This is a genomic window from Kitasatospora sp. NPDC101235, assembly GCF_044767505.1.
Lineage (GTDB): Bacteria > Actinomycetota > Actinomycetes > Streptomycetales > Streptomycetaceae > Kitasatospora.
Genome location: NZ_JBIWNZ010000014.1, coordinates 1 through 57,671 on the forward strand (window position 1 = coordinate 1; position 57,671 = coordinate 57,671).

Here is a 57,671-nt window from a genome sequence, read left to right on the forward strand (position 1 = left end):
GGACCCTCCGGGCTTCGTTCTTTCGTGTTTCCAGCTTATCAGATGTTTTCCGCTCCGTTTCCGGGGCTTCGTTCATCCAACTCGCCGGTGTCTTCTGGGGTTTGACGCCCCGTCCGACGTTTCAAACTCTAGCCGACCTCCGCTCCGAAAAGCGAATCCGACCGCAACCCGATAAAACGCGCACACCGAATACGCACCAGGCCGCGACGTGAAAACGACGAAGCGACCCGGCCCGAACCGGGAAGTGGTGTTTCAGAGGATTGGCCGCTCCGGGACCGTCCGCGCAGCTGCGTGTCCGGTGCTCCCTGTCAGGCGACTAGGAGACAGTACTCCTACTCCGGGCCCAAGCCAAATGCCACGGGTCGCCGTGGGGCCGGCCCGGCCCGGCCCGGCCCTGCCCGCGGACACCGATCAACGCGGGCGTTCATCGTTTGTCTACCGCCTCCCCCCAAGATCGTGCTCACACAGCGCACCGAGGACCTCCCGGGCGCGAACGCACAAGAGAACCACGAGGTACACGGGGACATGAAGGCGATGAAGGCATTCCGAGGCACGGCCGTCGTAGCGGCGACCGCCGCGCTGGCACTGGCCGGGACGCTGCTGGGGGCGGGCAGCGCACAGGCCGCGTACGACCCGGGCACCCACACCATCTGGGACGACGAGCCGCTCTACCCGGGCTGGCACGTCGACTCGTCCACCACCCGGCTGATTATGCAGACCGACGGCAACCTGGTCATCTACCACCCCAACGGCGCGGTCTGGGCCACCGGCACGAACAACTGCGGCTACAAGGCCGTCATGCAGAGCGACGGCAACCTCGTCGTCTACTCCGCCAACGGTGGCAAATGCTGGGCCCTCGGCACCAACGGCCACCCGCACGCCAAGCTGACGGTCAACGACAACGGCAACGTCTCCGTCTACTGGGGCGGCGACCGAGTCCCCCACGGCAACGACCCCGAGGCCGTGGTCCTGGCCTCCGACCTGTACTCCCCCAGGCCGTAGGCCCCAGCCGGGCCGCCCACACGGCGGCCCGGCACTCAGCCCCGTTCGGCGAACCACCTGACCAGGTCGGCCACCGTCCACTGCGGCCGGGCAGCGAGCCGCTCCGCCGCCGTCCGCAGCAGGACAGGCAGGTGGCCGCAGATCTCCGCCAGCTCGGCCACCGCGTCCGGCTCCCGCCGGATCCGGTCCGCGCCGGCGATCCGGGCCAGCAGCTCGTAGGCATCGTGCGGCTCCAGCGGTCCCACCGCCAGCCGTACGGCGTCCACGGGCAGCGCGCCCGGTTCGGCCCCCGCCACCACCGCGGCGCAGCCGGGCACCGACGGCAGGAGCGGCCCCGGCTCGGCCATCCCGTCGAGCAGCACCAGCACCCGACGCCCGGCGAGCGCGGCGCGGTAGCGTGCGGACAGCTCGTCAAGGCCCGCCGAGGAGTCGGTCCGGTCCCCCAGCGCCCGCAGGAAGCCGGCCAGCACCGTGCCGGAGCCGCCCCCGCTCGCGTACAGCTGGCCGTCCGGGAAGGCGTCCTGGACGGTGTGCGCGACGTGCACCGCCAGCGCCGACGCGCCGCAGCCCGCCGGGCCCGACAGCCCCAGCACCGGCCTACCGCCCGCCCGCAGCACCCGCTCCGCCTCCCTCACCTGTACCGCCCTCCCGACCAGGTCCGGATTGTCCGGCGGCAGCTGACACGGCCTCGGCAGCCTCGGTATCCGCCGCAGCAGCACCGGGGCCTCCCCCCGCCGGATCTGCTCCGCCAGTTCGACCAGCGCCGGGGCGGGTTCGAGCCCGAGCTCCCCGTCCAACCGCTCCCGCAGCGCCTCGTACCCCGCCAGCGCCTCCGCGGTACGGCCGCAGCGGTGCAGTGCCAGCAGGTGCAGCCTGTGCAGCTCCTCGTCCTGCGGGTGCGCGGCCGCCAGCCCGGCCAGCGGTTCCAGCGCCTCGGCGTGCCGGCCGAGCGCCAGGTCCAGGCCGAGCAGCGCCTTCACCGCCGCGAACCGCCCGGCTGCCAGTCGCTCCCGGACCCGCTCGGCGAACGTCCCGGGCACCCCCTCCAGCGCACGGTTCCCCTCCCAGGCCCCCAGGGCCTGCGCCAGCATCTCGCGCGCCCGTAGCGGATCCTGGTGACGCAGCGCGACGGCCTCCGTCACCGCGGCCTCGTAGCGGAAGAGGTCCACCGCCGTGCGCGGCGCCTCCAGCCGGTACCCGCCTGCCGCCCCGACCAGCAGCCCGGGCGCACCCAGGGCACGTCGGAGCCGGTGGACATGGGTGCCGATCTGCCCGATCGGGTCCTTCGGCCAGCGGCTCTCGTCCTCGCCCCACAGGCTCTCGACCAGCCGGTCCGTCGACACCAGCTGCCCCGGCGGGAACAGCAGCGCGGCGAGGACGGCCCGCTGCTGCGGTCGTCCGAGGTCAACCTCCCGGCCCTCGTACCGGACCCGCAGCGGCCCCAGCACGTGGAATTCGAGCCCCACCGCCCACTCCTCGAAGCCCTCGATCCGGTACACAATCTGTGACAGAGAATAGGCCGCCGGGGGTACGGGGACCGCCGTCCGGACGGAACTGGCGAGATCCCGGCGCAGAACGACTTTCGGGGACGGGACATGGGTGACATGGGGGGATCCGGGCTGCGGTTCGGACTGCTGGGACCGCTGCGGGCCTGGTACGGGGAGCATGAACTGCAGTTGGGCAGGCCGCAGCAGCGGGCCGTGCTCGCCGTACTGCTGGGCGCCGCCGGGCGGACGGTCGCGACCTCGGTGCTGGTCGAGGGGGTGTGGGGCGGGGCCGCGCCGGCCGATCCGCGCAAGGCCGTCCAGCTCGCCGTCTCCCGGCTGCGCACCGCGTTCCGGCCGTACGCCGGGGACGACCCGGACCGGATGCCGCTGGTCCGGGTCGGCGACGGATACGCCTTCAAGGCGCCCGGTGCCGAGGTGGACGCCGCCGCCTGGGAGGCGCTGGTGGCCGAGGCCGGACGGCTGCGCGAGGCGGACGCGCCGCCGCAGGAGGTCCGGGAGGTGCTGCGGCGCGCCCACCGGCTGTGGGTCGGCGAAGCCCTGGCCGGACTGCCCGGGCCGCACGCCGAGGCCGTCCGCACCCGCCTCACCGAGCAGCGGATCTCGGCCAAGGAGACGGAACTGGAACTGGACGCCGATCTCGGCGACCGCACCGACCTCACCGCCGCGATCGCCGCCCTCGCCCTGGAGCAGCCGGGCCGCCCCCGGCTCACCGCCGTCCTGATGCGCGCCCTCTACCAGGCCGGACGCAAGGCCGAGGCGCTCGCCGTGTACGAGGACGCCCGCGCCTCGCTCCCGCCCGGCGAGAACGGCCCGGCCGACCTCCAGCTGCGCATCCTGCGCGAGGACGCCTCCCTGCTGCCCGCGAAAGCCACCGCAGGCCCGGCCGAACCCACCGCCGACGCCACCGCCGACAGCTGGCAGGCTCCCGACCAGCTCCCGTCCGGCCTGCCCGACTTCACCGGCCGCACCGAGGAGGCCGAGACCCTCGCCGACCGCCTCGCGGGCGCAGGCGGACGGACCGTCGTGGTCTCCGCCCTGGACGGCATGGGCGGCGTCGGCAAGACCACCCTCGCCGTGCACGTCGCCCGCCGGGTCCGCGACCGCTTCCCCGACGGGCAGCTCTTCGCCGACCTGCGCGGCGCCGACCACACCCCGCCCGACCCCGGCACGGTGCTCGCCGGCTTCCTGCGGGACCTCGGCGTCGACCCGGGCGAGATCCCGCCGGACGCCGGCGAGCGCAGCGCGCTCTACCGCTCGGCCCTGGCAGGGCGGCGCGTCCTGGTCGTCCTCGACAACGCCGCCACCACCGGTCACGTCGAACCGCTGCTGCCCGGCTCACCCGGCTGCGCCGTCCTCGTCACCAGCCGCCACCGGCTGACCGGCCTCGCCGGGGCCCACCAGCTGCGGCTGGACACCCTGCCGCCCGGACAAGCGCTGGAGCTGTTCACCCGGATCGTCGGCGCCGAACGCGTCGCCGCCGAACCCGGGGCCGCCGAGGAGGTCGTCCGGGCCTGCGGGCTGCTGCCGCTCGCCGTCCGCATCGTCGCCTCCCGGCTCGCCGCCGACCCCGCGCTCACCCTGGCCGCGCTCGCCGAAGGACTCCGCCGCGAGCACCGGCTGACCGAACTCAGCGACGGCGAACGGACCGTGGAAGCCAGCTTCGCCCTCTCCTACCACCGCCTGGACGCCGAACTCGCCCGCGCCTTCCGGCTGCTCGCCCTGCCCGACGCCCCCGACGTCCCGCTGCCCTGCGCCGCCGCCCTGCTCGACCGCACCGAGGCCGAGACCGGCGAGCTGCTCGAAACCCTCGTCGACCTCAACCTGCTGCACTCCCCCCGCTTCGGCCGGTACGGCTTCCACGACCTCGTCCGCGCCTACGCCCGCGGTCGGCTCGCCGACGAGGACGGCGCCGCCGAACGCACCGCCGCCACGGACCGGCTGCTCGACTTCTGCCTCGCCACCGCCCGCAATGCCGACGTCGCCGCCCGCAAACCCGACCCGGTCGAACTCAGCCTGCTCGACGCGACCGTGTCCCACCCCGGCCGACCGGTGGCCGACGGCGCGGAAGCCGTGCGCTGGATGCGCGAACAGGCCGAGGTGCACGCCGCCGTCATCGCCCTGAGCTGCGCGGACCCGGCCGTGCCGCTCGATCGCGCTGCCGAACTCGCCGACCGGATGGGCTCGGTGCTCGCCGAACGCACCCAGACCACCGTCATCGCCGACCTCGCCGAACGCCTCGCCCGGGAAGCCACGGCACGCGGCGACCACGGCCCGCTCGCCCTCGCCCGCTACCTGCGCGGCTCGATGCTCTGGCACGTCAACCGCTACGCCGAGTCCGAGGAGGAGATCCACCGAGCCGTCGACGTGTGCACCACCACCGGCACCGAGCGGGTCCTCGCCAAGTCCCTGCTCACCCTCGGCGGCAACGCGCGCGTCCACGGCCGCTACGCCGAGGCCGCCGAACACGCCGGCCGGGCCGCCGGACTGTTCCGGCGGCTGGACGCGAGCCGCTCCGAGGGCAGCGCCCTCGGCGAGTTCGCGTTCAGCTGCGCCCAGACCGGCCGGATCGACGAGGCCAGGGACGCCGCCGAGCGCAGCGCCCACCTGATGAGCCGTTCGGGGCCGGTCTCCGCCGCGACCGGCCGCTACTACCTCGCCCGGGTGCTGCGGCTGTGCGGCGATCCGGAGGCGGCGCTCACCCACGCCGTCGGCGCCCGCGAGGAGTTCGCCGCCCTCCAGGTCACCGTCTTCGCCGCCGCGTCCGGCGACCTCGCCGCCCGCATCCACGCCGAGGCCGGCCGCTGGATGCTCGCCGTCGACGCCGCCGAGGCCGTCCTCCCGCTCGCCCGGCGCACCAGCCCCGCCCTGGAGGCCGGCCTGCTGCGCACCCTCGGCACCGCGCTCACCGGCCTCGGCCGCCCGAGCCAGGCCCGGGCCTGCCTGACGGACTCCCTGGAGGTGTACGAGCGGCTGGGGCTCCAGGAAGAGTCGACGCAGGTCAGGGAGCTGCTGGCGCGGTAGACGTGACATCAACGGCCGTGCGGGCTACGCGCGTTGACCGACCGTCTACCGCAGTGCAGGAACGTCTCTCTCGTCAGGCCCCGGGCCACAGCGGTTGCGGCCCGGGGCGGCACACAGACGAGAGGCGCAACCCATGCCCACCCTTCCCCAGCACGGCCAGACCTGGACGCTCAAGTCCGCCAACGGAACCGTCGCCGACCTCCGCTCCAGCCAGACCGCCGCCGGCACCGCCATCCAGTCCTGGGGCCCCAACGGCACCACCGCCCAGGGCTGGACCTTCTGGGCCAAGGAGAACGGCAGCTTCCTCCTGGAGACCCAACTGACCGTCGGCAAGCACCCCGGCGGCCAGGCCATGGTCATGGACTACAACTACTCCATCGGCCAGACCTGGCTGTACAACGAGCACAACCAGCCCAACCAGCACTGGTGCTTCGAGCCCCTCGACAACGACTGGGTGCGCATCCGCACCACCCGCACCAACGAGGGCATGCTCTTCCTCACCGCCGCCGCCCCCGGCTCGCCGCTCACCCTGGCCCGGCAGGACGACGCCAACCCGGCGCAGCGCTGGCAGCTCGTCCCGGCCGGGGGCGTCAGCGGCGGCGGCCAGCAGCAGCCCCAGCCGCAGCCCCAGCCCCAGCCCCAGCCCAGCGGCGGTGACTTCCGCACCGAGATGCTGAACGCCGTCAACGCGGAGCGTGGCCGGGTCGGCGCCCCGCCGGTGCGCCTGGACGACCGCCTCAGCGCGGCCGCCCAGCGCCACGCCAACGACATGGCCTCGCACGACCTCACCCAGCACAACGGCACCGACGGCAGCACCCCCTGGGACCGCATCGCGGCCGCCGGCTTCGTCTCGCGCGCCTCGGCCGAGAACGTCACCCCGAGCAACAGCGTGCCGGAGGCGATGCAGATGTGGATGAACAGCCCCGGCCACCGGGTCAACATCCTCAATCCCGACTACAACTACATCGGCATCGGCTACGCGCCCCGCCAGCGCGGCAACTGGGGCCGCTACGTGCAGACGTTCGGCAAGGCCTGAGATCCCGACCGGCACCCTTCCCCCAGCAACAAGGAGTCCCTACCCATGTCCTCGAACGCGACGGACCTGATCCGCATCGCCCGAGACGAGGTCGGCTACCACGAGGGCCGCAGCGGCGGGCACTGGAACAACATCCAGAAGTTCTCCCCCGCCGTCGCCGGCCTGGAGTGGTCCCAGGGCGAGGCCTGGTGCGCCACCTTCGTCGCCTGGTGCGCCGAGCGGTCCGGCAACGCCGAGCTCTTCCCGGTGAGCGCCTCCTGCGCGGAGGGCGTCGCCTGGTTCAAGGAGCGCGGCCGCTTCACCGAGTACCCGGTGATCGGCGGCCAGGTCTTCTTCGGGCCCGGCGGCGGCAGCCACACCGGCATCTGCGTCGCCTACACCAGCTCCACCATCACCACCGTCGAGGGCAACACCAACGACGGGGGCAGCTCCGAGGGCGACGGCGTCTACCTGAAGACCCGCGAGCGCCGCTCGGACTGGGTCCACGGCTACGGCATCCCGGACTTCATCGAGGGCGTGGTCCTCGCCGACCCGGAGTGGAAGGACCGGCCCGGGGCGCTCTACTTCGGGCAGGAGGCCTCCGCGGACGACAGCCCCAGCGGCGGCGCCCCGTCCGGTGCCGCCCCGGCGGCCGGCGGCGGCGACGGCTACGAGCCGTTCCCCGGCGCCGACTTCTTCCACGACGGCCAGAACAGCGACGTCATCACCCGGATGGGCGAGCGCCTCGTCGCCGAGGGCTGCTCCGCCTACGCCGAGGGCCCCGGGCCCGAGTGGTCCGACGCCGACCTCGAGTCCTTCCGCAACTGGCAGCACAAGCTCGGCGACTCGGGCGCGGACGCCGACGGCATCCCCGGTCCCAAGCAGTGGGCCGCGCTCGCGGTCCCGCGCGGCTGACCCGGGTCCCTCCACCACATCAGAAGGAGAAAGCCCATGAGCACCATCACCCGTACCCGCAGGTTCCTCGCCTCGCTCGGGGCCGTCACTGCCGTCGCGGGGGCGGTCGTGGCCGGCGCTCCGGTGGCGCAGGCGGCGCAGGCCGCACCGGCCGGCGTCTGCGACTTCTCGCCGTCCGTGAAGGGCATGACGGCCGTGAACAACGGCTCCGGGGCAGGCGCGCTCGACCTGTACCACAACGCCGAGGTCAACGGTCAGCCGATCGTCGTCTGGGAGGCCAACCAGTCGCCCGCGCAGACCTGGACGTTCTGGAAGTACTGCGACGGCACCACGGCGATCTCGCACGGACAGAGCAAGGTGATCGACCTCGACACCGGCTCGGGCACGGTCCGCCTCTGGGACACCCCCGGCGGGCTGGACGGCCTCAACCAGCCGAACGGCGACTGGATGCCGGCCAACCAGAAGTGGCGGCTGACCGACGAGGACCACGGCTGGTACCTGATCCGCAGCGCGGCCACCGGGCAGTGCCTCACCTCCAACGGCGGCGGCCAGGCCACCGGGGTGGCCCCCTGCGACCCCGCCGCCCCGGCCCAGCGCTGGCTGCTGGGCTGACGAACCACCGGGCCCGGTCCGCTCGTCGACGTCGAGCGGACCGGGCCTATCCTCGTCCGCGTGCCCCTCATCAGCCTGCACGACCGCGCCGCGCTCGCCGCCCGCTTCCGCACCGATCCGGCGCTGCACCTCTTCGAGCTCGGCGACCTGGACGACACCCTCTGGCCGAACACCACCTGGTACACGGCCTCTCCCGATTCCGGCCACGGGCCGGTCGCGCTGCTCTACAGCGGCGGGGACACCCCCGTCCTGCTCGCCTTCGCCCGGCCCGCCGACGGGCCTCCGCTGGAGTCCCTGCTGCGCGGCCTCCGGCCCTTCCTCCCGCGCCGCTTCACGGCCGGGCTGCCGGACGGCGCCGAGCGGGCCCTCACCCCCGACTACGCGGTCGAGCACCGGACGCCGCTGCTGCGGATGCTCCTCACCGACGGGCTTCCGACCGAGGTCGCGCACGAGACGCAGCCGTTGACCCTCGACGACGTCGACGCCGTCCGTGCCCTGCTCGCCGAGTCCTACCCCGGCTCCTGGTTCGACCCCCGGATGCTCGCCGACGGCGGCTACGTCGGCGTCCGCGAGGACGGCCGGCTGGTGGCCGTCGCGGGAGTGCACGTGCACTCCCCTGCGCAGCGGGTCGCCGTGCTCGGCAACGTCACCACCCACCCCGACGCCCGCGGCCGCGGCCTCGCCCGGGCCTGCGTCACCGCGCTGTGCCACCACCTGGCCGCGACCACCGACCACCTGGGCCTGAACGTCCGCACCGACAACGCCCCGGCGATCCGGCTCTACGAGCGGCTCGGCTTCACCACCGTCGCCACGTACAACGAGCTGGTGCTCTGCGCCGCGTCCTAGACGTCCACCAGGCCGTCCGCTCGACGGTGCCCCGCCTGGTTCGCCGGCAGCCCTCCGGGAGCGGGCCGCCGACCAGGTCGAGCACCTTCCGGGCCGCCCCGCCCGAGTGTTCTCAGCCCTGCGCCTCGGTCTGCGCCGCCGACGCACCGTGGATCCGCAGGAAGGCGTCCACGCCGGCCGTCGCGATCCGCTCGACCTCCTCGTCCGCCACCGGGAGCGCGCCCCAGAAGGAGCGCTCGGCGATGCCGTGGAAGGTCAGCAGCGTGAACTGCTCGGCGGCCGTCCCGGCGTCCTCGACCGCGAGCAGGCCGCGCCCGGTGAGCGCCGCGAAGTGCTGCGCGAGGTCGCGCTGGGAGGCGATCGGCCCGGCCTCCAGCCAGGCCTCCAGGACGTCCGCCGGGATGTTGGCCACCTCGGCCCGGATCGCCCGGCCGAGCGCCCCGTGCTCGCCGGCGGACAGGACGGCGCGGGCCCGCTCGACGGCGAAGTCGATCAGGTCCTGGCGCAGGTCCACCACCCGGTCGAGGTACTTCGCCATCAACTCCCGGATCCGCTCGGTCAGTTCCGCCGAGTTCTGCAGGGCCACCGACAGGAAGAGGGTCTCCTTGTCGGCGAAGTGGTTGTAGACCGTCCGCTTGGACACCCCAGCCTCGGCCGCGATCGCGTCCATGCTGGCCCGGACGTACCCCTCGCGCCCGAACACCACCGTCGCGGCCTGCGTGATCGCCTTGCGCTTCTCCGGCCGTCCCGCTCCGCCCGTCGCCGCCACGGCCCTCTCCTCTTCCGCCGGCGCATCGGCCGGCCCTCTCAGAAACTGCCCGGTGTAGTTTATCCGGGGCGCGGCGAACCCGGCGGTGCCGCCGAACGGACGTGCTCTATGCTGCGTACGACTTCTACACCCGTGTAGAAGGAATTGGGAAGCGCCCCCCCGATCACGGGCAGCCGGGCCCGCGCGGGAACCGGCCGGGCGGAACCGGCGTCCGGAACTGGCAGCGCCACGAACGGACTTTCGGACGGCATGCGGCGCAGGCGCCACCGTGGCGCGCGGAGCACGGGAACACCGGGGTGAGGGCGTGACGGGGCAACGAGGACGGTCGGCCGGCCAGGGGGCGCGCCGACGGGCGGCGGGCGGACCCGCCGGACACATACGCCCCCTGCCCGGCGGGCCGGCGCTGCCGGCGGCCCTCGCCGTCGGACTGCCGTCGGCCGGCGCCGCGGTCGACGAACTCTCCGGCCCCGGCATGGGATTGGCCTTCACCGTGGCCGCCGTGCTCGGCACCGGCCTGGCGGCGGCACTGAGCAGCCGCAACGGCTGGTGGTGGGTGCTCGCCGCCTCGCCGCTGGTCGTCCTGGGCGTGACGGCCGCCGTCGAACTGGCCGCCCACCGCGACCGGTACCAGGGCAAGGGCCTGGCCACCGGCGCCGCGAAGTGGGTGGTGCACGGCTTTCCCGTGATGGCCGAGGCCGCGGCCGCGGCCGTCGTCGTGATCGCGGTCCGGCTGGTCCGGGCGCGGAGGAGGCAGCATGGCTGAGAACCGGACCGACGACCGGGCCGAGGGCGGAGCCCCGACGCCACCGCGACGCCGCCCCTCCCCCGCGCTCATCGCGGGCCGGGCGCTGGCCTGCAGCGTCGGCCTGGCGGTGTTCGCCGCCAGCGGGGTGGTCTGGTACGAGTACAAGCAGCTCACCGACGGGATGACCACCTCCGGCGTCATCGCCGAGACCAAGAAGGACGCGCCCAAGCACCTCGACAACTCGGTCAACCTGCTGCTGATCGGCCTGGACAGCCGCAAGAACATGGACGGCACGGACCTCCCGCCCGAGTTCGTCCAGGACGAGCTGCACGCCGGCCACAGCTCCGACATCGGCGGCTACAACACCAACTCCCTGATCCTGCTGCACATCCCGGCGAACGGCGGCAAGGTGCAGGCCGTCTCGATACCCCGCGACGACTACGTGATGACCTACAGCGGCGACGGCAAGCAGGTCGGCATGCGCAAGATCAAGGAGGCCTACGGCGAGGCCAAGGAGAAGGCCACGCCAGCCCTCCAGGCCAAGGGCCTCAAGGGCGCGGACCTGGAGAAGGCCGGGCGCGACGCCGGGCGCGCGGCCACCATCCAGACCGTGCAGAAGTTCCTCGACCAGCCCGTCGACCACATCGCCGAGGTCAACCTGATGGGCTTCTACGACATCGCCAAGGCCCTCCAGCCGATAGAGGTCTGCCTCACCCACGACACCAAGGACCCGGCCATGGAGGGCCAGGGCTCCGGAGCCGACTTCCACAAGGGTGTCAACCAGCTCAACGCCTCGCAGGCGCTCTCCTTCGTCCGCCAGCGACACAACCTCGACGGCGGCGACGGCAACGACAGCGACTTCGCCCGCACCCACCGCCAGCAGGCCTTCATCTCCTCGGTGGTGCACAACCTCAAGCAGAAGGGCGTCATCGGCAACCTCGGCAAGATGCAGGAGCTGATGGGCGTGGTGCAGAAGGACCTCGTGATCGACAACGAGTGGAACGTCCTGGACTTCGCCCAGCAGGCCCCCAACCTCACCGGCGGCAACGCGGAGTTCCGCACCCTCCCGGTCGCCGAGCTCAAGAAGGTCAACGGCCAGGACGTCAACATCGTCAGCCCGCCGCAGATCCAGAAGATCGTCAAGCAACTGTTCGGCTACGCCGACACCAGCCCCGCACCGGCACCGACCGACGAGAGCCCCGCCCCGACGGCCCCCGCCCAACCTGCCGCCGGTCCGACGACGACCACCGCCAAGACCGTCACCGTGGACGTCTTCAACGCCTCCTCGGCCGCCGGCGTCACCTCCGCGGCCGAGGCCAAGACCCTGGCCGGCCTGGGCTTCAAGGAGGGGAAGACCGGCCCCGCCGCGGCCAAGCCCAAGACCACCACCGTCACCTACGGCAAGGGCGCCAAGGAGGCCGCCAACCAGATCGCCGCCCGCTACGGCGTCACCGCCACCGAGTCCTCCTCCGCCGGCGCCGACCGAGTCGTGGTCACCCTCGGCACCACCTTCACCGGCGTCCCCGGCGACAAGCCCGCCACCGGCGCCCCGGCCGCCCCGGACACCAACGTGCCCCAACAGGGCCCCATGGTCGACGCGGAGTCCGACGGCGGCATCCCCTGCGTCTACTGACGCGCCCCGTACCGATCGCCGAGGGAGGCTCCCCGCCCGGGGAGCCTCCCTCGGCCGTTCCCGCCCCGGAGGAGAGACCCCTCGGAAACCCCTGGCGAAATTCTCCGTACTTCGTATAGTGTACTGTGTACGGGGTAATCGCCCGATGCCGACGAGAGGGTTCTCCACCTTGCAGATCACCAGGACCGCCGTCTCCCTGACCGTCGAGGACGTCACCACCTCCGCCGCCTTCCTCCGGCGGCACTTCGGCTACCACGAGGAGATGTCAGCCGACGGCTTCGTCTCGCTCGCGCACCCGGGCGGCGGGGTCGGCGTCGTCTACCTCCGGCGCAGCCTCGAAGTCCTGCCGGAGGAGCAGCGCCAGCGGATCGCGGACGGCGTGATCCTGGCCTTCGTCGTCGAGGACATCGCCGCCGAGGAGCGGCGGCTGCGCGAGGAGGGGGTCGTGATCACCCTGCCGCTGCGCGAGGAGCCATGGGGCGAGAAGCTCTTCCAGGTCGCCGACCCGAACGGGGTGGTGATCGAACTGGTCGAGTGGGCCGAGCAGTAGGAACGACGAGCGGCGCCCCCTGTCCCGGCCGGGACAGGGGGCGCCGCTCGCTCCGGCAGACGGTCAGTCCACCGTCCAGGTGTCGTTGCCGGCGAGCAGCGTGGCCAGGTCGCCCGGGCCGCGCCCGGCGGTGGCGGCGGCCAGCTGGCCCGCCATCAGCTCGTCGTAGACCGGGCGTTCGACGCTGCGCAGCACGCCGATCGGCGTGTGGTGCAGGGTGTCCGCGTCGGCGATCCGGGAGAGTGCGAAGGCGGTGGCGGGGCTGGCCGCGTGCGCGTCGTGGACCAGGACGTCCGCCTCGTTGTCCGCCGTGACGGGAGCCGTGAACAGCTCGCCGTCCGGGCCCCGGAAGACGCCGTTCGCCAGGTCGGCACCGAAGCGGGCGGCCTTCCCGTGCTCCAGCCGGATCAGCGCCTCGTCCCGGCTGCCGGGCTCCTTCAGCACCTCGAAGGCGCCGTCGTTGAAGATGTTGCAGTTCTGGTAGATCTCCACCAGCGCCGTGCCCTCGTGCTCGGCGGCCGCCCGGAGCACCGACTGGAGGTGCTGGCGGTCCGAGTCGATGGTGCGCGCGACGAAGGTGGCCTCGGCACCGATCGCCAGGGACAGCGGGTTGAACGGCGCGTCCAGCGAGCCCATCGGGGTGGACTTGGTGATCTTGCCGATCTCGCTGGTGGGCGAGTACTGGCCCTTGGTGAGGCCGTAGATCCGGTTGTTGAACAGCAGGATCTTCAGATTGACGTTCCGCCGCAGGGCGTGGATCAGGTGGTTGCCGCCGATCGACAGCGCGTCGCCGTCACCGGTCACCACCCAGACGCTCAGGTCCTGGCGCGCGGTGGCCAGCCCGGTCGCGATCGCCGGCGCCCGGCCGTGGATCGAGTGCACCCCGTAGGTGTTCATGTAGTACGGGAAGCGCGAGGAGCAGCCGATGCCCGAGACGAACACCGTGTTCTCGCGCCGGATGCCCAGCTCCGGCATGAAGGACTGCACCGCCGCCAGGATCGCGTAGTCCCCGCAGCCGGGGCACCAGCGCACCTCCTGGTCGGTCTTGAAGTCCCGGGCGCTCTGCGGGCCTTCGGCCTTGGGCACCAGCCGCAGGGACGGGAAGGCGTGCTCGCTCCGCTCACTCATCGGTGGTCCTCCTCGTCCAGGGTGCCGATCGCGGCCCACAGCACGTCCGCCAACTGGGCCGCCTTGAAGGGCAGTCCGCGCACCTGGTTGTAGGACTCGGCGTCCACCAGGTACTTCGCCCGCAGCAGCAGCGAAAGCTGCCCCAGGTTCATCTCGGGCACGATGATCTTCTCGTAACTCCGCAGCACCGAGCCCAGGTTGGCCGGGAACGGGTTGAGGTTGCGCAGGTGCGCCTGGGCGACCTCGCCGCCGTCCGCGCGAAGGCGGCGCACCGCGGCGGTGATCGGCCCGTAGGTCGAGCCCCAGCCCAGCACCAGCACCCGGGCGTCGCCGGTCGGGTCGTCCACCTCGACCGGCTTCACGGTGATGCCGTCGACCTTGGCCTGCCGGGTGCGGACCATGAAGTCGTGGTTGGCCGGGTCGTAGGAGATGTTGCCGGTGCCGTCCTGCTTCTCGATGCCGCCGATCCGGTGCTCCAGGCCGGGCGTGCCGGGCAGCGCCCAGGGCCTGGCCAGCGTCCGCGGGTCGCGCAGGTACGGCCAGAAGGCGCCGTCCTCGCGGTTCGGGCCGGTCGCGAACTGCGGGTCGATCTCCGGAAGTTCGTCGACGTCGGGGATCCGCCAGGGCTCCGAGCCGTTGGCCAGGTAGCCGTCCGAGAGCAGGAACACCGGGGTGCGGTAGGTGACCGCGATCCGGGCCGCCTCCAGCGCCGCGTCGAAGCACTCCGCGGGCGTGGCCGGGGCGACGATCGGCACCGGCGCCTCGCCGTTGCGGCCGAACATCGCCTGCAGCAGGTCCGCCTGCTCGGTCTTGGTCGGCAGGCCGGTGGACGGGCCGCCGCGCTGGATGTCCACGATCAGCAGCGGCAGTTCGAGCGAGACGGCCAGGCCGATCGTCTCGGACTTCAGCGCGACACCCGGCCCGGAGGTGGTGGTCACGCCGAGCGACCCTCCGAAGGCGGCACCGAGCGCGGCGCCGACGCCGGCGATCTCGTCCTCCGCCTGGAAGGTGCGCACCCCGAAGTCCTTGTGCCGGCTCAGCTCGTGCAGGATGTCCGAGGCCGGGGTGATCGGGTACGAGCCCAGGTACAGCGGCAGTCCGGAGCGCTGCGCGGCGGCGATCAGCCCGTAGGACAGGGCGAGGTTGCCGGAGATGTTGCGGTAGCGCCCGGCCGGGAGCCTGGCCGGCGGCACCTCGTAGGAGACGGCGAAGGACTCCGTGGTCTCGCCGAAGTTCCAGCCCGCCCGGAAGGCGCAGATGTTGGCCTCGGCGATCTGCGGCTTCTTGGCGAACTTGGTGCGCAGGAACGACTCCGTTCCGTGCGTGGGCCGGTGGTACATCCAGGACAGCAGGCCCAGGGCGAACATGTTCTTCGCCCGCTCCGCGTCCTTGCGGGCCAGGCCGCTGTCCTTGAGCGCCTCCAGGGTCAGCGTGGTCAGCGGCACCTTGTGCAGGTGGAAGCCGCCCAGTGAGCCGTCGGTCAGCGGGTCCGCCGGGTAACCGACCTTGGCCAGCGCGCGCTTGGTGAACTCGTCGGTGTTGACGATGATCTCGGCGCCGCGCGGCAGGTCCGGCAGGTTCGCCTTCAGTGCGGCCGGGTTCATCGCGACCAGCACGTTCGGGGCGTCGCCCGGGGTCAGGATGTCGTGGTCCGCGAAGTGCAGCTGGAAGGACGAGACGCCCGGCAGGGTGCCGGCGGGCGCCCGGATCTCGGCCGGGAAGTTCGGCAGCGTGGACAGGTCGTTGCCGAAGGACGCCGTCTCCGAGGTGAACCGGTCACCGGTGAGCTGCATGCCGTCACCGGAGTCGCCGGCGAAGCGAATGATCACCCGATCGAGTCTGCGGATGGGCTTGCCCGGATTCGCCGGAGGGCCGCCCGGGGCAGGTGGCCCGGCGGGCGCGGCCGAACCCGAGCGCGCGTCCCCGCTCCCGGCACGGGCCTCGTTGCCGTCCGAGCCGTCCACTGCCTCTGACTGATCGACCTGACTGGTCACTGCCGCGGACCTCCTCGTGGGCACACCACCGCGGGCGCGGCCCCGTGCCCCGTCCGCCTGGTGCACCTCTCGCATCCTATGCGGGCCGACACGACGGCGGCCGGAACCGCGTCAGTAATTTCACCGGCCCGCGGCTGCACCGCACATGCTTGTCAACGCCCGCCCGCCGGAGATCATTCCGGCTCGGGCGGGCGTGCGCGAGCACTCTGCGGGTGCATGGCCGAGATGTGCTCCCCCGGGGGGCGTGCCCCGGGAGCCGGGGCCGCGGAACCGGAGGGGCGGGCCTCAGGAGTTGAGGTAGGTGAGCACGGCCAGCACCCGACGGTGGTCCTCCGCGCTCTGGGCCAGGCCCAGCTTGAGGAATATGTTGCTGACGTGCTTCTCCACCGCGCCGTCGGAGACGACCAGCTGCTTGGCCACCGCGGCGTTGGTGCGGCCCTCCGCCATCAGCCCGAGCACCTCGCGCTCACGCGGCGTGAGATTGGCCAGAACGTCGCCCTTGCGGCTGCGGCTGAGGAGCTGCTGCACCACCTCCGGGTCCAGCGCGGTGCCGCCCTCGGCGACCCGGACCACCGCGTCGGCGAACTCGCGCACCTCGGCGACCCGGTCCTTGAGCAGGTAGCCGACGCCCCGGGTGGAGCCGGCCAGCAGCTCCGAGGCGTAGCGCTCCTCCACGAACTGCGACAGCACCAGCACGCCCAGCTGCGGGTAGCGGCCGCGCAGCTCGACGCAGGCGCGCAGGCCCTCGTCGGTGTGGGTCGGGGGCATCCGCACGTCGGAGACGACGACGTCCGGCAGGGCGTCGGCCGCCGCCAGGTCGTGGATGGCCTTCACCAGGGCCTCGCCGTCTCCGACTCCGGCGACGACCTCCAGGCCGCGATCGGTGAGCAGCCGGGTCAGTCCCTCCCTCAGCAGTACGGAGTCCTCGGCGATGACGACGCGACGCATGGCGACCTTCCCGGCAGGCGTGTGCTGACGGGTGTCAGTCTCCCCCATCCCAGGGCGTGCCGAGGGCCCGGGCCCGGACCTCACCGCGGCCCGGCCCGGACGGCCCCGGACGGGCTCACATGGTGCGGATCGCCACCGCGTCGCAGAGGCCCTCCAGGGCGGCCTTCGCCGGGCAGTCCGGCAGCGGGGCGAGCAGCGCCCGGGCCTCCTCGGCCCGGCGCAGGGTCTCGGCGCGGGCGCGCTCCAGCGCGGGGTGGGCGCGCAGCAGGCGCAGCGCCTCGGCGTGCAGGTCGTCGTCGGAGAGGTCCTGGTCGAGCAGTTCGCGCAGCCGGGTGTCGTCCGGGTCGGCCGGGTCGGCGGGCATCTGCTGCAGCAGCAGGGTCGGCAGGGTCGGCACGCCCTCGCGCAGGTCGGTGCCGGGGGTCTTGCCGGACTCGTGGCCGTCGCTGGCGATGTCGAGCACGTCGTCGGCCAGCTGGAAGGCGATGCCGATCCGCTCGCCGAACTCGCCGAGGGTGTCCACCAGCCCGCGCTCGGCGCCGGCCATCAGCGCTCCTATCCGGCAGGAGACGGCGATCAGCGAGCCGGTCTTGCCCTCCAGGACGTCCAGGTAGTGCAGCAGCGGGTCCATGTCCGGGCCGGGGCCGCGGGTCTCCAGGATCTGGCCGGTGACCAGCCGCTCGAAGGCCTCGGCCTGCATCCGCACGGCCTCCGGGCCGAGGTCGGAGAGCACCTGGGAGGCGCGGGAGAACAGGAAGTCGCCGGTGAGGATGGCGACCGAGTTGTCCCAGCGGGAGTTGGCGCTCGGTGCGCCGCGGCGCACCGGCGCCTCGTCCATGACGTCGTCGTGGTACAGCGTGGCCAGGTGGGTCAGCTCGACCACCACGGCGGCGGGCACCACGCCGGGCGCCCCCTGGTCGCCGAACTGGGCGGCGAGCAGCAGGAGCAGCGGACGGAAGCGCTTGCCGCCGGCTTCGAGGAGGTGGCTGGCGGTGACGGTGATGAACGGGACGTCGCTCTTGACGGCCTCACCGAGCGCCGCCTCCACCGCGTCCAGTCCGGCCTGGACGTCCCGGGTCAGGTCGCGGTCCTGCACGCTGAGCCCGAAGGGTTCCACGACGGTCACGAAGACCACTCCTCTGTCCCTGGTCGATCTAGCGGCCTGGTCCCTGAGTGCCGCCGCTGGCCATACAGGCAGGGTATCCGGTCGCGAGTGGATCACTGCACGGGCGTGCGGATCCTGTCATGATCGGGCCTGATGCCCTGGTCAGGGCTGCTGTGCGGGCCGGACGGCGGTGGGGGTGAATTCGGATGGAAATAAAGGCGGGAGAGCCGGTCGGAACTCCCCCGGCCCCGGCTCCCGACAAAGACCCGTCCGGGCCGCGCGGACTGGGCGCGGCCCGGACGGGGCCCTGGTCGGGAACGGCGGACGCGAAGGTCAGCGCACGAACAGTGCGGCCTTGGACGCGAGGTCGAGGAAGTACTGCGGCAGCAGTCCGAGCCCCAGCGTGACCAGCACCCCCACCCCGATCGCGGTCGCCGTGAAGGCGCTCGGGATCGCCACCGTGGGGCCGCCCGGCTGCGGGTCCGAGAAGAACATCAGCACGATGACCCGGATGTAGAAGAACGCGGCCACCGCCGAACTCAGCACACCGACGACCACCAGCGGGGTCGCCCCGCCGCTGGCCGCGGCCTGGAAGACCGCGAACTTCCCGGTGAAGCCGGAGGTCAGCGGAATCCCGGCGAACGCCAGCAGGAACAGCGCGAACACCGCCGCCACCAGCGGCGAACGCCGCCCGAGCCCGGCCCAGCTGGACAGGTGGGTCGCCTCGCCCTTGGAGTCGCGCACCAGGGTGACCACGGCGAACGCGCCGAGCGTCACGAAGGAGTACGCCAGCAGGTAGAACAACACCGAGGAGATGCCCTGCTTGTTGACGGCGATCACGCCGGTCAGGATGAACCCGGCGTGCGCGATCGAGGAGTACGCCAGCAGGCGCTTGACGTCCTGCTGGGTCACCGCGAGCACCGCACCGACGACCATGGTGAGGATCGCCACCCCCCACATCACCGGCCGCCAGTCCAGCCGCAGGCCCGGGAAGGCCACGTAGAACAGCCGCAGGAAGGCCCCGAAGGCCGCGACCTTGGTGGCCGCCGCCATGAAACCGGTCACCGGGGTCGGCGCGCCCTGGTAGACGTCCGGGGTCCAGGAGTGGAAGGGCACCGCGGCGACCTTGAACAGCAGGCCGACCGCCAGCATCGCCAGGCCGGTCAGCACCAGCGCGTCGCTCTGGGTGGTGCTCAGCAGCGCGGGGGTGGTCATCGCCTTGCCGGAGATGACGTCGCCGATGTCGCCGAGCCGCACACTGCCCGCGTAGCCGTACACCAGCGCGGTGCCGAACAGGAAGAACGCCGAGGCGAAGGCACCGAGCAGGAAGTACTTGACCGCCGCCTCCTGGGAGAGCAGCCGACGGCGCCGGGCCAGCGCGCACAGCAGGTACAGCGGCAGCGAGAAGACCTCCAGCGCCACGAACATGGTCAGCAGGTCGTTGGCCGCGGGGAACAGCAGCATGCCGCCGACCGCGAACATGGTGAGCGGGAAGACCTCGCTGGTGGCGAAGCCGGCCCGGACCGCGGCCCGTTCCTGCTCGCCGCCGGGGGTGGCGGCGGCCTGGGCGGCGAAGGCGTCGGCGGGCCGGCCGCCGGCCTTGGGCTCCAGCCTCCGCTCGGCGTAGGTGAGCACCGCGACCACGGCGGCCAGCAGGATCACGCCCTGGAGGAACAGCGCCGGGCCGTCCAGGGCGACGGACTCCATGGCCAGCAGGTCCACCTTGGTGGAACCGTAGCCCTGCACGGCCAGCACCACCACGGCGACGAAGGCGCCGACCAGCCCGGCCAGGGCGAGCGTCACCTGCGTCCAGTGCCGGAACCGGCGGGGCGCGAAGGCCTCCACCAGGACGCCGGCCAGGGCGGTGGCGAACACCACGAGCATCGGGGAGAGCTGGCCGTACTCGATGTGCGGTGCCGGGATGCCGGCGGTGTTGCCGCCGGCGGCGGCGAGCATCGCGGTGGTGCTCACTTCTGCTCACCTCCTGAGGTGGCGGCGACCGGGTGGGCCGGCGCCGGGTCGGTCTGGTGGATCTGCGAGAGCGTCGCGTTCACCGAGGGGTTGACCAGGTCGGTGAGCGGCTTGGGGTAGACGCCGAGCAGGATGGTCAGCGCCACCAGCGGGCCGACCACGAGGAGTTCGCGGGCCTTGAGGTCGGGGATCGTGCGCACCCCGTCCTTCACCGGGCCGGTCATGGTGCGCTGGTACAGCAGCAGGGCGTACAGCGCGGCCAGCACGATGCCGAAGGTGGCCACGATGCCGATCGCCGGGTAGCGGGTGAAGGTGCCCACCAGCACCAGGAACTCGCTGACGAACGGGGCGAGCCCGGGCAGCGACAGGGTGGCCAGACTGCCGATCAGGAAGGTCCCGGCGAGCACCGGGGCGACCTTCTGCACACCGCCGTAGTCGGCGATCAGCCGCGAGCCGCGACGGGAGATCAGGAAGCCGGCCACCAGCATCCACGCCGCCGTGGACAGGCCGTGGTTGACCATGTAGAGGGTGGCGCCGCTCTGGCCCTGACTGGTCAGGGCGAAGATGCCCATGATGATGAAGCCGAAGTGCGAGATCGAGGCGTACGCCACCAGGCGCTTGATGTCCTTCTGGCCGACCGCCAGCAGCGCGCCGTAGACGATCCCGATCAGCGCGAGGACCAGGATCGCCGGGGCGAAGGTCTTCGAGGCGTTCGGGAACAGCCCGAGGCAGAAGCGCAGCATCGCGAAGGTGCCGACCTTGTCCACCACCGCGGTGATCAGCACCGCGGTGCCGGCGGTGGACTCGCCCATCGCGTTCGGCAGCCAGGTGTGCAGCGGCCACAGCGGGGCCTTCACCGCGAAGGCGAAGAAGAAGCCCAGGAACAGCGCCTTCTCGGCGGTACCGGTCAGCTGGATCCGGCCGTCGGCGATCGCCGAGGTCAGGGTCGGCAGGTCGAAGGTGCCGAAGCCCTGGTCCTGCGCGGTCACGTACAGGCCGATCACGGCGGCCAGCATCACCAGGCCGCCGAGCAGGTTGTAGAGCAGGAACTTCACGGCCGCGTAGGAGCGCTGACGCGCGGACTCGGGGCCGCCCGCCCGGTCGCCGAAGCCGCCGATCAGGAAGTACATCGGGATCAGCATGGCTTCGAAGAACACGTAGAACACGAAGACGTCGGTGGCGTAGAAGGAGACGACCACCATCGCCTCCACCGCCAGGATCAGCGCGAAGAAGCCCTGGGTGCGGCGCCTGTTCTCGAAGGTGCCGTCGGGCCGGGCCGGGCCGGTCCCCTCTCCCCCGGCCCGGCGGCCGGGACGTGCCCCCGGCCCGTCGGCGGGCGAGGAGGACGGGTCGGCGTCGTGCCAGGAGGCGAGGATCACCAGCGGCACGAGCACGGCGGTGAGCAGGGCGAGCACGACGCCGATGCCGTCCACGCCGAGCGAGAAGGTGATGCCGAAGGAACGGATCCAGCTGTACGACTCGGTCAGCTGGAAGCGGGCGCCGTGCGGGTCGAACCGCGTCGCCACCACGGCGGCCAGCACCAGGGTGACGGCCGAGACGCCCAGCGCGACGGCCTTGGTGGTCCTGCGCCGGCTCTCGGAGGACCCGGCGGGCAGCGCGGCGGTCAGCACCGCGCCGGCCGCCGGAACGGCGCAGGTGGCGGTCAGAAGCGCGCTCATGCGCCCACCCCCCGACGGATATCAGGACGAGTCATCACGTGGACCTCATCAGGAGAGTCGTGGCGACCAGCACCAGCGTGCCGCCGAACATGGAGAGCGCGTACGAGCGGACGAAGCCGTTCTGGACCCGCCGCAGCCGGCCGGAGAGCCCGCCGATCGCGGCGGCCAGGCCGTTGACCACGCCGTCCAGGCCTCGGCTGTCGAAGAAGACCAGCGCCGCGGCGAGCGCCGAGCCCGGCCGCACCAGCACCGCGTGGTTGAAGTCGTCCTGCAGCAGGTCGCGGCGGGCCGCCCGGGTGAGCGGGGAGCCCACCGGCGGCACCACCGGGACCGGCGAGCGCCCGTACATCAGGTACGCGACGCCGACGCCGGCCAGCATGCATGCCGTGGTCAGCAGGGTGACGGTCAGCGGGGCGAGCGGGGAGTTGCCCTCCTCGTACCCGGTGACCGGCTCCAGCCACTTCAGGAAGGAGTCGTTGAAGGCGAACAGCCCGCCCGCGAAGACCGAGCCGACGGCCAGCAGGACCATCGGGACGGTCATGGTCCTGGGCGACTCGTGCGGGTGCGGGAGGTTGTCGTCGCCCGCGGCGGAGCCGCCGGTCTCACCGGTCGGCTGCCAGCGCTTCTCACCGAAGAAGGTCAGCACCATCACCCGGGTCATGTAGAACGCGGTGACCGCCGCGCCGACCAGCGCGCACAGCCCGAGGATCCAGCCCTCGGTGCCGCCCTTGGCGAAGGCCGCCTCGATGATCTTGTCCTTGGAGAAGAAGCCGGACAGGCCCGGGAAGCCGATGATCGCCAGGTAGCCGAGGCCGAAGGTGACGAAGGTGACCGGCATGTACTTGCGCAGGCCGCCGTAGTGACGCATGTTCACCTCGTCGTTCATGCCGTGCATGACCGACCCGGCGCCGAGGAACAGCCCGGCCTTGAAGAAGCCGTGGGTCACCAGGTGCATGATCGCGAAGGCGTAGCCGATCGGGCCGAGCCCGGCCGCCATCACCATGTAGCCGATCTGCGACATGGTCGAGCCGGCCAGCGCCTTCTTGATGTCGTCCTTGGCGCAACCGACGACCGCACCGAACAGCAGCGTGACCGCGCCGACCACCACCACGGCGGTCTGCGCGTCCGGCGCCAGGTCGAAGATCGTCGCGGAGCGGGTGATCAGGTAGACGCCCGCGGTCACCATGGTGGCCGCGTGGATCAGCGCCGACACCGGGGTCGGGCCCTCCATCGCGTCCCCCAGCCAGGACTGCAGCGGCACCTGCGCCGACTTGCCGCAGGCCGCCAGCAGCAGCATCAGCCCGATCGCCGTCAGCTTGCCCTCGCTCGCCTCGTGCGCCGCCCCGAAGACCGGGTCGAAGGCGAAGGAGCCGAACTCCGCGAACATCAGCATGATCGCGATGGACAGGCCGACGTCGCCGACCCGGTTGACGATGAAGGCCTTCTTCGCCGCCGTCGCCGCGCTCGGCTTGTGCTGCCAGAAGCCGATCAGGAGGTACGAGGCCAGGCCCACGCCCTCCCAGCCGAAGTACAGCAACAGGTAGTTGTCCGCGACCACCAGCAGCAGCATGGCGGCCAGGAACAGGTTCAGGTACGCGAAGAAGCGGCGCCGGCGCTCGTCGTGCGCCATGTAGCCGACCGAGTAGAGGTGGATCAGCGTGCCGACGCCGGTGATCAGCAGGACGAAGGTCATCGACAGCTGGTCGAGCCGGAACGAGACGTCGGCCTGGAAGCCGTTCACCTGGATCCAGCTGAACAGGTGCTCGGTGACCGCCCGGTGCTCGGCGTCACGGCCGAGCATGTCCGAGAACAGGGCCAGGCCGAAGCCGAACGAGAGCGCCGCGAGCGCGGTGGCCAGCCAGTGGCCGTACCGGTCCAGCGCCCGGCCGCCGAGCAGGAGCAGGGCGGCGCCCGCCAGTGGAGCCGCCACCAGCAGCGGAATGAGAGAGTTCACCGAAGGCCCTCCGCCTACAGCTTCATCAGGTTGCTGTCGTCGACCGAAGCGGAGTGCCTGGTCCGGAAGATAGAGACGATGATGGCGAGGCCGACCACGACCTCGGCCGCCGCGACCACCATCGTGAAGAACGCGATGATCTGGCCGTCCAGGGTCCCGTGCAGCCGGGAGAAGGTCACCAGGGCGAGGTTCGAGGCGTTCAGCATCAGCTCCACGCACATGAACAGCACGATCGCGTTGCGCCGGATCAGCACCCCGGACGCGCCGATGGTGAACAACAGGGCCGACAGGTAGAGGTAGTTGACCGGGTTCACTCCGTGCCCTCCTCGTCGGCCGGGTGCTCCACGTTGTTCGCCGGAACCGGCTCGCCGTTCGTCGGAGCCGGCCGGCCGTTCGCCGACACCGACCCACCGTTCGTCGGCGCCGGCCGGCCGTTCGCCTGCGCCGGCTTCAGCGACTTGCGCGGGGGCGCCATCGCCGGCCGCTCCGAGGACGGACGGCCCAGCCAGTCCGCCGTGGTGTTCTCCAGCTCCGCCATCCGCTGCAGCATCGCCTGGCTCACGTCCCGGACCTGGCCGCGCTCGCGCAGCGTCGCCATCACCGAGTCCTCGGCGATCGTGCCGTCCGGCAGCAGCCCCGGGACGTCCACCGCGTTGTGCCGCGCGTACACGCCGGGCGCCGGCAGCGGCGGCACCTGGATGTTGTCCTTGACCCGCTGCGCCGCCAGCTCGCGCTGCGTCTTCGGCGCCTTCACGTGCTCCCGGTGGGTCAGCACCATCGCGCCGATCGCCGCGGTGATCAGCAGTGCGCCGGTGACCTCGAAGGCCCACACGTACCGGGTGAAGATCAGCCGGGCCAGGCCCGGCACGTTGCCCTCGGCGTTCGCCTCGGACAGCCCGGTGAAGTGGTTCAGCTTCGCGTTGGCGATCCCGGCGATCAGCAGCACGCCGAAGCCCAGCCCGCACAGCGCCGCGGCGAACCGCTGGCCCTTCAGCTGCTCCTTCAGGGAGTCCTCGCTGGTGACGCCGACCAGCATCACCACGAACAGGAACAGCATCATGATCGCGCCGGTGTAGACCACGATCTGCACCACGCCCAGGAACACCGCGCCCTGGGCCATGTAACAGACCGCCAGCGCCATCATGGTGCCCGCCAGGCAGAGCGCGCTGTGCACGGCCTTGCGCATCAGCACCATGCCGAGCGCGCCGCCGACCGCGATCACCGCGAGCACCCAGAACTGGACGGCCTCACCCGTCGAGGTCGTCCCGACCGCTTCCGCCAGCTGCGCGCTCACTGCTGCACCTCCCTCTCCCGGTCGGTGCGCTCCTGCTGAACCGTCCCCGGCGCCGCCGCGGTGACCTCGCCCCGGTAGTACGCGCCCTCGTCGGTGCCCGGGAAGATCGCGTGCGGGGTGTCGACCATGCCCTCGGACAGGCCCACCAGCAGCTGCTCCTTGGTGAAGATCAGGTCCCGCCGGGAGGAGTCGGCCAGCTCGTACTCGTTGGTCATGGTCAGCGCCCGGGTCGGGCAGGCCTCGATGCACAGCCCGCACAGGATGCAGCGGGCGTAGTTGATCTGGTACACCGCTCCGTAGCGCTCACCCGGGGAGTAGCGCTCCTCGTCCCGGTTGTCCGCGCCCTCCACGTAGATCGCGTCGGCCGGGCAGGCCCACGCGCACAGCTCGCAGCCGACGCACTTCTCCAGGCCGTCCGGGTGCCGGTTCAGCTGGTGGCGGCCGTGGAAGCGCGGAGCGGTGGGCTTCTTCTGCTCCGGGTACTGCTCGGTGAGCCGCTTCTTGAACATGGCCTTGAAGGTCACGCCGAAGCCGGCGGCCGGGCCGAGGATCGACGGACGGTCGGCCCGCTCGGGGCGGTCCGTACGATCGGACTGGTCGGACATCTCGGTTCAGCTCCCTTCGGAATGGTCGGCCCCGTTGAGGGCGTCCTGGAGTTGCTTCGGGGCGCGGCTGCGCCGGCGCGGCACCGGCGGGAGCACCTGGCCGGGCAGCGGCGGGACCGGGTAGCCGCCCGCCATCGGATCGAAGTCGGCCTTGGGCGGGAGGTCCTCGGGTTCCGGCTGCTTCCTCAGGAAGTCCCGCAGCAGCGCCAGCAGCAGCACCGCCCCGACCGGGGCGCCCACGTACAGCACCACCTCGCCGAAGCCGTAGCCCTCGTTGCGCAGCGCCCGCACGCTCGCGATCAGCACCAGCCACACCAGCGAGACCGGGATCAGCACCTTCCAGCCCAGCTTCATGAACTGGTCGTAGCGGAACCGGGGCAGCGTGCCGCGCAGCCAGATGAAGAAGAACAGCAGCAGCTGGATCTTCAGCGTGATCCACAGCATCGGCCACCAGCCGTGGTTGGCGCCCTCCCAGAAGGTCGACACCGGCCACGGAGCCCGCCAGCCGCCCAGGAAGAGGGTCGAGGCCACCGCCGAGACCGTCACCATGTTCACGTACTCGGCCAGCATGAACATCGCGAACTTCAGCGAGGAGTACTCGGTGTTGAACCCGCCGACCAGCTCGCCCTCGGCCTCCGGCAGGTCGAACGGCGCCCGGTTGGTCTCACCGACCATCGCGATGACGTACACGATGAACGACACCGGCAGCAGCGCCGCGAACCAGGTCGGCTGTTGGTGCGCCACGATCTCCGAGGTCGACATCGAGCCCGAGTAGATGAACACCGCCGCGAAGGACAGGCCCATCGCGATCTCGTAGCTGATCATCTGTGCGGACGAGCGCAGCCCGCCCAGCAGCGGGTACGTCGAACCCGAGGACCAGCCGGCCAGCACGATGCCGTAGATGCCCACCGAGGCCGTCGCCAGGATGTACAGCAGCGCGACCGGGAAGTCCGTCAGCTGGAGCGGCGTACGGGTGCCGAAGATCGACACCTCGTTGCCGGCCGGGCCGAACGGGATCACTGCGAAGGCCATGAACGCGGGGATGGCGCAGACGATCGGGGCCAGGATGTAGACCACCTTGTCCGAGCCCTTGACCACCAGGTCTTCCTTCAGCGCCAGCTTCACGCCGTCCGCCAGCGACTGCAGCAGACCCCACGGGCCGTGCCGGTTGGGCCCGATGCGCAGCTGCATCCAGGCCACCACCTTGCGCTCCCAGACGATCGCGATCAGCACCGTCAGGACCAGGAAGGCGAAGCAGAACACCGCCTTCAGCAGCACCAGCCACCACGGGTCCTGCCCGAAGAAGTGGAGCGTCTCGTACGGCTGCGAAGTCATCGGTCCTCCCCTTCGCCCGCGGTCTCGTCCGCGGTCGCCCCGGTCTGGTCCTGCGCCGGCCGGTCCTGAGTCACCTGGTCCTGCGCCGTCGGCTCGGGCTTGGTCTCGGGCTCGGGCTCGGGCTCGGCCGCGGCGATCGTGACCAGGTGGCCGACGGTGGTGCCGAGCGCGCGGTGGGCACCGCCCGGTGTGGAGTCGAGCGGGACCCAGACCGTGCGGTCCGGGATCGAGTCGGTGACCTCCAGCGGCAGGGTCAGCGAGCCGGCCGGGCCGGTCAGCCGCAGCCCGGCGGCCGCCTCGGCACCGATCTCCTTGGCCGTCTCCGCCGAGATCCGGGCCACCGCCCGGTGCCGGGTGCCCGCCAGGTGCGGGTCCCCCTGCTGCAGCACGCCGTTGTCCAGCAGCATCCGCCAACCCGCCAGCACCGCCTGGCCGGTGGCCGGCCGGGGCAGCGGGCCCGGGTGCGCCGCCGGGTCGGCCGTGCGGTCGCCCTCCCAGGGGGCGAAACGGTCCAGCTCCAGCCGGGCCGCCCTTACGTCCGGCAGACCCAGCCGCCGGCCCAGCGCGTCCGCCAGCATGCCCAGCACCCGCAGGTCCGACTGGAGGTGCCGGCCCATCTGCTGGTCCGGCTTGAGCGCGGACTCGAACATCCGGACCCGGCCCTCCCAGTCCAGGAAGGTGCCGGCCTTCTCCGCCACCGCCGCCACCGGCAGCACCACGTCGGCGCGCGCCGTCACCGCCGAGGGCCGCAACTCCAGCGACAGCAGGAACGGCACCGCCGCCAACGCCTCGTCGGCCAACGCCGGGTCCGGCAGGTCGTCCGGGTCCACGCCGCCGACCAGCAGCGCGTCCAGCTCGCCGCCCACGGCCGCCGCCAGGATCCCGTCGGTGTCCCGACCCGGCCGGGACGGCAGCTCGGCCCCGCCCCACACCGCGGACGCCTCCGCCCGGGCCGCCGCGGCGGCCACCGGACGGCCGCCCGGCAGCAGGCCCGGCAGCGCGCCCGCCTCCACCGCCCCGCGGTCACCGGCCCGGCGCGGCACCCAGGCGAGCTTCGCGCCGGTCGCGTGCGCCAACCGCAGCACCGCCGTCAGCGCGCCCGGGACGGCGGCCAGCCGCTCGCCCGCCAGGATCACCGCGCCCGGGGTGCGCAGCAGTTCGGCCGCCCGCCCGGCGTCGTCGGTCAGCGGCTCGTCCGCCGCCAGCGCCGCGAACCACTCCGGCTCGGTGCCGGGAGCGGCCGGCAGCAGCGCGCCGTGCAGCTTCGTCAGGCCCCGGGAGCCGAACGCGGCCACCGAGAACACCTTCAGGCCCGTCGCCCGGGTCGCCTTGCGCAGCCGCAGGAAGACGATCGGCGACTCCTCCTCCGGCTCGAAGCCCGCCAGCAGCACCGCCGGCGCCCGGTCGAGGTCCTCGTACGCCACCCCGGTGCCGTCCACGTCGACGCCCCGCCCGGCCACCGCCGCGGCCAGGAAGTCCGCCTCCTCACCGCTGTGCGGGCGGGCCCGGAAGTCCACGTCGTTGGTGCCGAGCACCACCCGCGCGAACTTCCCGTACGCGTAGGCGTCCTCGACCGTCACCCGGCCGCCGGCCAGCACCCCGGTCCGGGCCCCGCGCAGCCCCTCGGCCGCCCGGGCCAGCGCCTCCGGCCAGGAGGCCGGCACCAGCTCGCCGTCCACCCGCACCAGCGGGGTGGTCAGCCGGTCGCGCTGCTGGGCGTAGCGGAAGGCGAAGCGGCCCTTGTCGCAGTTCCACTCCTCGTTCACCGCCGGGTCCTCGCCCGCCAGCCGGCGCAGCACCTTGCCGCGCCGGTGGTCGGTGCGCTGCGCGCAGCCCGAGGCGCAGTGCTCGCACACGCTCGGCGAGGAGACCAGGTCGAAGGGGCGCGAGCGGAACCGGTACGCCGCCGAGGTCAGCGCGCCCACCGGGCAGATCTGGATGGTGTTCCCGGAGAAGTACGACTCGAAGTCGTCGCCCTCGCCGGTGCCGACCTGCTGTAGCGCCCCGCGCTCCACCAGGTCGATGAACGGGTCCCCGGCGATCTGCTGCGAGAAGCGGGTGCAGCGCGCGCACAGCACGCAGCGCTCGCGGTCCAGCAGCACCTGGCTGCTGATCGGCACCGGCTTCTCGTAGGTGCGCTTCATGCCCTCGAAGCGGGAGTCGGCGGCACCGTTGGTCATCGCCTGGTTCTGCAGCGGGCACTCGCCGCCCTTGTCGCAGACCGGGCAGTCCAGCGGGTGGTTGATCAGCAGCAGCTCCATCACGCCGCGCTGCGCCTTCTCTGCCACCGGCGAGCTGAGCTGGGTGCGCACCACCATGCCCTCGGCCACCGGGATGGTGCAGGAGGCGACCGGCTTGCGCTGGCCCTCGATCTCGACGATGCACTGGCGGCAGGCGCCGGCCGGGTCGAGCAGCGGGTGGTCGCAGAAGCGCGGGATCTGGGTGCCGATGGTCTCGGCGGCCCGGATCACCAACGTTCCCTTGGGGACCCGCACTTCGACGCCGTCGATGGTGAGCGTGACCAGTTCGACCGCGGTCTCGGAGGCGGTTGGCTCTGTGATCGTCACGCGTGCACCTCCCTTTCGGTGGCGGACTGGTGGCCGGGGCGGGGGCCGTCGGCCCAGACGGTGGAGGCGGCCGGGTCGAACGGGCAGCGGCGCTCGGCCAGGTGCTGCTCGTACTCGGCCCGGAAGTGCTTGAGCGAGGAGACGATCGGGCTGGCCGCGCCGTCGCCCAGTGCGCAGAAGGACTTGCCGTTGATGTTGTCGGCGATGTCGAGGAGCTTCTCCAGGTCCCCGTCGACGCCCTCGCCCGCCTCGATCCGCTTGAGCAGCTGGACCAGCCAGTAGGTGCCCTCGCGGCAGGGGGTGCACTTGCCGCAGGACTCGTGGGCGTAGAACTCCGTCCAGCGGGTGACCGCGCGCACCACGCAGGTGGTCTCGTCGAAGACCTGGAGCGCCTTGGTGCCGAGCATCGAGCCCGCCGCCCCGACTCCCTCGTAGTCCAGCGGGACGTCGAGGTGCTCGTCGGTGAACATCGGGGTGGAGGAACCACCCGGGGTCCAGAACTTCAGCCGGTGCCCGGGGCGGATGCCGCCGCTGAGGTCGAGCAGCTGGCGCAGCGTGATGCCGAGCGGGGCCTCGTACTGGCCGGGGTTGGTGACGTGGCCGGAGAGCGAGTAGAGCGTGAAGCCGGGGGACTTCTCGGTGCCCAGGGCCTTGAACCACTCCTTGCCGCGGGCCAGGATCGGCGGCACCGAGGCGATCGACTCGACGTTGTTGACCACCGTCGGACAGGCGTACAGGCCGGCGATCGCCGGGAACGGGGGCCGCAGCCTGGGCTGGCCGCGCCGGCCCTCCAGCGAGTCGAGCAGCGCCGTCTCCTCGCCGCAGATGTAGGCGCCGGCGCCGGCGTGCACGGTGATGTCGAGGTCGATGCCCGAGCCGAGGATGTTCCGGCCCAGCAGCCCCGCCCCGTACGCCTCGGCGACGGCCGCGTGCAGCCGGCGCAGCACCGGGACGACCTCGCCGCGCAGGTAGATGAAGGCGTGGTCGCAGCGGATCGCGTAGGAGGCGATGATCATGCCCTCGATCAGCGCGTGCGGGTTGGCGAACAGCAGCGGGATGTCCTTGCAGGTGCCCGGCTCGGACTCGTCCGCGTTGACCACCAGGTAGTGCGGCTTGCCGTCGTTCTGCGGGATGAACTGCCACTTCATGCCGGTCGGGAAGCCGGCGCCGCCGCGGCCGCGCAGGCCGGCGTCCTTGACCAGGGCGATCACGTCGTCCGGCGGCATGGCGAGGGCCGCCTTGAGGCCCTCGTAGCCGTGGTGGCGGCGGTAGGTGTCGAGCGTCCAGGGACGGCTGTCGTCCCAGGAGTCGGACAGGACCGGGGTGAGCAGTTTCTCGGCCGGCTCGGCGGAGGTCATCACGCTTCGCTCCCTTCCTGGCCGTTGCCCTCGGGGCGGGGGGATTCGGAGCGGGGTGCGTCGGCCCGGGGTGCGTCGGGGAGGGAGGCGTCGGGGCGGGGCGGCTCGTTGCGCGGGGAGACGACCCTGGTGCCGGGGGCGCCGGGCAGGGCCTCGCCGCGGGACAGCCGCAGGCCGGCGAGGGAGGGTGCGCCGCCGGCACCGGACTCGTCGTTGGCGCCCGGGCGCTCGTCGGGGAAGCCGGCCAGGATTCGGGCGGTCTCCTTGAAGCCGCACAGCCGAGCGCCGCGGGTGGGCCGGACCTCACGGCCGGCGCGCAGGTCGTCGACCAGCTGCCGGGCGCTCTCCGGGGTCTGGTTGTCGAAGAACTCCCAGTTGACCATCACCACGGGCGCGTAGTCGCAGGCCGCGTTGCACTCGATGTGCTCGATCGAGACCTCGCCGTCCCCGGTGGTCTCGTTGTTGCGGATGCCCAGGTGCTCCTGGAGCTCGGCGAAGATCTGGTCGCCGCCGAGCACCGCGCACAGGGTGTTGGTGCAGACCCCGACGTGGTACTTCCCGGCCGGGCGGCGCCGGTACATGGTGTAGAAGGTCGCGACCGCGGTGACCTCGGCGGTGGTGAGGTCCAGCTGCTCGGCGCAGAAGCGGATCCCGGTCGGGCTGACGAAGCCCTCCTCGGCCTGCACCAGGTGCAGCAGCGGCAGCAGCGCCGAGCGGGGCTGCGGGTAGCGGCCGATCAGCTCGGCCGCGTCGGCGGCCAGCCGGGCGTGCACCTCCTCGGGGTACGGTGCGGCCGGCAGTGCCGGCAGTCCGAGTTCGACGTTGGTCACCGGTCCACGCCTCCCATCACCGGGTCGATCCCGGCCACCGCGACGATCACGTCGGCCACCTGGCCGCCCTCGCACATCGCCGCCATCGTCTGCAGATTGGTGAACGACGGGTCCCGGAAGTGGACCCGGTACGGCCGCGTCCCGCCGTCGCTGACCACGTGCACGCCCAGCTCGCCCTTGGGCGACTCGACCGCCGCGTACGCCTGGCCGACCGGCACCCGGAAGCCCTCGGTGACCAGCTTGAAGTGGTGGATCAGGGCCTCCATCGAGGTGCCCATGATCTTGCGGATGTGGTCGAGGGAGTTGCCCATCCCGTCCGGGCCGACGGCCAGTTGGGCGGGCCAGGCGATCTTCTTGTCGGCCACCATGACCGGGCCCGGCCGCAGCCGGTCCAGGCACTGCTCGACGATCCGCAGCGACTGATTCATCTCCTCCAGGCGGATCAGGAAGCGGCCGTAGGAGTCGGCGCTGTCGGCGATCGCGACCTCGAAGTCGTAGTCCTCGTACCCGCAGTACGGGTCGGTCTTGCGCAGGTCGTGCGGCAGGCCGGTGGCCCGCAGGATCGGGCCGGTGGCGCCGAGGGCCAGGCAGCCGGGCAGGTCCAGGAAGCCGACGTCGACCAGACGGGCCTTGAACACCGGGTTGCCGGTGGCGAGTTTGTCGTACTCGTGCATCCGGGAGCGGAAGACCTTGACCGCCTCGCGGATCTGGTCGACGGCGCCGGGCGGCAGGTCCTGGGCGAGGCCGCCGGGGCGCACGTACGCGTGGTTCATGCGCAGGCCGGTGACCAGCTCGAAGACGTCCAGGATCAGCTCGCGGTCCCGGAAGCCGTAGATCATCAGGGTGGTGGAGCCGATCTCCATGCCGCCGGTGGCCAGGCAGACCAGGTGCGAGGCGATCCGGTTGAGCTCCATCATCATCACCCGGATGACGCTGGCCCGGTCCGGGACGTCGTCGGTGATGCCGAGCAGCTTCTCGACCGCCAGGCAGTAGGCGGTCTCGTTGAACAGCGGGGTCAGGTAGTCCATGCGGGTCACGAAGGTGGTGCCCTGGACCCAGCTGCGGAACTCCATGTTCTTCTCGATGCCGGTGTGGAGGTAGCCGATGCCGCAGCGGGCCTCCTTCACCGTCTCGCCGTCGATCTCCAGGATCAGCCGCAGCACGCCGTGGGTGGACGGGTGCTGGGGGCCCATGTTGACGATGATGCGCTCGTCGTCGGCCCGGCCGACCGCCTCGACCACCTCGCCCCAGTCGCCGCCGGTGACGGTGAAGACCCGGCCCTCGGTGGTCTCGCGGGCGTCTGCTTCCTCGGTCTCTCCAAAGTGCTGGGTGTTCATCAGCTGTACGACCTCCGCTGGTCGGGAGCCGGGATCTGGGCGCCCTTGTACTCGACGGGGATGCCGCCGAGCGGGTAGTCCTTGCGCTGCGGGTGGCCCAGCCAGTCGTCCGGCATCATGATCCGGGTGAGCGCCGGGTGGCCCTCGAAGACCAGGCCGAAGAAGTCGTAGGCCTCGCGCTCGTGCCAGTCGTTGGTCGGGTAGACGCTCACCACGGAGGGGATGCGCGGGTCGGCGTCGGGCGCGGTGACCTCCAGCCGGATCAGCCGGCCGTGGGTGATCGAGCGCAGGTGGTAGACCGCGTGCAGCTCGCGGCCCTTGTCGCCGGGGTAGTGCACGCCGCTCACGCCGAGGCACAGTTCGAAGCGCAGCGCCGGGTCGTCGCGCAGGATGCGGACGGTCCCCAGCAGGTGGTCGCGGTCGATGTGGAAGGTGAGCTCGCCGCGGTCGACCACGGTCTTCCCGATCACCTCGACCGGGTCCAGGCCCTGCTCCTCCAGGGCGCCCTCCAGCTCGTCGGCGACCTCGTCGAACCAGCCGCCGTACGGGCGTTCACTCGGGCCGGGCAGCGCGATCGGGGCGGCCAGGCCGCCGAAGCCGGAGGTGTCGCCGCTGCCCTTGGCGCCGAACATGCCCTGGCGGCGGCCGACCACCTCGACCGGGATCTCGCGGACCGGCTGCTCCCGGCGGGTCTCGGGTACCTGGTCGTTCATCGCAGCTGCCCCCGCATCTCACTGATCGGGGTGGCCTTGAGGGCGAGCGCCTCGCCGAGCTCCTCGGCCCGGCGCTTGTTCACGCCGAGCGGCTCGTGCTGGATCTTGTCGTGCAGCTTCAGGATGGCGTCCATCAGCATCTCCGGACGGGGCGGACAGCCGGGCAGGTAGATGTCCACCGGGACGATGTGGTCGACGCCCTGGACGATCGCGTAGTTGTTGAACATCCCGCCGGACGAGGCGCAGACGCCCATCGAGATCACCCACTTGGGGTTGGGCATCTGGTCGTACACCTGGCGCAGCACCGGGGCCATCTTCTGGCTCACCCGGCCCGCCACGATCATCAGATCGGCCTGCCGGGGGGAACCCCGGAAGACCTCCATGCCGAACCGGGCCAGGTCGTAGCGGCCTGCACCGGTGGTCATCATCTCGATCGCGCAGCAGGCCAGACCGAAGGTGGCCGGGAAGAGTGACGCCTTGCGCACCCAGCCGGCGGCCGTCTCCACGGTCGTGAGCAGAAAGCCGCTCGGCAGCTTCTCCTCGATTCCCATCAGATCCCTCTCAATGCCCTCAAGACCGCTGATACGTGGGCCGGTTCTGGCTTGTCCGCTCTTTCACAAGCGGGCGCACAGCCGGCGGACGGGTGGGGTCACCACCCCGCGCTCGGACCACCCCGCGCTCAGTCCCACTCCAGGCCGCCGCGCCGCCACACGTAGGCGTACGCGACGAAGACGGTGGCGATGAACAGGAGCATCTCGACCAGCCCGAAGATCCCCAGGGCGTCGAAGGTCACCGCCCAGGGGTAGAGGAAGACGATCTCGATGTCGAAGACGATGAAGAGCATCGCCGTCAGGTAGTACTTGATCGGGAACCGACCGCCGCCCACGGGCTGCGGGGTCGGCTCGATGCCGCACTCGTACGCCTCCAACTTGGCCCGGTTGTAGCGCTTGGGGCCGGTGAGTGAGGCCATCACGACGGAGCCGACCGCGAACGCCGCCGCGATGGCACCGAGTACGAGGATCGGCGCGTAGGCATTCATAGCCCCCGCTCCCTCCGTCCAGTCGTCCTTGACTGCAGATCGGAACCGGCGGGTCACACTGAGGTGAACCCGCGTTCCAGTTCCCGAGATCCACCTCATGTGAGGCAGTTCACAAAGCCTGGAACGAGCGCATCCTATGCCTGTCGGCTTGTGATCTGCGACACGCAGTTCACCGCCATCTTTGTGATCTACGACACCATGTGAATGGTGTCGAATGTGAACATGCCCAGATTTGTCGACGCATAGCAGTCAAATGATCACAACCAGTCGCATTTACCTGTGAAGCGGCTGGTCAGGGGCATGGTCCTATATCAACCATGCATCGCCTTGGGCAAATTTCCAGGCGTCATGTTGACGTGTTATGACGGCTCACTCGGAGGGGTGGCGGGGGGCCGAACGCTCGCTTGACCCTTCGTTCACAAGCGCGCGAGCTTGTCGTCGGGTGGGGCTCCTCTCCCCCTCACCGACCCGCCCGCCGCTGCCTCCGCCCGGTGCCTGTGCCGGCTTCCTCCGCCCGGTGCCTGCGCTGGGGTTGGCGGATCTGCGCGCGCTCGGCCGCTCCGGCTGTGCGGGCCGTATGGGCCGTGTGGGCTCCGGCTGTGCGGGCCGTATGGGCCGTGTGGGCCGCCTGGGCCGCGTGGGCCGCGCGTCGTTGGGGGTGGGCGGCGCCGACCATGCAGGCCTCACGGCCGCGCAGCCGAAGCGGGGTCGGCGCCCGCGCCCGCGCCCGCGTCCGTGCCCACAGGCCTGCCGGCCGGCCGTACAGGGCCGCGACCTCGCACAAGGCAGCGCTGACCTTGCCCGGGCCCGGCCCACTCCGGCACTGCCCGCCGTGCCCGGGGCCTGCTGCCTGCCTGGGCTTGGGCTGCCCGGGCTCTCGCCCTCCGGGCCAGGGCCGGTTACTGGCGGCCGGCCGCCTGCTCCCAGATCCAGGCCGCGATGCCCACCCGGTTACGGGCTCCGATCTTGCGCTGGATGTTGGCGAGGTGGTTCTTCACCGTCCCCGGTGAGATGAACAGCCCTGCGCCGATCTCGGCGTTGGTCGCGCCGTCTGCCACCAGCTCGGCGATCTCCCTTTCTCTCATGGTCAGTTCCTCCGCCGGCCCGGCTGTCGCTGGCGGAGCCGCTGCAGCCGCCTTGGCGCCCGGCCCGGGCTCCGGCTCCGCACCCGGGAGTGCCATGTGCCGCAGGAGCCGGACGGTGATCTGCGGGCTGATCAACGCGTCCCCCGCCATCGCCGCCCGGACCGCCTCGATCAGCAGCACCGGCCCCGACCGCTTCAGCAGGAATCCGGCCGCCCCGTGCCGCAGTGCCGTGTGCACGTACTCGTCCAGGTCGAAGGTGGTCACCACGATCACCTTGCACTGGTCGGCCAACTGGCGTGTGACCTCCAAACCGTCCAGCTTCGGCATCCGGATGTCCGCGAGCACCACGTCCGGCCGCAGTCTCCTTGCCTCCTGCACCGCTGCGGCGCCGTCCGCCGCCTCAGCCACCACCACCATGTCCGGCTGGACGTCCAGGATCATCCGGAACGCACTGCGAACGTCCGCCTGGTCGTCCGCGATCAGGATCCGAACCGGCCCTGTGCCACTGCCCATATCCGCACCTCCCCGTTACCGACCCGCGTCGGCTTCTACGATCGCGCCGGCCCTGCGCCGGCCTCCTCCAACGGCAGCACCGCCGTCACCCTCCAGGCCTCCCGCTCGTGCGGGCCGGCTTCCAGCGAACCACCGAGGGCCTCCACCCGGGCCGCCAGCCCAGGCAGTCCGCTGCCGCCACCCCGGCGCGGCCGACCTGCCGGGCCCAGTGCCCGACCGTCGTTGGTCACGGTCAGCTCCAGCCGTCCGCCACTGCGGCGGGCCCGGATCTCGACCTCCCGCGCGGCCGGAGCGTGCCGCCGGACATTGGTCAGTGACTCGACCACGATCCGGTGGACGGTGCCCTCCACCTCACGCGGCACCGGCTCCTCCGGCAGCTCCAAGCGGACTTCGGCGCCGCCCGTCGCGGTGAACCGCTCGGCCACCCCGGCGAGTTCGGCGAGCCCGGGCTGCGGACCGCGGCCGCCGCCCTCCTCGCTGCGCAGCAGCTGTACCGTCCGGTCCAGCGAGGCCAGCGCCCGCTGCCCGGCCTGCTCTATTCGCTGGAACATCTCGGCCGCCCGGGCCGGGTCGATCCCGGCCAGGTAGGCCCCCGCCTGGGCCTGGGCGACCATGCCGCTGACATCGTGCGCCACGAAGTCGTGCAGGTCGTGGGCCAGTTCGAGCCGCTGCGCCCGCCTGGCCTCGGCCACCGCCTTGTTGCGCCCCTCGTCCAGGCCCCGCAGGTAGAGCCCGATCAGGACGGCCGGCAGGGAGAGCATCGATCCGAACCCGAAGAGCGTGAGCGTGTCCGCGGGCCCCTCGATGAACGCGAACCGGGACGGCCAGAGGGCGACCGCTCCGCATGCCGTCCAGGCCGCCGCCGCACACTGTGGGCCGTCCTCGGCACGCAGGCTGATGACCACCGACAGCAGCAGGACGGCCAGTTCGGCCAGGCCCAACAGACCGGCCCAGCGCTGCCCCTCCGCCCAGCGGCCGAGGAGCCAGACGGCGACCGTGACCACGACCGATGCCGCCCCGAGCGCCATGGTCACGGCCGCCGCCCCGTACCGCCCCCGCGCCACCCAGGCCGGCGGCACCAGGAGCAGGACAACACCGGACAGGATCTGAGTCATCGTCACCACCTCTCCTCGACTCTTCGACTGCCGTCACATTACGACGCCACCCAGGCGGCACGCCTGTGCCGATCGGCACATTTCAAAGGCTGGTTGAGCAGGAGGAACAGCCCGATCGGCATCTGCCGCGAACCCCTGGCCGGCCTCCAGTCTTGAGTCATCGCACCGGCCACGGAGGCCGGAGCCGAAGGGAGCCCACCACCATGTCGAAGCTCGTGATCAACGCCCGCAGCACCACCCGCCGGGCCGAGGCGACCGCCCCTGTCGTCCCGCCCGCCCCGCGCTGGGCCCAGCTCGCCGCCAAGGCCGCCGTCCTCACCACCGTCCCCTCGGGGCTGTGGCGGATCGCCTTCGGCTTCGGCGTCCCGATGGGTTTCACCGGCGCGACGGCCGCGGCGTACGCCGAGCACCAGCCGGGCTGGGGCACGGTCTACTGCGTGGCGCTGAGCGCCCTTGCCGAGTCGCTGGCCTTCCTGACCCTGGGCCTGGTGCGGCCCTGGGGGCTGATCGCGCCCCGGTGGATCCCGCTGATAGGCGGCCGCCGGGTCAAGCCGCTCGCCGCGATCCTCCCGGCTCTGCTGGGCTCGGTGGTGCTCACGGTCCTCGGCATGGAGGCGCTCTTCGGCGGCTGGGCACGCAACCTGGCCGAGCCGGATTCGCCGCGTGGCTTCGCCGCCGCGGTGATGACGCTCGCGTACCTGCCCCTGGTCGCCTGGGGCCCGCTGCTCGGTGCGGTCACCCTCGACTACGCCCGCCGGACGCTACGGCGGCGCCGGTGACGAGGGCGGCTGGTCACGCCCGGGCCGGCTCCGCGTTCGGCCCCACCGCGTCAGGCTCGCCCTCTCCCTCTCCCTGGCCTCTGACCGGGCGTGGCGCGGGTGCGGGTGCGGTGCGCCGGCCCCACTCGGTCGCGACCAGCACAAGGGCTCCTCCGAGCAGGGCGAGCGGGCCCATCCGGTTCCCGGCCACGGTGATCCCGAAGATGGCGGCCCACAGCGGTTCGGTGCCGAGCAGCAGGCTCACCCGGGACGGCGAAGTGGTCCGCACGGCCCACATCTGGACGAAGAAGGCGAACAGGGTGCAGAACAGGGAAAGATGGAGCAGCCAGGCCCACTGGCCAGCCCCGTACGAGCGCGCGACCGTCCAGGGCGCGGGCCCGACCGACAGCGTGACGACGGCGAACACGCCGGTGGCCACAGCGAGTTGGACCCAGGTGACGGCGAGCGTGTCGGTGTCGCGGACGGCCCGGGTGCGGGCCATCGCGAGGACGTACGCCGAGCGGACCAGGGCGGCGCCCAGCACCAGCAGATCACCGAGCGTGGGAGGGCGCAGCCCGCCGTCGCCGGTGAGCAGGGCGACGCCGAGGACGGCCAGCCCTGCGGCCGCGAGGAAGGCCTTCGGTGGTGCGGTCCGGCCGAGGGCGCTCTCGCCGAGTGGGGTGAGCACCATCGCGAGGCTGATGATCAAACCGGCATTGGTCGCGGAGGTGTGGACGGCGCCGTAGGTCTCCAGCAGGAAGATCCCGCTGAGCACCAGCCCCAGTGCGGCGCCGCCGAGCCACTCGGCACGATTCAGCCTCCGCAAGGCACGCCACGCGACCACCCCAAGCAGCGGCAGCACCAGCCCGAACCGCAGCACGAGCATCGCCACCACCGTCCCGGGCTCGGCCACCCGCTGGACGGCGAGGAAGCTCGACCCCCACACCACGGCCACGAGCAGGACCGGAAGATCACGAAGGACCGATGAGGACGAACCCTCGGGCAGGTCGGAAGAGGAGGCTGGCATGCGGAAGATCCCTCCGAACGGACGGAACCGGCGGGCGCGAGTACCGTACGGCGTCGGACGGGCCCAGGAGCCGGGCGGAAAGCCCGGCGGTGGACGGGGCGGAGCGCGGAGCAAGGGGGCGCCATCTTCGCGCACCGGGCCGCCGATGATCAATGCCCTGTCCGGGCACGGGTGGGTCAGGCGGCGAGCAGACCGTTCGCCGCGGCGATCGCCTCGATGTCGGCCGGGGTCCCGGACATGATGGCGCGGACGTGCTCGGTGACCAGCTCGGTCGGCCAGTCCCACCAGGCCGAGCGGAGCAGGCGCTCGATGTCGGCGTCGTCGAAGCGGCGGCGGATCGGGCGGGCGGGGTTGCCTCCGACGATGGTGTACGGCTCGACGTCGGAGGTGACCATCGCTCCGGCGGCGATGATCGCGCCGTCGCCGATCCGGACACCCGGGAGAACGGTGGCCCCGTGCCCGAACCAGACGTCGTTGCCGACCACCGTGTCGCCCCGGCTGGGCAGGCCCGTGACGATGTCGAGGGTCCGCTCGGTCCAACTGCCGCCGAACATCGTGAAGGGGAAGGTGGAGACACCGACGGTCGGATGGGCTGCGCCGGCCATCAGGAAGCGGGTGCCGGTGGCGATCGCGCAGTACTTGCCGATCACCAGCCGCTCGGGGCCGTACGCGTAGAGGACGTTGCGCTCCTCGAAGCGGGTGGCTCCGTCGGGGTCGTCGAAGTAGGTGTACTCGCCGACCTCGATCCGCGGGTCGGCGACAAGCGGGCGCAACAGGACCACCCGGTCGTGGCCGGCGAGCGGGTGGAGGGCGGCGGGGTCGGGGATGACAGTGGCGGACACGCGGGCTCCTCTCGTAATGCGACCTGAGTCGCATTACGATGAGCATCGCACGACCGCCACCTCCCGGCAAGCCTTAACGCGACTGGAGTCGACTTTGACTGACCCCACCCACCCCGCGCCGGAACCCCGCACCCCCACCCCACGCCCGGGCGGCCGCAGCACCCGGGTCCGGGCGGAGGTGGTCACCGCCACGCTCGCGGAGGTCACCGAGAAGGGATACGACGGCCTCACCGTCGAGGCAGTCGCCGCCCGCTCCGGAGTCCACAAGGCAACCCTCTACCGGCGCTGGGGCGGGGTGGACGGCCTGGTCGCCGATGCCCTGACCGCCTCCGCCGACCAGACCTGGCCCCCGCCCGACACCGGAGACCTCCAGCAGGACCTCCGCCGGATCACCCAGGAGGTGTTCAGCGTCTTCACCGACCCGGAACTCGGCCCCACGCCAACCGCGCTGATCTCCGCCGCCCAGCGCTCGGACGCCGGGGCGGCCGCCCTGCGCGCCTTCTTCGAGGCCCGCCACCGCCAGGCCGCCGAGGTGGTCGAACGAGCCGCCACCCGCGGCGAGTTGCCCGCCGGGACGGACGGTGTCGAAGTGGTGCGGGCTGCCATCGCCCCGCTCTACTACCGCCTGTTCGTCTCCGGCGAGCCGCTCGACGCCCGCACCGCCGAGCGGGCCGCCGACGCCGCCGCCCTGGCCGCCCGCGCCGGACTCTTCACGCCCACCTCGGCCGCCCCGGAGCAGAACTGACAAACCATCACACAGCTGCCGTCCAGGGAGCCACGGCCGCCCCCAACCCCTACCGCATCCCCACCAGGCCGTGGATGATGCACCCATGACAACCCCGCCGTCCACCACCCCCCGGAAGGCTCGTCACGTGAAGCGCAAGCACTGGGCGCTGGTCGCCGCTGCCACCGTCCTCCCGCTCGTGGCGAGCACCGGCACCGCCTTCGCGGAAGCCCCCGCGGCCCCCGCCCCCGCCGCAGGCTGCACCTACACACCGGCCGTCCCGGCCGACAACTTCAAGGGCATCCCGGTGTTCGACGCCAAGAAGGCGGCGAAGCCCTACCACGCGACACTGCGGACCAGCCAGGGCCAGATCACCTTCGAGGCACTGACCGACAAGGCGCCCTGCACCACCTTCTCGTTCCGGTTCCTCGCCGAGCACGACTACTTCGACCGCAGCCACTGCCACCGCCTCACCACCCAGCGGATCTACGTCCTCCAGTGCGGCGACCCGACCGGCACGGGCAGCGGCGGTCCGGGCTACTCGTTCCCGGACGAGAACCTGACCGGCGCCACCTACCCGGCCGGCACCGTGGCCATGGCCAACGCCGGCCCGAACACCAATGGCAGCCAGTTCTTCTTCGTCTGGAAGGACACCAAACTCTCCCCCGCCTACACCCCGTTCGGCCGGATCACCGCCGGCCTGGACGTCCTCCAGAAGATCGCCGCCGGTGGCGAGGACGATCAGAACAACCCGGGCGACGGCTTCCCCAACCTCCCGGTGAACATCCGCAACGTGAAGATCAGCGCCCGCTGACCCGGCGGGCCGGACAGCGCCGGCCCGCCACCCACCCGCCCCCGCTCCCGTACGGTGGCAGCACACCGACGACACCACACGGGAGCAGGAGAGCAGCGCCGCATGGACAGCCGGATCTGGGAGAGCGTCGACCACTTGGTCGCATGGCTGGACGAGCAGAGCACGCAGTCGCCCCAGGAGGAGCGGCTACTGCGCATCCTCAAGCTCTCCGAGGAGGTCGGCGAGGTCGGTGCGGCGGTCATCGGTGCCACCGGCCAGAACCCGCGCAAGGGGGTCACCCACACCTGGGAGGACGTCCAGCACGAACTCTGCGACGTCATCTTCTCCGCCCTCGTCGTGCTGAGGACCCTCACCCCCGACGCGGCCCGGGTCTTCGCCGAGCGCCTCGCCTACGTCGAACAGCGCTCCGCCGACTTCCGCCGACCGGCAGAGGCCCCCCAGGCGGCCGAAGGGGTGTAGACGACAACTCCCTCTGGCGAAGCGCGACTTCTTCGACATCGACCTTGACGAAGCTTGATGACGTACGGGTGGTCGCCGTGGGCAAGGCGGTTCTGGCCACGGACATCACCCGGCGGCTGATCGACGACGTCACCCGGCACCGGGCCGCCCAGCTCCCGGTGCCTGATGCCACTGACCGGCGCCTGATGCCGCCGACCGGCGTCCGACGCCACTGGCCTGACCATCAAGCCCCCGGAGTGAACCGGCCGGTCCTGCGGCGAACCGGCCGGGCGCGGGCAGGCGGCAAAACGGGATCAGGCGTTCGGCGCGACCCTGGCGAGGCCGTTGATCACGCGGTCCATGGCGTCGCCGCCCTGCGGATCGGTGAGGTTGGCGAGCAGCTTGAGGGTGAAGCGCATCAGCATCGGGTGGGTGAGGCCGCGCTGGGTGGCGAGCTGCATCACCTTGGGGTTGCCGATGAGCTTCACGAAGGCGCGGCCCAGCGTGTAGTAGCCGCCGTACACGTCCTTGAGGATGCGCGGGTAGGCCTGGAGAGCACGCTCGCGACCACCGTCGGTGACCCGGGCGAGGGCCTGCACGATGACCCCGGCGGCGATCTGGCCGGATTCCATCGCGTAGGCGATGCCCTCACCGTTGAACGGGTTGACCATGCCGCCCGCGTCGCCGACGAGCAGCAGGCCACGCGTGTAGTGCGGCTGCCGGTTGAAGGCCATCGGCAGCGCGGCGCCACGGATCGGCTCGGTCATGTTCTCGGGCGTGTAGCCCCACTCCTCCGGCATGCCGGCGCACCAGGCCTTGAGCACCTCGCGCCAGTCCAGCTCGCCGAACGCGGGCGAGGAGTTGAGGATGCCGAGGCCCACGTTGGAGGTGCCGTCGCCCATGCCGAAGACCCAGCCGTACCCCGGCAGCAGCTTGCGCTCGCCGCCGCGGGTGTCCCACAGCTCCAGCCAGGACTCCAGGTAGTCGTCGTCGTGGCGCGGCGAGGTGAAGTAGGTGCGGTAGGCGACGCCCATCGGACGGTCCTCGCGCCGGTGCAGGCCCATGGCGAGCGAGAGCCGGGTGGAGTTGCCGTCGGCGGCGACCACCAGCGGGGCCCGGAAGGTGACCGGCCGCTTCTCCTCGCCGAGCTTGGCGGTGACGCCGACGATCCGGCCGGTGCGCTCGTCCAGGACCGGCCCGCTGACGTTGCAGCGCTCGTAGAGCCGCGCGCCGGCCTTCTCGGCCTGACGGGCCAGCAGCTCGTCGAAGTCGGCACGCTTGCGCACCAGGCCGTAGTCGGGGAAGGAGGACAGCTCGGGCCAGTCGAGTTCCAGCCGGACGCCGCCGCCGATGATGCGCAGGCCCTTGTTGTGCAGCCAGCCGTTCTCGGTGGAGACGTCGATGCCCATGTCCACCAGCTGCTTGGTGGCGCGGGGGGTCAGGCCGTCGCCGCACACCTTCTCGCGCGGGAAGGCGGTCTTCTCCAGCAGCAGCACGTCCAGCCCGGCCTGGGCGAGGTAGTACGCGGTGGTGGAGCCGGCCGGGCCCGCGCCGACCACGATGACGTCGGCCGTGCTCTCCACGGGGCTGTCCGGCTTCGTCAGATCGGCTGCGGTCTCGGACACGTGGACACACTCCTGGAACTGCGGCTGGGGGACGGCGGCTTTGTCTCCGGCAGTCTAGTTCCGCTCACGCCACCGGATGCGCCCCCGCCCCCGACCACCGCCCCGGACCGTGGAACCCGAACCGCGAGCACCGAGTCCTGGGACCCGAACCGCGGGCCGAAGCCCCGGGATCCGAACCGCGGGGCCCAAGCCCGCGGCCCGAGCCCGGGGACCCGAGCCGTCCGAGCCCGGCTACGCGATCTTGTAGGCCCGGTGCAGCGCGACGATCCCGCCGGTCAGGTTCCGCCAGGCGACCTTCGACCAGCCGTTGTCCTGGAGCCTGGCGGCCAGCCCCGGCTGGTCCGGCCAGGCCCGGATGGACTCGGCGAGGTAGACGTACGCCTCCGGATTGCTGCTGACGGCGGTGGCCACCGGCGGCAGCGCGCGCATCAGGTACTCGGTGTAGACCGTCCGGAACGGCGTCCAGGTCGGGGTGGAGAACTCGCAGATCACCAGCTTGCCGCCGGGCTTGGTGACCCGCAGCATCTCGCGCAGCGCCGCGTCGGTGTCCTGGACGTTGCGCAGCGCGAAGGAGATCGTCACCGAGTCGAAGGTGTCGTCCGCGAACGGCAGCCGGGTGGCGTCGCCGGCGGTGAGCGCCAGCTCGGGGTGGCGGTGCTTGCCCTCGGTGAGCATGCCGACCGAGAAGTCACACGGGACGACCTTCGCCCCGGCCTCGGCGAAGGGCAGCGAGGAGGTGCCGGTGCCGGCCCCGAGGTCGAGCACGAGGTCCCCCGGTCCGGCGGCCACCGTCTCGGCCACCGCCCGGCGCCAGGCGCGGGCCTGGCCGAGGGAGATCACGTCGTTGGTGCGGTCGTACTTGGCCGCGACGTCGTCGAACATGGCGGCGACTTCGTGCGGCTGCTTGTCCAGAGAGGCTCGGGTCACGCCCCCATTGTTCACCCTCACACGGACACCCCGACCAACGGGGCACGCCGACCCAGAGCCGCACCCCCGGACCACACCCCCGGGCCGCACCCCCGGGCCGGAGCCACCGGCCCGCCGGCCCCAGCCCGCCGCCACCGGCACCGCCGCCACCGGGCACGCCCCGTCAGTACTGAGCGCGCCGCCCGGCCGCACGCCGACGGCGACGGGACCGCTTGCCGTGCGTTATCGCGGGCATCCCGTCCGCCAGCGCCTCGGTCGCCAGTGCGAGGTTGGCAGCCAGCTTCCCCTGCCCGCCGCGGACCGCGAGGGCCTTGTGGTGCCGCCGGATGCGCAGCACGCAGATCGCGAAGAGCACGACGGCCACCGGCACGCTGTACCGGGCCAGGCCCACGCCGACCGGCTGCGGGTAGGTGTCGCCGCAGATCCGCACCGCGCCCGGGTCATCGGCGGCGTGTTCCAGGCAGACCCTGTCACCGAGCTTGACTCCGTCCGAGAGCGGCAGTGCGGCCGCCGTGTGGGGCTCTCCGTCGGCCCGGTAGCTGACGGCGCTGTAGGTGCCGCCTCCGCTCGGGAGCTGGGTGACGACCCCGTCGACTCTCACCGGGTGCGCCTCGATCCGGTCGGCCTGGTCGGCCTGGCGCCAACCGAGCAGGCACATGCCGACGGCCAGCACGGCGCTGAGCACGGCGGCGAGGTACCAACCACGGCCCATCCGCGGGGTGCGCGGTGGGGGAACGGTCGCGGTTCGCATGGTTCCTGTCCTGCCTTGCCTTCGGGGCCGGGGACACGGCCCCGCCGCCCGCGGGCGCGGGTGGTGGTGTGGTGAGGGTACGGAGTGAGCTGTCCGGGATCGTATCCGCTGGCGGGCCCTCAGGTCACGATGAACCGGCAATCACTCTCCGGGACCGGCAGCGGAGTTCGAGTGCACACGAAGGAAGTCCCGTGCACCGCAAGGAAATCCGCCTACTGGCGAGTACGCCACACTCGACGTGACGACCGTCTCACCGCCGGCGGTACACCAACCGTCCGCCCAGCACCGTGGCCAGGCACCCGCCCGCCACCGGTTCGGCGCCCCCGTCCTCCGCGACCGCGAACACCGCGAAGTCCGCCCGGCCCCCGGCCGCCACCCGCCCGTGCACGGCCTCCGCGAACGGCAGGACGGCCAACGGATCCAGCGGCCCCGCACCTCCGCCGCCCGGCCCTCCGGACGAACCGGAGGGAGCCGGCAGCCCCACGATCCCCGACCGCGCCACGGCCGTCCGCACCGAGGCCCGTTCGAAGGGCCCGGCCACCGCCGTCACCCCGTACCCGAGCATCCGCTGCAGCCCCCGCCGCGCACTGGCCCCGCACCGCGTCTCGTCGGTGGATCCGGCCAGCCCGTCCGCCACCGGCTCGACGCCGACCTCCTCCCGCGGATCCGGGTGGTAGGCACGTTCCAACAGCCAGTGCCCGTACGGATTGCGCAGCCCCGGGGCGAGCAGGGCCGGTCCCCAGTCCCGCACCCGGGCGCCCGGGTGCGCGGCCGTCAGCTCCCCGTACGGCCCCACCGCCTCGATCAGCTCGCCACGCACCACCACCGCCCCGTCGGCGATGGACGGGGCGGTGGGATCGGCCGGGTCGGGCAGCACGAACGCCGCCCGGTGCAGAGTCAGCACAACAGCGCCTTCGACTTCGACAACAACGGCAACGGCACCGGCACCGGCACCGACGTCGGTATCAGCGACACCGCCGCCGACACCGACACCGACACGAGAAGGGACCCACGGGAAGGGACCGCAGAGGAAGAGGACTCAGTTGTCCAGGATCTTCAACTCGGGGTGCGCGGTGCCGCCCTCGATCGCCGTGGAGGAGATGTGCGAGGCGACCCGCGGGTCGACCGGGTCGTTGGCCGGGTCGTCCAGCACCCGCAGGTGCTCGTAGGTGGTCGAGCGCTGCGCCGGGACGCGGTCGGCGGCCCGGATGAGGTGGATCAGCTCGGTGAGGTTGGAGCGGTGCTTGGCCCCCGCCGCCGAGACGACGTTCTCCTCCAGCATCACGGACCCGAGGTCGTCCGCACCGTAGTGCAGCGACAGCTGGCCCGCCTCCTTGCCGGTGGTGAGCCAGGAGCCCTGGATGTGGGCGACGTTGTCGAGGAACAGTCGGGCGATCGCGATCATCCGCAGGTACTCGAAGACGGTGGCCTGGGTCGAGCCCTTCAGGTGGTTGTTCTGCGGCTGGTAGGTGTACGGGATGAACGCCCGGAAGCCGCCGGTGCGGTCCTGCACGTCGCGGATCATCCGCAGGTGCTCGATCCGCTCGGCGTTGGTCTCGCCGGTGCCCATCAGCATGGTGGAGGTGGACTCCACGCCGAGGCCGTGAGCGATCTCCATGATCTCCAGCCAGCGCTCGCCGGACTCCTTCAGCGGGGCGATCGCCTTGCGCGGCCGCTCCGGCAGCAGCTCGGCACCAGCGCCGGCGAAGGAGTCCAGGCCCGCCTTGTGGATCCGGGTGATGGCCTCCTCGACGGAGACGCCCGAGATCCGCGCCATGTGCTCGACCTCGGAGGCGCCCAGCGAGTGGATCACCAGCTGCGGGAAGTCGGCCTTGATCGCCGAGAACGCGCGCTCGTAGTACTCCACGCCGTAGTCCGGGTGGTGGCCGCCCTGGAACATGATCTGGGTGCCGCCCAGCTCGACCGTCTCGGCGCAGCGGCGCAGGATCTCGTCGAGCTCGCGGGACCAGCCCTTGTCGCTCTTCGGCGGCACGTAGAAGGCGCAGAACTTGCACGCCGTCACGCAGACGTTGGTGTAGTTGATGTTGCGCTCGATGATGTACGTCGCGATGTGCTCGGTACCCGCGTAGCGACGGCGGCGCACCGCGTCGGCGGCGGAGCCGAGCGCGTGCAGCGGCGCCGAGCGGTAGAGCTCCAGCGCCTCCTCCGGGGTGATCCGACCACCGGCGGCGGCCCGGTCGAGCACGGCCTTCAGGTCGGTGCTGGACGCATCGAGGGTGGTCGCTGCGAGCTCGGTCACCTGGCGGCCTTCTCTCTCTCAAGTGCAACTCGGGTACGGCCGAACCAGCCTACGCCAGCACATTCCGCCGCCCGCGTCAGCCTGCTGAACTGCGCACGGGCCGGCTCCGGACGGTCTCCGGACCGCGCCCGAGCCGCCGGTCCCGGCCGAACGTCCCGGTCGGACGCCCCGGCGAAACTTCCCGGTCGGACGCCCCGGCCGAACGTCTCAGCCGCCCGCACCGTTCGCCTTGCGCATCGTGCCGGACGGGTTCCCGGCCGGAGGGTCGGCGGAGGTGAAACGGATCGTCCCGTCGGACTGGAGGGTGAGGGTCTCCGCGTTGGAGCCGCCGGTGCAGGCACCGGGGATCGAGGAGCGGACCAGCCGGGACTGGAACACCAGCTCGGTGGCGGAGGCGGACTTGAGCGTCCAGGCTCCCTCGCAGCTGATCGGAAGCAGTCCGGAGACGGCGTTGCGGCTGGTGGCGCCCTCCTGGCCGACCGCCGCCGGACGGATGGTGAGCGTGGTGGTCCCGCCGGGCAGTCCCTTGTCGGTGACCATGTCCCCGCTCCAGGTGCCCAGGAAGGCGGCGGGCACCACGCTCGGCCCGCCCGTCCCGGGCGGCGCCGCACCCGGGCCGGACGCCGTCGCGGTCCCGGGGGCGCCGGAGGCCGAGGCCACCCCGGAGGAGAAGGCCCCGCTCGGCAGGACGGCCAGGCCCGGATCGACGGACACCTCCGGCAGCGGCCCCGGCGAGGGCCCCGACACCGCCGGTTCGGCCCGGTGCAGCCACCCGTACAGCCCGTATCCACCGCCCCCGAGCACCACGAGCGCCGCCGCGACCGCAACCGCGGTCCGGGTGCTCCGCGGCCGTGCCTTCGCGGGTCCGTCCCACACGCCGACGCACAGCGGCAGGTGGTCCCCCTCACCCTCCGGCCCGCCCCCGGACACGAAGGTCGGCGTCCGCATCGCACCGACCACCGCGCCGGAAGCCGCCGTGCCGGAGGCCACCGCACCGGAAGCACTCGTATCCGAAGCCACGCCGCCGGAAGCCGCCGCCCCCGACTCCCCAGGCTCCCCGTCCGGTTCCAGGTCCAGGTCCAGCAGCTCCACCGCACTGCGCCCCACCCCCGCCGCCAGCTCCGCGGGCAGCCAGCCGCCCTGCGACAGCCGGGTGGCGGCGGTGCCGTCCGGGTCCAGCCGGACGCGGAGCTGCTGCGGGGTGGGCCGGGCGGCCGGGTCCTTGGCCAGGCAGTCGAGGACGGTCCCCCGCAGCGGCTCGGGCAGCCCGGCCACGTCCGGCTCCTCGTGCAGCACCCGGTAGAGCAGGACGGCCGCGCTGACCCCCTCTCCGAAGGGGTGAACGCCGCTCGCGGCGAAGGCGAGGACGGCGCCGAGCGAGAAGACGTCCCCGGCCGGCCCGACCGTCTGCCCGCTCGCCTGCTCGGGCGACATGAAGCCGGGCGAACCGACCACGTAACCGGAACGGGTGAGACCGCCGGCGGCATCCAGGGCCCGGGCGATCCCGAAGTCGATCAGCCGCGGCCCGTCCAGGGTGAGCAGCACGTTGGAGGGTTTGACGTCCCGGTGCACCAGGCCGAGCCCGTGGACGTGGGCCAGCGCCTCGGTGAGCCCGACGCCGAGCGAGCGCACGGCCGGGTCGGGCAGCGGCCCGTACGTCCGGACGGCGTCGCCGAGCGCGGGGCCCGCCACGTAGCCGGTCGCGACCCAGGGCTGTGCGCCCTCGGTGTCGGCGTCCAGCACGGGCGCGGTCCAGGCACCGCCGACCCGTCGGGCGGCGGCCACCTCCTGCCGGAACCGGGCGCGGAACTCGGCATCGTCCGCGAGCTCCGACCGCACCACCTTGACGGCGACGGTGCGCCCGCCGGCCGTCCGGCCGAGGTAGACCCGGCCCATCCCTCCCGCGCCGAGCCGCCGCAGCAGCCGGTAGCCGCCCACCTGGCGCGGATCGTCCGACCCCAGTGCCCGCATCCCGCACGCTCCCCTCGCCCTCACACGCGCGCCCCGCCGACCACCGACCGGCCGTCAGCCGACCGCTGTCAGCTGCCAACCGGCCACCGACCGGCCCCCGGACGTGCCTCGGGTGCAGACCGTACCGGGCCCGGCCGAGCCCCGCCCGCCCCTCGGACAGGAGCGGACGGGAGCGGACAGGAACAGGGGCGCGACCGAGCCCAGGGCCGAACGCGTCCTACGACCCCAGCGGCAACGCCACCGGCTCCAGCCGCCGCACCACGACGTCCGGGGCGAACCCGCTGTCGTGCGCGACCCGTCGGGCGAACTCCGCGACGCCGGCCAGCTGCCGCTCGCCGAGCGAGAAGTCGAGCGCCTCGCTGAAGTACCGCTCCAGCACGTCCGCGCCGAAGGACTCCCAGCGGGCGGCCTGCTCGGCGACCTTGGCGGCCTCCACCAGCGACAGGTCGCGGGACTCCAGGAAGGCCCGGTGCACCGCGGCGGTCAGTTCCGGGGCGCGCTCGGCGAACTCGCGCCGCACCGCCCAGACCGCGAAGACGAACGGCAGGCCGGTCCACTCCTTCCACATCTCGCCGAGGTCATGGACGGTCAGCCCGAGGTCGGCGGCCTGCCCGAGGTAGGCGCGCAGGGCCGGGTCGCCGATCAGGACGGCGGCGTCGGCTTCGGCGAGCATCGCGCTGAGGTCCGGCGGGCAGCTGAAGTAGTCCGGGCGCACGCCCTCGCGCTCCTCCAGGAGCAGCCGGGCGAGCCGTACGGAGGTGCGGCTGGTGGAGCCGAGGGCGACCCTGCGGCCGTCGAGGTCGGCGAGCGGCACCTTGCTCACGATCAGGCAGGACATCACCGGGCCGTCGCTGCCGACCGCGATGTCCGGTAGGACCAGCAGGTCGTCCGCGTTGCGCAGGTACTCCACGCAGGTGATCGGGCCGATGTCCAGGGCGCCGCCGACGAGCTGGTCACTCAGCTTTTCCGGGGTGTCCTTGGTGAGATCCAGATCGAGCAGATTGCCGGTCCTGGCGAGCCCCCAGTAGAGGGGAACGCAGTTCAGGAACTGAATGTGGCCGACTCGCGGCCTGACCGGGGTGTTCTGTCGGGGCTCCCGCGTCCGCGCGTCCGGTGTTCGTGCCTCCGGTGCTGCCACTGCGCCGCTCCCTTGCTGTTCGTGCCTCCCCGCAGCGTATGCCTGCTGTTCGCGGCGGCTCGCACCGGCCACCCGACGCGCCCTCACGCGCCGTGGACGAGCCTTTCCACGCCCGCTCCCGCCCTTACGACACGCGCCTTCCACGCCGGAAGTGACCTCTGGTCGTCACAGCGGCCGCATGCTAGCGTTGCCCTCAGTTGCAGTTTGATTCCCCTTGCAGTACTTGAAGCCTGCGGAGCATGTAACCGCAGGCTTTTTGTAGTTTTTCAGCAATATCGAAAAATTTCGGACACGTCCGGAGGCAGGGCGATCAGCGCAGCGGACCGGGTGTCACACGGTGTGGCCCCCGACACGCATCGCAAGGAGAACGGCATGGCTCAGGGAACCGTCAAGTGGTTCAACGCTGAGAAGGGCTTCGGCTTCATCGCCCAGGAGGGCGGCGGCCCCGACGTCTTCGTTCACTACTCCGCCATCAACGCGAACGGCTTCCGTTCGCTGGAGGAGAACCAGACGGTCACCTTCGACGTCACCCAGGGCCCGAAGGGCCCGCAGGCGGAGAACGTCACCGCTGTCTGACCATCCTCTGATGATCTGATCGCTCGGGACCCGTGCGGGTCCGCCGGCGGCTCCCGACAGTCGCCACCATGAGCACAAGAGCAGTACCCAAGGGGGCCCGCCCATCCGGCGGGCCCCCTGCCTTTTCGAACGCATCCGCCCGAACGTCAAACCCCGCGTTCGAACATGGAGTTCGAACGTGAAGTTCGGGTGCGGAACGAAGGAATGCGGAAAGGGCCCTCCCCCGTCACCGGGAGAGGGCCCTTTCCGTTGCGCCGATCGAACGCCCCCTCTGGCGTCCGATCGGATGTCCGGACGTCCGGACCTCCGGCCGGGCGGACGAGCCGACCGGCCGGGCGGGCCTCAGGCCGTGGCCGGGGCCGCCCCGCCCTGAACGGCGACGGCGACGGGCTCCGCGTCCTCGTCGTACAGGTCCCCGGACGGGTTGTTGTACGCGGTGACGTCCAGGATCTTCTCCCGGGCAGCGACCACGATCGGCACGACGACCTGGCCGGCGACGTTGGTCGCGGTGCGCATCATGTCCAGGATCGGGTCGATGGCGAGCAGCAGGCCGACGCCCTCCAGCGGCAGGCCCAGGGTGGACAGGGTCAGCGTCAGCATGACGATCGCACCGGTGAGGCCCGCGGTGGCCGCCGAGCCGACCACCGAGACGAAGGCGATCAGGATGTAGTCCTTGATGCCCAGCTCGATGTTGTAGACCTGGGCGACGAAGATCGCGGCGACGGCCGGGTAGATCGCGGCGCAGCCGTCCATCTTGGTGGTGGCGCCGAACGGCACGGAGAAGGACGCGTACTCGCTCGGGACGCCGAGCCGCTCGGTGACGCGGCGGGTGACCGGCAGGGTTCCGACCGAGGAGCGGGAGACGAAGGCCAGCTGGATCGCGGGCCAGGCGCCCTTGAAGAAGTGCAGCGGGTTGAGCCCGGCGGCGAAGCGCAGCACCAGCGAGTAGACGACGAACAGGACCAGCGCGCAGCCGACGTAGATGTCCAGGGTCAGCGTGGCGAAGGGCTTGAGCAGGTCCCAGCCGTACTTGGCGACGGACTTGCCGATCAGGCCGAGGGTGCCGAGCGGGGAGAGCCGGATGACCCACCACAGCGCGGTCTGGGTCAGTTCCAGCACGGACTCACTGAGCTTGAGGACCGGCTCGGCCTTGGCGCCGAGCTTGATGATCGCCGCGCCGACCACGACCGCCAGGAAGACGATCTGGAGCACGTTCACCTTGGCGAAGGAGTCGACGATGTTGGTCGGGAAGATCCCGGTCAGGAAGTCGATCCAGGTGCCCTTGGAGTCGAGCGCCTTGAGGCCCTCGGTCTTCAGGTTGGTGCCCTCGCCCGGGTTGGTCAGCAGGCCCAGGCCCAGGCCGATGCCGACCGCGATCAGCGAGGTGATCATGAACCAGAGCAGCGTGCGGGTGGCCAGGCGGGCCGCGTTGGTCACGTTGCGCAGGTTGGCGACGCTCACCACGATCGCGGTGAACACCAGCGGCGGGACGGCCAGCTTGAGCAGCTGGACGAAGATCTTGCCGATGGTCTCCAGGGTGGTGGCCAGCCAGGAGATGTCGGCGGCCCGGGCCAGGTAGCCGAGGCCGACACCGAGCACGAGGCCGGCGACGATCTGCACCCAGAAGGGCGTCTTGCGGACACGGGCGAGCACGGACGGCGACGAGGTCGCCTCGGGCGCTGTGGACATGGGGGAGCGTCTCCGGGGGAGGGCGTTGCTGACGGTGAGGTGTGGGGCGGAGCAGGCGGCACGGCGCGGGGCCGGACGGGAGAGGTCGGACCCCCGGTCAGGGGCGTGCCGCCGCGGTACAGCTCAGGGAAGTACAGCGCTTGGCGCGACAACGGCGCGGGCTGTCCACAGCACCGGTCAGAGCGCACGGGCGGGCGGCGCCGGGCAGTGGGCCCGGGCCGTGCGTCCGCAGTGCGTCTGAGGCTGTCATGCCCGATACGTTAGCAGCAAAGGTTTGAGATGTTCAAAGTACTTGTTTGAGGTCACGCAGAGTCCCTGCCCACCGCGGGCCCACCGCGAACCCCAGCTCCGGATACGAACGAAGCTGACGCCCCATCAGATCGACTCGTCGGTCCGATTGACCGCTGAACGGTTATACGTATAACTTTGGCGGCGTCCCCGACCCTGCCTGCCCACCCGGAGAGGACGCCGATGGGCTACCTCGCCCTGCTCCGTGCCCCGCACGTCACCCGTCTGCTGCTCGGCACCCTGCTCGGCCGCCTGCCCGCCGGCATGACCGCCCTCGTCATCGCCCTCGCCCTGCGCGACGCCGGGGTGGCGTACGGCCGGGTCGGACTGGCCACCTCCGCCTACGCGATCGCCGCCGCCGTCGGCGGGCCGGTGCTCGGCCGGATCGTGGACCGCACCGGACAGCCGCGCGTCCTGCTCGCCTCCGCCGTGGTCGCCGGTGGCGGGTACGCACTGCTCGCCCTCGACCCCGGCTCCGCGATCGGCGCGCCGCTCGGCGCCGCGATCGCCGGCCTCGCCATGCCCCCGCTGGAGCCCTGCCTGCGCTCGCTCTGGCCGGACGTGGTCGAGGAGAAGCAGCTCGACACCGCGTACGCCTTCGACTCCGCCTCCCAGCAGATCCTCTACGTGGCCGGCCCGCTGGCCGTCGCCGCCATCTCCGGGCTGTTCAGCCCGGTCGCCGCGCTCTGGGTGGCCGCCGGGCTGGGACTGGCCGGCGCGCTGATCGTGGCCACCACCGGGCCCGCACGGGCCTGGCGCGCCCCGGCGCGGGAGCAGTCCGCCGGACTGCTCGGGCCACTGCGCTCCCCCGGGCTGGTGCTGCTGCTGGTCGGACTGGCCGGGGCCGGCTGGGCGGTCGGCGCGCAGAACGTGCTGTTCATCGCCTACGCCGAGCAGCACGTCGCCACCCTGCCCGGCGGCGGAGGCACCCTGCTGGCGCTGGCGGCACTCGGCGGCCTGCTCGGCGCACTCGCCTACGGCGCGGTCAGGTGGCGGCAGACCACCGCCACCCGCACCTGGGTGATGGCCCTCGCGATGGCCGCCTCCTACCTGCCGCTGATCGCCCTGCCCGGGCCGTACCCGATGGCCGCGCTGGCCTTCCTCTCCGGAATCATGCTGGCCCCGCTGCTGGCGGCGGCGTTCGTGCTGGTCGCCGAACTGGCGCCGACCGGCACCGTCACCGAGGCCTTCGCCTGGCTGGTGACGCTGTTCGCCACCGGCAACTCGCTCGGCTACGCCGTCTCCGGCAAGCTCGCCGAGGGCTCGCTGCGTCCGGTGGCGCTGTGCGCGGTGGGCGGGATCGCGCTCGGCGGGCTGCTGCTGTTCGGCGCCCGGCGCTGGTTCCACCCGGTGCCGCTCGCCCCCACCGCGCAGCCCGTCCCGGTGGGCTGACCCACCCCCACGAACGACTGCGCCCGCCGGTGGTCTGGCCGGCGGGCGCAGTCTTCTCCTTCACCTACGGGTGATCAGCTGTGGCGGCCCCGACGGCGCCGGGCGATCACCGTGAACAGCACACCGAAGCCCAGGGCGACGGCGCCGAGCGCGGCCGGCAGCAGGCCGGGCCCACCGGTGTGGGGCAGCTCGCTGCCGCCCTGACCCGGGGACGGCTGCTGCGGATCGTGCGACGGTGCGCCGGGCTCACCCGTGCTCGGCGGCTCGCTCGACGATGGGCCGTTCGACGGACCGTCCGACGGACTGTTCGACGGCGAAGGTGAATTCGTCGGCGAGCCGGTCGGCGTCGGCGAGCCCGTGGGAGACGGCGAGTCGGTCGGAGACGGCGAGTTCGTCGGAGTCGGCGACGAGGTCGGAGACGGCGAGTTCGTCGGAGTCGGAGTCGGAGTCAGCGTAGGCGTCGGCGTAGGAGTCGGCGCATCCGCCGGCACCAGCCCCAGGTCCAGGCTCAGGTCCCGTGCCCCGCCCGACAGCCGCACCGTCTGGGTGACCCCGGTGGCCGGGTCGGCGTCCGAGTCCAGCGCCGGGTCCTTCCCCGCGTGCCGCACGGTGGCCTTCGCGTCCGCCGGAACGGTCGTCAGGTCGAAGCGCACCGCGTACTCCCCGTCCGGCAGCTTGTCGAACAGGTAGTTCCCGTCCGCGTCCGTCACCGTGGTGACCGGCTTGCCCGTCTTGTCGCGGACCGGCTGTCCGGTCCCGTCCAGCAGCTCCACCCGGACGCCCGGCACTCCGTTCTCACCGGGTTCCTGGATGCCGTTGCCGTTGCGGTCGGCCCAGACGTGGTCGCCGAGCGCGTTGTTCGGGGGCACGGGCGCCTGGACGCCGACGCCGACCTTGGCGGGCTCGGCGGGCAGCAGCGGACTGCCGGTGGAGTCGGTGGCGGTGTAGGCGAAGCTGTTCCAGGCGAAGTCGGCGTTGCCGGCGTCCACCGAGGCGACCATCGGCCAGGTCAGGGTGAACAGCCCGCCCGACGGCAGGGTGCCCGGCCGGCTGACCTTGAACCAGGTGGCGTTGCCCGGCCCGGGGAAGTCTGCGCTCCACCGGGCGCTCGCGTCGCACGGCCCGGGCACGGCGATCGCCCCGGTCACGCAGGGGTTCGGCGAGGTGGTGTACTCGATCGCCACGGTCGGGTCGCTGGAGGTCAGCGGCTGGGCCAGCGAGGGCGTCCAGGCGGAGCCGCGCGCGATGTCCGGCCGCAGCAGGTACGAGTCACCCGGGGTGGACAGCTTGTCGTACGCGACGAAGTCCGTGACCGGGTCGGGCGAGTCGTTGCGGACGGTCAGCCGGTAGGAGATGCCGCCGCCGGGGGTGGTGGTGCCGGTGCTGGCGTAGTCCTTGTCGAGGTCGCCCTTGACCTCCTTGAAGGAGCGCAGCACGGCCGGGACCTGCACCTCGACCTTGGAGGAGGCGTGGCACACGGTCTCGGTGGTGTCGCCGTTGCCGTTGAGGTCCCGGTCGTCCTTCACGCCGCTGTCGGAGCCGTAGTAGAAGCAGGAGACCGGGTCGCCCTTGCCCTCGGCCGTCACGTAGACGTCGTTGGTGAGCGTGCCGGGCCGGGCGCTGCCCGCCACCTGGACGTCGATCAGGGTGCGGTAGGCCAGGTCGTCGTGCAGGTAGGTCATGTCGGGGCTGCCGGCCGGCCAGGTCATCTTGAGCAGCTGGCGGCCGTCCGGGCCGGGCAGGACGGTGACGGACTGCGGGGCGGGGGCGTGCGGCCGGCTCGGGTCGGGGCGGGCGCTGCCGTCGACGTAGACCATGCCGGGCGGCAGCAGGTCGTAGAGGACCAGCGGGCGGTCGAGCGTGCGACCGGTGCGGTTGAACGGGGTGACCTGGAAGGTCGCGACCGCGCCGGGCGCGAGGACGGCTCCGGCGGTGGTGGTCTTTGCGGCGCCCAGGTTGGTGGTGGCCTTGACAGTCGTGTCGGCGCAGGCAGCGGCGGTCGAGGTCGCGCCCCGGGCGTCGGTGCCGAGCACGTTGACGCAGTTGTGCAGCGGGGCCGGGGCCGGGCGGCCGTCGTGGCCGGTGGCGAGGACCTGGGTGGTCAGCAGGACGGCGTTGCCGGGGCTCCAGCCGGTGGGGATGGGGCCGGTCCAGATGAAGCGCAGCCCGTCGAGGCGGCGGCCCTTCGGAAGGCCCAGGACGTCATTGGCCGGGTCGCCCTTGCCCTCGGCGAAGGTGATCCGCCGCGGGGTGGAGCCGTTGAGCGGCTTGCCCGGGGTGAAGGTGTACCAGGACTGGTCGTCGAGCCGGTAATCCAGGCGCAGGCCGATCCAGGTCGGGTTCCACGCCTCCAGCTGGATGGCCTGTGGGGCGAGCCAGTTGTAGAGGCCGGGGGTGGTGCCGTCGCCGGGCTCGGTCATCATCAGGCTCGTGGCGGGGCCGGCGGTGTTGCCGGCGTGGAGGGCGATCGTGGCCACGTCACCAGAGGCGACGCTCTTCTCCCACACCTTGGAGGCGGCGACCTTGATGCCGCTGGTGGGTGGCTGGAAGACGGGGCTCTCGGCGGTGGCGGTGGAGAGGTCGCGCATCGGGTCCGGGCCGAGCGGGTCGCCCTGGAGGACGACGCTGTTGGGCGACTTGGTGCCGCTGGGGAACGAGGCCTCCGGGTAGTCGACGACGAGGACGCCGGGGTTGCGGCAGCCGGCCTGGTGGTTGCCGGCCCGGAAGGCGCCGATGTCGTAGACCCAGGTGGTGGAGCCGGGCGGGTTCTGGACCCAGCCGGGCGAGCGGCCGGTGTCGACGACGGCGCCGGGCGGCAGGGTGTCGACCAGCCGGCTGGCGTCCAGGTCGACGTTGGGCACGCCGTCCTTGGAACAGGCGCTGAACTGGTACGTCACCTTGCGGCCGTCCTGACTGCTCGTCTGCACACCCTTGGTGACGGTGTAGTCGGGCTGGACGACGGCGGTCGTGTCGGCGGTGCCGGTCTGCGGCGGCTCGCCGTCGACCGTCAGGACGGCCTTGTTGGTGCTCTTCGCCCCGTTGGCCGTGGTGAAGTTGGGGTACTTCAGGACGACCTTGGCGATGGCCGTGGTGCCGGGGGTGAGGTCGAGCAGCTTGACGGTGAGGGTGCCGCCGACGCTACCGACGGCCGGCACGGTCGAGCCCGCGACGTCGACGGTCGAGGGGTCGGGGGTCCAGCCGACGAACTCCATCCCGGCCGGCAGGGTGTCGGTGATCAGCCCTCCCGCACAGTCGGTGACCGAGC

Annotated in this window: 48 protein-coding genes (1 of these 48 running past the window's edge); 15 read left to right on the forward strand and 33 right to left on the reverse strand. The window is 72.2% G+C overall.

The window, feature by feature from the left end; translation table 11 throughout:
- Positions 1-534: 534 nt before the first annotated feature.
- Entirely contained in the window at positions 535-1,002 is a 468-nt protein-coding gene (locus tag ACIRRH_RS23095) for a hypothetical protein (protein WP_403070484.1), read from the forward strand.
- A gap of 35 nt (positions 1,003-1,037) precedes the next feature.
- Here the strand turns inward: ACIRRH_RS23095 and ACIRRH_RS23100 are convergent, their stop codons facing one another.
- On the reverse strand, positions 1,038-2,468 hold the full coding sequence (locus tag ACIRRH_RS23100; RefSeq protein WP_403070487.1) for a BTAD domain-containing putative transcriptional regulator: 1,431 nt from the start codon (positions 2,466-2,468) through the stop codon (positions 1,038-1,040).
- 129 nt (positions 2,469-2,597) lie between these two features.
- Here ACIRRH_RS23100 and ACIRRH_RS23105 point away from each other — a divergent pair, with 129 nt between their 5' ends.
- The 5 genes from ACIRRH_RS23105 (at position 2,598) to ACIRRH_RS23125 (ending at position 8,919) form a co-directional block, all read left to right on the forward strand.
- Positions 2,598-5,531, forward strand: a complete 2,934-nt coding sequence (locus tag ACIRRH_RS23105; protein ID WP_403070490.1) for an AfsR/SARP family transcriptional regulator — start codon at positions 2,598-2,600, stop codon at positions 5,529-5,531.
- Positions 5,532-5,664: 133 nt separating this feature from the next.
- Positions 5,665-6,567 carry a CAP domain-containing protein gene (locus ACIRRH_RS23110; protein ID WP_403070492.1) on the forward strand — a complete coding sequence of 301 codons (903 nt, stop codon included), beginning with the start codon at positions 5,665-5,667 and terminating at the stop codon, positions 6,565-6,567.
- 45 nt (positions 6,568-6,612) lie between these two features.
- On the forward strand, positions 6,613-7,461 hold the full coding sequence (locus tag ACIRRH_RS23115; protein ID WP_403070495.1) for a peptidoglycan-binding protein: 849 nt from the start codon (positions 6,613-6,615) through the stop codon (positions 7,459-7,461).
- A gap of 36 nt (positions 7,462-7,497) precedes the next feature.
- Positions 7,498-8,073: an RICIN domain-containing protein gene (locus tag ACIRRH_RS23120; RefSeq protein WP_403070498.1), complete on the forward strand. Its 576-nt coding sequence runs from the start codon at positions 7,498-7,500 to the stop codon at positions 8,071-8,073.
- A gap of 60 nt (positions 8,074-8,133) precedes the next feature.
- A complete protein-coding gene (locus tag ACIRRH_RS23125; RefSeq protein WP_403070501.1) occupies positions 8,134-8,919 on the forward strand; it encodes a GNAT family N-acetyltransferase in 786 nt (261 codons plus the stop codon).
- A gap of 112 nt (positions 8,920-9,031) precedes the next feature.
- On the opposite strand, the gene ACIRRH_RS23130 is transcribed toward ACIRRH_RS23125, so the two are convergent.
- The gene (locus ACIRRH_RS23130; RefSeq protein ID WP_403070504.1) at positions 9,032-9,688 is read right to left on the reverse strand and encodes a TetR/AcrR family transcriptional regulator; all 657 of its coding nucleotides are present in this window, start codon (positions 9,686-9,688) and stop codon (positions 9,032-9,034) included.
- 304 nt (positions 9,689-9,992) lie between these two features.
- Between ACIRRH_RS23130 and ACIRRH_RS23135 the strand changes: the two genes are divergently transcribed.
- The 3 genes from ACIRRH_RS23135 (at position 9,993) to ACIRRH_RS23145 (ending at position 12,616) form a co-directional block, all read left to right on the forward strand.
- Complete coding sequence (locus tag ACIRRH_RS23135) at positions 9,993-10,451, forward strand: DUF6542 domain-containing protein (protein ID WP_403070506.1); 459 nt, start codon at positions 9,993-9,995, stop codon at positions 10,449-10,451.
- The gene (locus tag ACIRRH_RS23140) at positions 10,444-12,066 is read left to right on the forward strand and encodes an LCP family protein (protein ID WP_403070509.1); all 1,623 of its coding nucleotides are present in this window, start codon (positions 10,444-10,446) and stop codon (positions 12,064-12,066) included. The genes ACIRRH_RS23135 and ACIRRH_RS23140 overlap by 8 nt, the downstream gene beginning before the upstream one ends.
- Before the next feature lie 169 nt (positions 12,067-12,235).
- The gene (locus ACIRRH_RS23145) at positions 12,236-12,616 is read left to right on the forward strand and encodes a VOC family protein (RefSeq protein WP_403070923.1); all 381 of its coding nucleotides are present in this window, start codon (positions 12,236-12,238) and stop codon (positions 12,614-12,616) included.
- Positions 12,617-12,679: 63 nt separating this feature from the next.
- On the opposite strand, the gene ACIRRH_RS23150 is transcribed toward ACIRRH_RS23145, so the two are convergent.
- The 20 genes from ACIRRH_RS23150 to ACIRRH_RS23245 form a co-directional block, all read right to left on the reverse strand.
- Positions 12,680-13,744 (reverse strand): 2-oxoacid:ferredoxin oxidoreductase subunit beta, encoded by a 1,065-nt coding sequence (locus ACIRRH_RS23150; RefSeq protein WP_403070512.1) that lies wholly within the window; start codon positions 13,742-13,744, stop codon positions 12,680-12,682.
- On the reverse strand, positions 13,741-15,738 hold the full coding sequence (locus tag ACIRRH_RS23155; protein WP_403070515.1) for a 2-oxoacid:acceptor oxidoreductase subunit alpha: 1,998 nt from the start codon (positions 15,736-15,738) through the stop codon (positions 13,741-13,743). Before ACIRRH_RS23155 ends, ACIRRH_RS23150 begins: the two co-directional genes overlap by 4 nt.
- Positions 15,739-16,023: 285 nt before the next feature.
- The gene (locus ACIRRH_RS23160) at positions 16,024-16,686 is read right to left on the reverse strand and encodes a response regulator transcription factor (RefSeq protein ID WP_224280807.1); all 663 of its coding nucleotides are present in this window, start codon (positions 16,684-16,686) and stop codon (positions 16,024-16,026) included.
- 115 nt (positions 16,687-16,801) lie between these two features.
- The gene (locus ACIRRH_RS23165) at positions 16,802-17,812 is read right to left on the reverse strand and encodes a polyprenyl synthetase family protein (RefSeq protein ID WP_403070517.1); all 1,011 of its coding nucleotides are present in this window, start codon (positions 17,810-17,812) and stop codon (positions 16,802-16,804) included.
- A gap of 312 nt (positions 17,813-18,124) precedes the next feature.
- The gene (gene nuoN / locus ACIRRH_RS23170; RefSeq protein ID WP_403070926.1) at positions 18,125-19,747 is read right to left on the reverse strand and encodes an NADH-quinone oxidoreductase subunit NuoN; all 1,623 of its coding nucleotides are present in this window, start codon (positions 19,745-19,747) and stop codon (positions 18,125-18,127) included.
- An 11-nt stretch (positions 19,748-19,758) separates the two neighbouring features.
- Positions 19,759-21,441 carry an NADH-quinone oxidoreductase subunit M gene (locus ACIRRH_RS23175; protein WP_403070520.1) on the reverse strand — a complete coding sequence of 561 codons (1,683 nt, stop codon included), beginning with the start codon at positions 21,439-21,441 and terminating at the stop codon, positions 19,759-19,761.
- Positions 21,442-21,475: 34 nt separating this feature from the next.
- On the reverse strand, positions 21,476-23,395 hold the full coding sequence (nuoL, locus tag ACIRRH_RS23180; RefSeq protein ID WP_403070523.1) for an NADH-quinone oxidoreductase subunit L: 1,920 nt from the start codon (positions 23,393-23,395) through the stop codon (positions 21,476-21,478).
- Positions 23,396-23,409: 14 nt separating this feature from the next.
- The gene (gene nuoK / locus ACIRRH_RS23185) at positions 23,410-23,709 is read right to left on the reverse strand and encodes an NADH-quinone oxidoreductase subunit NuoK (RefSeq protein ID WP_188309222.1); all 300 of its coding nucleotides are present in this window, start codon (positions 23,707-23,709) and stop codon (positions 23,410-23,412) included.
- Positions 23,706-24,689 (reverse strand): NADH-quinone oxidoreductase subunit J, encoded by a 984-nt coding sequence (locus ACIRRH_RS23190; protein WP_403070527.1) that lies wholly within the window; start codon positions 24,687-24,689, stop codon positions 23,706-23,708. The genes nuoK and ACIRRH_RS23190 overlap by 4 nt, the downstream gene beginning before the upstream one ends.
- Positions 24,686-25,294: an NADH-quinone oxidoreductase subunit NuoI gene (gene nuoI, locus ACIRRH_RS23195; RefSeq protein ID WP_403070530.1), complete on the reverse strand. Its 609-nt coding sequence runs from the start codon at positions 25,292-25,294 to the stop codon at positions 24,686-24,688. The genes ACIRRH_RS23190 and nuoI overlap by 4 nt, the downstream gene beginning before the upstream one ends.
- A gap of 6 nt (positions 25,295-25,300) precedes the next feature.
- Complete coding sequence (gene nuoH, locus ACIRRH_RS23200; protein ID WP_403070532.1) at positions 25,301-26,629, reverse strand: NADH-quinone oxidoreductase subunit NuoH; 1,329 nt, start codon at positions 26,627-26,629, stop codon at positions 25,301-25,303.
- Complete coding sequence (locus ACIRRH_RS23205) at positions 26,626-29,196, reverse strand: NADH-quinone oxidoreductase subunit G (RefSeq protein ID WP_403070535.1); 2,571 nt, start codon at positions 29,194-29,196, stop codon at positions 26,626-26,628. The genes nuoH and ACIRRH_RS23205 overlap by 4 nt, the downstream gene beginning before the upstream one ends.
- The gene (nuoF, locus tag ACIRRH_RS23210) at positions 29,193-30,554 is read right to left on the reverse strand and encodes an NADH-quinone oxidoreductase subunit NuoF (protein WP_403070538.1); all 1,362 of its coding nucleotides are present in this window, start codon (positions 30,552-30,554) and stop codon (positions 29,193-29,195) included. The genes ACIRRH_RS23205 and nuoF overlap by 4 nt, the downstream gene beginning before the upstream one ends.
- Positions 30,554-31,363, reverse strand: a complete 810-nt coding sequence (nuoE, locus tag ACIRRH_RS23215; protein ID WP_403070929.1) for an NADH-quinone oxidoreductase subunit NuoE — start codon at positions 31,361-31,363, stop codon at positions 30,554-30,556. Before nuoE ends, nuoF begins: the two co-directional genes overlap by 1 nt.
- Positions 31,364-31,380: 17 nt before the next feature.
- A complete protein-coding gene (locus ACIRRH_RS23220; protein ID WP_403070541.1) occupies positions 31,381-32,721 on the reverse strand; it encodes an NADH-quinone oxidoreductase subunit D in 1,341 nt (446 codons plus the stop codon).
- Positions 32,721-33,434, reverse strand: a complete 714-nt coding sequence (locus ACIRRH_RS23225) for an NADH-quinone oxidoreductase subunit C (RefSeq protein ID WP_363390123.1) — start codon at positions 33,432-33,434, stop codon at positions 32,721-32,723. Before ACIRRH_RS23225 ends, ACIRRH_RS23220 begins: the two co-directional genes overlap by 1 nt.
- Positions 33,431-33,985 (reverse strand): NADH-quinone oxidoreductase subunit B family protein, encoded by a 555-nt coding sequence (locus ACIRRH_RS23230; protein ID WP_355265622.1) that lies wholly within the window; start codon positions 33,983-33,985, stop codon positions 33,431-33,433. Before ACIRRH_RS23230 ends, ACIRRH_RS23225 begins: the two co-directional genes overlap by 4 nt.
- Before the next feature lie 128 nt (positions 33,986-34,113).
- Positions 34,114-34,473 (reverse strand): NADH-quinone oxidoreductase subunit A, encoded by a 360-nt coding sequence (locus tag ACIRRH_RS23235; protein ID WP_030060100.1) that lies wholly within the window; start codon positions 34,471-34,473, stop codon positions 34,114-34,116.
- An 899-nt stretch (positions 34,474-35,372) separates the two neighbouring features.
- A complete protein-coding gene (locus ACIRRH_RS23240; RefSeq protein WP_403070544.1) occupies positions 35,373-36,071 on the reverse strand; it encodes a response regulator in 699 nt (232 codons plus the stop codon).
- Between the two features lie 35 nt (positions 36,072-36,106).
- On the reverse strand, positions 36,107-37,186 hold the full coding sequence (locus tag ACIRRH_RS23245) for a sensor histidine kinase (RefSeq protein WP_403070932.1): 1,080 nt from the start codon (positions 37,184-37,186) through the stop codon (positions 36,107-36,109).
- A 203-nt stretch (positions 37,187-37,389) separates the two neighbouring features.
- Between ACIRRH_RS23245 and ACIRRH_RS23250 the strand changes: the two genes are divergently transcribed.
- On the forward strand, positions 37,390-37,965 hold the full coding sequence (locus ACIRRH_RS23250) for a hypothetical protein (RefSeq protein WP_403070547.1): 576 nt from the start codon (positions 37,390-37,392) through the stop codon (positions 37,963-37,965).
- A gap of 13 nt (positions 37,966-37,978) precedes the next feature.
- Here the strand turns inward: ACIRRH_RS23250 and ACIRRH_RS23255 are convergent, their stop codons facing one another.
- The gene (locus ACIRRH_RS23255; RefSeq protein ID WP_403070549.1) at positions 37,979-38,971 is read right to left on the reverse strand and encodes a DMT family transporter; all 993 of its coding nucleotides are present in this window, start codon (positions 38,969-38,971) and stop codon (positions 37,979-37,981) included.
- Positions 38,972-39,147: 176 nt separating this feature from the next.
- Positions 39,148-39,813 (reverse strand): CatB-related O-acetyltransferase, encoded by a 666-nt coding sequence (locus ACIRRH_RS23260; RefSeq protein ID WP_403070552.1) that lies wholly within the window; start codon positions 39,811-39,813, stop codon positions 39,148-39,150.
- Between the two features lie 94 nt (positions 39,814-39,907).
- Between ACIRRH_RS23260 and ACIRRH_RS23265 the strand changes: the two genes are divergently transcribed.
- From ACIRRH_RS23265 to ACIRRH_RS23275, 3 genes are all read left to right on the forward strand, one after another.
- The gene (locus tag ACIRRH_RS23265; RefSeq protein WP_403070555.1) at positions 39,908-40,558 is read left to right on the forward strand and encodes a TetR/AcrR family transcriptional regulator; all 651 of its coding nucleotides are present in this window, start codon (positions 39,908-39,910) and stop codon (positions 40,556-40,558) included.
- 85 nt (positions 40,559-40,643) lie between these two features.
- Positions 40,644-41,351 (forward strand): peptidylprolyl isomerase, encoded by a 708-nt coding sequence (locus ACIRRH_RS23270; protein ID WP_403070558.1) that lies wholly within the window; start codon positions 40,644-40,646, stop codon positions 41,349-41,351.
- A gap of 102 nt (positions 41,352-41,453) precedes the next feature.
- Positions 41,454-41,810: a MazG-like family protein gene (locus ACIRRH_RS23275; protein ID WP_403070561.1), complete on the forward strand. Its 357-nt coding sequence runs from the start codon at positions 41,454-41,456 to the stop codon at positions 41,808-41,810.
- 293 nt (positions 41,811-42,103) lie between these two features.
- Here the strand turns inward: ACIRRH_RS23275 and ACIRRH_RS23280 are convergent, their stop codons facing one another.
- The 7 genes from ACIRRH_RS23280 to ACIRRH_RS23310 form a co-directional block, all read right to left on the reverse strand.
- Entirely contained in the window at positions 42,104-43,414 is a 1,311-nt protein-coding gene (locus tag ACIRRH_RS23280; protein ID WP_403070564.1) for a geranylgeranyl reductase family protein, read from the reverse strand.
- A 231-nt stretch (positions 43,415-43,645) separates the two neighbouring features.
- On the reverse strand, positions 43,646-44,341 hold the full coding sequence (locus ACIRRH_RS23285; protein WP_403070567.1) for a demethylmenaquinone methyltransferase: 696 nt from the start codon (positions 44,339-44,341) through the stop codon (positions 43,646-43,648).
- A 163-nt stretch (positions 44,342-44,504) separates the two neighbouring features.
- Positions 44,505-45,092 (reverse strand): hypothetical protein, encoded by a 588-nt coding sequence (locus ACIRRH_RS23290; protein WP_403070570.1) that lies wholly within the window; start codon positions 45,090-45,092, stop codon positions 44,505-44,507.
- A gap of 250 nt (positions 45,093-45,342) precedes the next feature.
- On the reverse strand, positions 45,343-45,996 hold the full coding sequence (locus ACIRRH_RS23295) for an imidazolonepropionase-like domain-containing protein (RefSeq protein ID WP_403070573.1): 654 nt from the start codon (positions 45,994-45,996) through the stop codon (positions 45,343-45,345).
- A 135-nt stretch (positions 45,997-46,131) separates the two neighbouring features.
- Positions 46,132-47,352 (reverse strand): cyclic dehypoxanthinyl futalosine synthase, encoded by a 1,221-nt coding sequence (gene mqnC / locus ACIRRH_RS23300; RefSeq protein WP_224276308.1) that lies wholly within the window; start codon positions 47,350-47,352, stop codon positions 46,132-46,134.
- 207 nt (positions 47,353-47,559) lie between these two features.
- On the reverse strand, positions 47,560-49,323 hold the full coding sequence (locus tag ACIRRH_RS23305) for a protein kinase (protein ID WP_403070576.1): 1,764 nt from the start codon (positions 49,321-49,323) through the stop codon (positions 47,560-47,562).
- Between the two features lie 217 nt (positions 49,324-49,540).
- Complete coding sequence (locus tag ACIRRH_RS23310; protein WP_224276343.1) at positions 49,541-50,377, reverse strand: menaquinone biosynthetic enzyme MqnA/MqnD family protein; 837 nt, start codon at positions 50,375-50,377, stop codon at positions 49,541-49,543.
- 456 nt (positions 50,378-50,833) lie between these two features.
- Here ACIRRH_RS23310 and ACIRRH_RS23315 point away from each other — a divergent pair, with 456 nt between their 5' ends.
- Positions 50,834-51,037, forward strand: a complete 204-nt coding sequence (locus tag ACIRRH_RS23315; protein WP_189920031.1) for a cold-shock protein — start codon at positions 50,834-50,836, stop codon at positions 51,035-51,037.
- Positions 51,038-51,379: 342 nt separating this feature from the next.
- Here ACIRRH_RS23315 and ACIRRH_RS23320 read toward each other — a convergent pair whose 3' ends face one another.
- Entirely contained in the window at positions 51,380-52,726 is a 1,347-nt protein-coding gene (locus ACIRRH_RS23320; protein ID WP_403070579.1) for a dicarboxylate/amino acid:cation symporter, read from the reverse strand.
- Positions 52,727-53,152: 426 nt separating this feature from the next.
- Here ACIRRH_RS23320 and ACIRRH_RS23325 point away from each other — a divergent pair, with 426 nt between their 5' ends.
- Positions 53,153-54,406: an MFS transporter gene (locus ACIRRH_RS23325; protein ID WP_403070582.1), complete on the forward strand. Its 1,254-nt coding sequence runs from the start codon at positions 53,153-53,155 to the stop codon at positions 54,404-54,406.
- A gap of 74 nt (positions 54,407-54,480) precedes the next feature.
- Here the strand turns inward: ACIRRH_RS23325 and ACIRRH_RS23330 are convergent, their stop codons facing one another.
- A protein-coding gene (locus ACIRRH_RS23330) for an SdrD B-like domain-containing protein (RefSeq protein ID WP_403070585.1) crosses the window boundary here: on the reverse strand, positions 54,481-57,671 show its 3' portion. 145 nt of this gene lie beyond the right edge of the window; the window shows 3,191 of its 3,336 coding nt (coding positions 146-3,336); its start codon lies beyond the right edge, outside the window; the stop codon is at positions 54,481-54,483.

What these genes read in the sequence shown, in the direction of transcription:
- ACIRRH_RS23095 (WP_403070484.1), top strand. Translation starts at nt 535, where the DNA reads ATGAAGGCATTCCGAGGCACGGCCGTCGTAGCGGCGACCGCCGCGCTG.
- ACIRRH_RS23105 (WP_403070490.1), top strand. Translation starts at nt 2,598, where the DNA reads ATGGGTGACATGGGGGGATCCGGGCTGCGGTTCGGACTGCTGGGACCG.
- ACIRRH_RS23110 (WP_403070492.1), top strand. Translation starts at nt 5,665, where the DNA reads ATGCCCACCCTTCCCCAGCACGGCCAGACCTGGACGCTCAAGTCCGCC.
- ACIRRH_RS23115 (WP_403070495.1), top strand. Translation starts at nt 6,613, where the DNA reads ATGTCCTCGAACGCGACGGACCTGATCCGCATCGCCCGAGACGAGGTC.
- ACIRRH_RS23120 (WP_403070498.1), top strand. Translation starts at nt 7,498, where the DNA reads ATGAGCACCATCACCCGTACCCGCAGGTTCCTCGCCTCGCTCGGGGCC.
- ACIRRH_RS23140 (WP_403070509.1), top strand. Translation starts at nt 10,444, where the DNA reads ATGGCTGAGAACCGGACCGACGACCGGGCCGAGGGCGGAGCCCCGACG.
- ACIRRH_RS23150 (WP_403070512.1), bottom strand. Translation starts at nt 13,744, where the DNA reads ATGAGTGAGCGGAGCGAGCACGCCTTCCCGTCCCTGCGGCTGGTGCCC.
- ACIRRH_RS23160 (WP_224280807.1), bottom strand. Translation starts at nt 16,686, where the DNA reads ATGCGTCGCGTCGTCATCGCCGAGGACTCCGTACTGCTGAGGGAGGGA.
- nuoN (WP_403070926.1), bottom strand. Translation starts at nt 19,747, where the DNA reads ATGCTCGCCGCCGCCGGCGGCAACACCGCCGGCATCCCGGCACCGCAC.
- ACIRRH_RS23175 (WP_403070520.1), bottom strand. Translation starts at nt 21,441, where the DNA reads ATGAGCGCGCTTCTGACCGCCACCTGCGCCGTTCCGGCGGCCGGCGCG.
- nuoI (WP_403070530.1), bottom strand. Translation starts at nt 25,294, where the DNA reads ATGTCCGACCAGTCCGATCGTACGGACCGCCCCGAGCGGGCCGACCGT.
- nuoH (WP_403070532.1), bottom strand. Translation starts at nt 26,629, where the DNA reads ATGACTTCGCAGCCGTACGAGACGCTCCACTTCTTCGGGCAGGACCCG.
- nuoF (WP_403070538.1), bottom strand. Translation starts at nt 30,554, where the DNA reads ATGACCTCCGCCGAGCCGGCCGAGAAACTGCTCACCCCGGTCCTGTCC.
- ACIRRH_RS23220 (WP_403070541.1), bottom strand. Translation starts at nt 32,721, where the DNA reads ATGAACACCCAGCACTTTGGAGAGACCGAGGAAGCAGACGCCCGCGAG.
- ACIRRH_RS23225 (WP_363390123.1), bottom strand. Translation starts at nt 33,434, where the DNA reads ATGAACGACCAGGTACCCGAGACCCGCCGGGAGCAGCCGGTCCGCGAG.
- ACIRRH_RS23230 (WP_355265622.1), bottom strand. Translation starts at nt 33,985, where the DNA reads ATGGGAATCGAGGAGAAGCTGCCGAGCGGCTTTCTGCTCACGACCGTG.
- ACIRRH_RS23235 (WP_030060100.1), bottom strand. Translation starts at nt 34,473, where the DNA reads ATGAATGCCTACGCGCCGATCCTCGTACTCGGTGCCATCGCGGCGGCG.
- ACIRRH_RS23240 (WP_403070544.1), bottom strand. Translation starts at nt 36,071, where the DNA reads ATGGGCAGTGGCACAGGGCCGGTTCGGATCCTGATCGCGGACGACCAG.
- ACIRRH_RS23245 (WP_403070932.1), bottom strand. Translation starts at nt 37,186, where the DNA reads ATGACTCAGATCCTGTCCGGTGTTGTCCTGCTCCTGGTGCCGCCGGCC.
- ACIRRH_RS23250 (WP_403070547.1), top strand. Translation starts at nt 37,390, where the DNA reads ATGTCGAAGCTCGTGATCAACGCCCGCAGCACCACCCGCCGGGCCGAG.
- ACIRRH_RS23255 (WP_403070549.1), bottom strand. Translation starts at nt 38,971, where the DNA reads ATGCCAGCCTCCTCTTCCGACCTGCCCGAGGGTTCGTCCTCATCGGTC.
- ACIRRH_RS23270 (WP_403070558.1), top strand. Translation starts at nt 40,644, where the DNA reads ATGACAACCCCGCCGTCCACCACCCCCCGGAAGGCTCGTCACGTGAAG.
- ACIRRH_RS23275 (WP_403070561.1), top strand. Translation starts at nt 41,454, where the DNA reads ATGGACAGCCGGATCTGGGAGAGCGTCGACCACTTGGTCGCATGGCTG.
- ACIRRH_RS23290 (WP_403070570.1), bottom strand. Translation starts at nt 45,092, where the DNA reads ATGCGAACCGCGACCGTTCCCCCACCGCGCACCCCGCGGATGGGCCGT.
- ACIRRH_RS23305 (WP_403070576.1), bottom strand. Translation starts at nt 49,323, where the DNA reads ATGCGGGCACTGGGGTCGGACGATCCGCGCCAGGTGGGCGGCTACCGG.
- ACIRRH_RS23315 (WP_189920031.1), top strand. Translation starts at nt 50,834, where the DNA reads ATGGCTCAGGGAACCGTCAAGTGGTTCAACGCTGAGAAGGGCTTCGGC.
- ACIRRH_RS23320 (WP_403070579.1), bottom strand. Translation starts at nt 52,726, where the DNA reads ATGTCCACAGCGCCCGAGGCGACCTCGTCGCCGTCCGTGCTCGCCCGT.